The organism is Massilia sp. BAP21 (genome assembly GCF_057801335.1).
The window spans coordinates 860,648-916,044 of the sequence record NZ_CM173596.1; the positions used below are offsets into that span (position 1 = coordinate 860,648).

At 65.0% G+C, this 55,397-nt stretch carries 55 protein-coding genes and 1 other RNA gene (1 of these 56 cut by a window edge); 18 read left to right on the plus strand and 38 right to left on the minus strand.

The annotated features are described in order from the left end of the window. The first annotated feature begins 136 nt into the window (after window positions 1-136). Together ACWYRN_RS03710 and ACWYRN_RS03715 are read left to right on the plus strand one after the other, a co-directional pair. A complete protein-coding gene (locus tag ACWYRN_RS03710; protein ID WP_488691188.1) occupies window positions 137-1,021 on the plus strand; it encodes an RNA polymerase sigma-70 factor in 885 nt (294 codons plus the stop codon). A gap of 82 nt (window positions 1,022-1,103) precedes the next feature. Continuing rightward, window positions 1,104-1,568: a carboxymuconolactone decarboxylase family protein gene (locus ACWYRN_RS03715; protein ID WP_488691189.1), complete on the plus strand. Its 465-nt coding sequence runs from the start codon at window positions 1,104-1,106 to the stop codon at window positions 1,566-1,568. 182 nt (window positions 1,569-1,750) lie between these two features. Here ACWYRN_RS03715 and ftsZ read toward each other — a convergent pair whose 3' ends face one another. The 15 genes from ftsZ to mraZ form a co-directional block, all read right to left on the minus strand. After that, on the minus strand, window positions 1,751-2,959 hold the full coding sequence (ftsZ, locus tag ACWYRN_RS03720; RefSeq protein WP_488691190.1) for a cell division protein FtsZ: 1,209 nt from the start codon (window positions 2,957-2,959) through the stop codon (window positions 1,751-1,753). Between the two features lie 182 nt (window positions 2,960-3,141). Beyond that, window positions 3,142-4,374 carry a cell division protein FtsA gene (gene ftsA / locus ACWYRN_RS03725; RefSeq protein ID WP_229437989.1) on the minus strand — a complete coding sequence of 411 codons (1,233 nt, stop codon included), beginning with the start codon at window positions 4,372-4,374 and terminating at the stop codon, window positions 3,142-3,144. A gap of 12 nt (window positions 4,375-4,386) precedes the next feature. Next, entirely contained in the window at window positions 4,387-5,205 is an 819-nt protein-coding gene (locus ACWYRN_RS03730; protein ID WP_229437990.1) for a cell division protein FtsQ/DivIB, read from the minus strand. A 4-nt stretch (window positions 5,206-5,209) separates the two neighbouring features. Further along, window positions 5,210-6,124 carry a D-alanine--D-alanine ligase gene (locus tag ACWYRN_RS03735; protein WP_488692770.1) on the minus strand — a complete coding sequence of 305 codons (915 nt, stop codon included), beginning with the start codon at window positions 6,122-6,124 and terminating at the stop codon, window positions 5,210-5,212. A gap of 41 nt (window positions 6,125-6,165) precedes the next feature. Next, window positions 6,166-7,563, minus strand: coding sequence for a UDP-N-acetylmuramate--L-alanine ligase (gene murC / locus ACWYRN_RS03740; protein ID WP_488691191.1), 1,398 nt, complete (start codon window positions 7,561-7,563; stop codon window positions 6,166-6,168). A 16-nt stretch (window positions 7,564-7,579) separates the two neighbouring features. After that, window positions 7,580-8,647, minus strand: coding sequence for an undecaprenyldiphospho-muramoylpentapeptide beta-N-acetylglucosaminyltransferase (gene murG, locus ACWYRN_RS03745; protein WP_488692771.1), 1,068 nt, complete (start codon window positions 8,645-8,647; stop codon window positions 7,580-7,582). A 20-nt stretch (window positions 8,648-8,667) separates the two neighbouring features. Beyond that, complete coding sequence (gene ftsW, locus ACWYRN_RS03750; RefSeq protein ID WP_488691192.1) at window positions 8,668-9,885, minus strand: putative lipid II flippase FtsW; 1,218 nt, start codon at window positions 9,883-9,885, stop codon at window positions 8,668-8,670. Next, window positions 9,885-11,381 carry a UDP-N-acetylmuramoyl-L-alanine--D-glutamate ligase gene (gene murD, locus ACWYRN_RS03755; RefSeq protein WP_488691193.1) on the minus strand — a complete coding sequence of 499 codons (1,497 nt, stop codon included), beginning with the start codon at window positions 11,379-11,381 and terminating at the stop codon, window positions 9,885-9,887. The genes ftsW and murD overlap by 1 nt, the downstream gene beginning before the upstream one ends. A 3-nt stretch (window positions 11,382-11,384) precedes the next feature. Then, the gene (mraY, locus tag ACWYRN_RS03760) at window positions 11,385-12,554 is read right to left on the minus strand and encodes a phospho-N-acetylmuramoyl-pentapeptide-transferase (protein ID WP_229437995.1); all 1,170 of its coding nucleotides are present in this window, start codon (window positions 12,552-12,554) and stop codon (window positions 11,385-11,387) included. Between the two features lie 4 nt (window positions 12,555-12,558). Beyond that, the gene (locus ACWYRN_RS03765) at window positions 12,559-13,929 is read right to left on the minus strand and encodes a UDP-N-acetylmuramoyl-tripeptide--D-alanyl-D-alanine ligase (protein WP_488691194.1); all 1,371 of its coding nucleotides are present in this window, start codon (window positions 13,927-13,929) and stop codon (window positions 12,559-12,561) included. A gap of 2 nt (window positions 13,930-13,931) precedes the next feature. Beyond that, window positions 13,932-15,467: a UDP-N-acetylmuramoyl-L-alanyl-D-glutamate--2,6-diaminopimelate ligase gene (locus ACWYRN_RS03770; protein WP_488691195.1), complete on the minus strand. Its 1,536-nt coding sequence runs from the start codon at window positions 15,465-15,467 to the stop codon at window positions 13,932-13,934. Beyond that, entirely contained in the window at window positions 15,467-17,242 is a 1,776-nt protein-coding gene (locus tag ACWYRN_RS03775) for a peptidoglycan D,D-transpeptidase FtsI family protein (RefSeq protein WP_488691196.1), read from the minus strand. The genes ACWYRN_RS03770 and ACWYRN_RS03775 overlap by 1 nt, the downstream gene beginning before the upstream one ends. Then, window positions 17,239-17,511: a cell division protein FtsL gene (ftsL, locus tag ACWYRN_RS03780; protein ID WP_229437999.1), complete on the minus strand. Its 273-nt coding sequence runs from the start codon at window positions 17,509-17,511 to the stop codon at window positions 17,239-17,241. Before ftsL ends, ACWYRN_RS03775 begins: the two co-directional genes overlap by 4 nt. Next, on the minus strand, window positions 17,508-18,494 hold the full coding sequence (gene rsmH / locus ACWYRN_RS03785; protein ID WP_488692772.1) for a 16S rRNA (cytosine(1402)-N(4))-methyltransferase RsmH: 987 nt from the start codon (window positions 18,492-18,494) through the stop codon (window positions 17,508-17,510). The genes ftsL and rsmH overlap by 4 nt, the downstream gene beginning before the upstream one ends. 7 nt (window positions 18,495-18,501) lie before the next feature. Further along, entirely contained in the window at window positions 18,502-18,930 is a 429-nt protein-coding gene (gene mraZ / locus ACWYRN_RS03790) for a division/cell wall cluster transcriptional repressor MraZ (protein ID WP_229438001.1), read from the minus strand. Between the two features lie 412 nt (window positions 18,931-19,342). On the opposite strand from mraZ, the gene ACWYRN_RS03795 reads away from it, so the two are divergent. Next, entirely contained in the window at window positions 19,343-20,293 is a 951-nt protein-coding gene (locus tag ACWYRN_RS03795; protein ID WP_488691197.1) for an AAA family ATPase, read from the plus strand. 79 nt (window positions 20,294-20,372) lie between these two features. Further along, complete coding sequence (locus tag ACWYRN_RS03800; RefSeq protein ID WP_488691198.1) at window positions 20,373-21,071, plus strand: fumarylacetoacetate hydrolase family protein; 699 nt, start codon at window positions 20,373-20,375, stop codon at window positions 21,069-21,071. Between the two features lie 158 nt (window positions 21,072-21,229). On the opposite strand, the gene ACWYRN_RS03805 is transcribed toward ACWYRN_RS03800, so the two are convergent. The 3 genes from ACWYRN_RS03805 to rnpB form a co-directional block, all read right to left on the minus strand. Beyond that, the gene (locus ACWYRN_RS03805; protein ID WP_488691199.1) at window positions 21,230-21,745 is read right to left on the minus strand and encodes a PH domain-containing protein; all 516 of its coding nucleotides are present in this window, start codon (window positions 21,743-21,745) and stop codon (window positions 21,230-21,232) included. A gap of 15 nt (window positions 21,746-21,760) precedes the next feature. After that, on the minus strand, window positions 21,761-23,260 hold the full coding sequence (glpK, locus tag ACWYRN_RS03810) for a glycerol kinase GlpK (RefSeq protein ID WP_488691200.1): 1,500 nt from the start codon (window positions 23,258-23,260) through the stop codon (window positions 21,761-21,763). A 21-nt stretch (window positions 23,261-23,281) separates the two neighbouring features. Next, window positions 23,282-23,621: RNase P RNA component class A (rnpB, locus tag ACWYRN_RS03815), an RNA gene on the minus strand. Between the two features lie 157 nt (window positions 23,622-23,778). Between rnpB and ACWYRN_RS03820 the strand changes: the two genes are divergently transcribed. Next, complete coding sequence (locus ACWYRN_RS03820) at window positions 23,779-24,153, plus strand: hypothetical protein (protein ID WP_488691201.1); 375 nt, start codon at window positions 23,779-23,781, stop codon at window positions 24,151-24,153. Between the two features lie 59 nt (window positions 24,154-24,212). On the opposite strand, the gene ACWYRN_RS03825 is transcribed toward ACWYRN_RS03820, so the two are convergent. Then, window positions 24,213-24,893 carry a hypothetical protein gene (locus ACWYRN_RS03825; RefSeq protein ID WP_488691202.1) on the minus strand — a complete coding sequence of 227 codons (681 nt, stop codon included), beginning with the start codon at window positions 24,891-24,893 and terminating at the stop codon, window positions 24,213-24,215. Between the two features lie 209 nt (window positions 24,894-25,102). Between ACWYRN_RS03825 and ACWYRN_RS03830 the strand changes: the two genes are divergently transcribed. The 7 genes from ACWYRN_RS03830 (at window position 25,103) to rpoH (ending at window position 32,768) form a co-directional block, all read left to right on the plus strand. Continuing rightward, window positions 25,103-26,800: a thiamine pyrophosphate-binding protein gene (locus ACWYRN_RS03830; RefSeq protein WP_488691203.1), complete on the plus strand. Its 1,698-nt coding sequence runs from the start codon at window positions 25,103-25,105 to the stop codon at window positions 26,798-26,800. A gap of 41 nt (window positions 26,801-26,841) precedes the next feature. Next, the gene (locus ACWYRN_RS03835) at window positions 26,842-27,618 is read left to right on the plus strand and encodes a DUF4261 domain-containing protein (protein WP_488691204.1); all 777 of its coding nucleotides are present in this window, start codon (window positions 26,842-26,844) and stop codon (window positions 27,616-27,618) included. An 89-nt stretch (window positions 27,619-27,707) separates the two neighbouring features. Next, on the plus strand, window positions 27,708-28,481 hold the full coding sequence (locus tag ACWYRN_RS03840; protein WP_488691205.1) for an NYN domain-containing protein: 774 nt from the start codon (window positions 27,708-27,710) through the stop codon (window positions 28,479-28,481). 169 nt (window positions 28,482-28,650) lie between these two features. Then, window positions 28,651-29,757, plus strand: coding sequence for a signal recognition particle-docking protein FtsY (ftsY, locus tag ACWYRN_RS03845; RefSeq protein WP_488691206.1), 1,107 nt, complete (start codon window positions 28,651-28,653; stop codon window positions 29,755-29,757). A 9-nt stretch (window positions 29,758-29,766) separates the two neighbouring features. Beyond that, window positions 29,767-30,477 carry a cell division ATP-binding protein FtsE gene (locus ACWYRN_RS03850; protein WP_488691207.1) on the plus strand — a complete coding sequence of 237 codons (711 nt, stop codon included), beginning with the start codon at window positions 29,767-29,769 and terminating at the stop codon, window positions 30,475-30,477. Then, window positions 30,474-31,394, plus strand: coding sequence for a permease-like cell division protein FtsX (gene ftsX / locus ACWYRN_RS03855; protein ID WP_488691208.1), 921 nt, complete (start codon window positions 30,474-30,476; stop codon window positions 31,392-31,394). Before ACWYRN_RS03850 ends, ftsX begins: the two co-directional genes overlap by 4 nt. Window positions 31,395-31,874: 480 nt before the next feature. Beyond that, window positions 31,875-32,768 carry an RNA polymerase sigma factor RpoH gene (rpoH, locus tag ACWYRN_RS03860; RefSeq protein ID WP_488691209.1) on the plus strand — a complete coding sequence of 298 codons (894 nt, stop codon included), beginning with the start codon at window positions 31,875-31,877 and terminating at the stop codon, window positions 32,766-32,768. 256 nt (window positions 32,769-33,024) lie between these two features. Here rpoH and pstS read toward each other — a convergent pair whose 3' ends face one another. After that, window positions 33,025-34,068, minus strand: a complete 1,044-nt coding sequence (gene pstS / locus ACWYRN_RS03865) for a phosphate ABC transporter substrate-binding protein PstS (protein ID WP_488691210.1) — start codon at window positions 34,066-34,068, stop codon at window positions 33,025-33,027. A gap of 149 nt (window positions 34,069-34,217) precedes the next feature. Between pstS and ggt the strand changes: the two genes are divergently transcribed. After that, window positions 34,218-35,969, plus strand: a complete 1,752-nt coding sequence (gene ggt, locus ACWYRN_RS03870) for a gamma-glutamyltransferase (protein ID WP_488691211.1) — start codon at window positions 34,218-34,220, stop codon at window positions 35,967-35,969. 197 nt (window positions 35,970-36,166) lie between these two features. Here the strand turns inward: ggt and ACWYRN_RS03875 are convergent, their stop codons facing one another. The 7 genes from ACWYRN_RS03875 to ACWYRN_RS03905 form a co-directional block, all read right to left on the minus strand. Then, on the minus strand, window positions 36,167-37,591 hold the full coding sequence (locus tag ACWYRN_RS03875; RefSeq protein ID WP_488691212.1) for a hypothetical protein: 1,425 nt from the start codon (window positions 37,589-37,591) through the stop codon (window positions 36,167-36,169). Beyond that, window positions 37,588-38,460 carry an ABC transporter ATP-binding protein gene (locus ACWYRN_RS03880; RefSeq protein WP_488691213.1) on the minus strand — a complete coding sequence of 291 codons (873 nt, stop codon included), beginning with the start codon at window positions 38,458-38,460 and terminating at the stop codon, window positions 37,588-37,590. The genes ACWYRN_RS03875 and ACWYRN_RS03880 overlap by 4 nt, the downstream gene beginning before the upstream one ends. Then, a complete protein-coding gene (locus ACWYRN_RS03885; RefSeq protein ID WP_488691214.1) occupies window positions 38,457-38,855 on the minus strand; it encodes a GntR family transcriptional regulator in 399 nt (132 codons plus the stop codon). The genes ACWYRN_RS03880 and ACWYRN_RS03885 overlap by 4 nt, the downstream gene beginning before the upstream one ends. 371 nt (window positions 38,856-39,226) lie before the next feature. After that, window positions 39,227-39,808: a TerD family protein gene (locus ACWYRN_RS03890; protein WP_488691215.1), complete on the minus strand. Its 582-nt coding sequence runs from the start codon at window positions 39,806-39,808 to the stop codon at window positions 39,227-39,229. Between the two features lie 16 nt (window positions 39,809-39,824). Next, the gene (locus ACWYRN_RS03895) at window positions 39,825-40,520 is read right to left on the minus strand and encodes a TIGR00266 family protein (protein WP_488691216.1); all 696 of its coding nucleotides are present in this window, start codon (window positions 40,518-40,520) and stop codon (window positions 39,825-39,827) included. 55 nt (window positions 40,521-40,575) lie between these two features. After that, window positions 40,576-41,151: a TerD family protein gene (locus ACWYRN_RS03900; RefSeq protein WP_488691217.1), complete on the minus strand. Its 576-nt coding sequence runs from the start codon at window positions 41,149-41,151 to the stop codon at window positions 40,576-40,578. A 268-nt stretch (window positions 41,152-41,419) separates the two neighbouring features. Continuing rightward, window positions 41,420-42,487: a DUF475 domain-containing protein gene (locus tag ACWYRN_RS03905; RefSeq protein ID WP_488691218.1), complete on the minus strand. Its 1,068-nt coding sequence runs from the start codon at window positions 42,485-42,487 to the stop codon at window positions 41,420-41,422. A gap of 106 nt (window positions 42,488-42,593) precedes the next feature. On the opposite strand from ACWYRN_RS03905, the gene nhaR reads away from it, so the two are divergent. The 4 genes from nhaR (at window position 42,594) to ACWYRN_RS03925 (ending at window position 47,340) form a co-directional block, all read left to right on the plus strand. After that, complete coding sequence (nhaR, locus tag ACWYRN_RS03910; protein WP_488691219.1) at window positions 42,594-43,502, plus strand: transcriptional activator NhaR; 909 nt, start codon at window positions 42,594-42,596, stop codon at window positions 43,500-43,502. A 47-nt stretch (window positions 43,503-43,549) separates the two neighbouring features. Beyond that, entirely contained in the window at window positions 43,550-44,896 is a 1,347-nt protein-coding gene (locus tag ACWYRN_RS03915) for a hemolysin family protein (protein WP_488691220.1), read from the plus strand. Window positions 44,897-44,959: 63 nt separating this feature from the next. Further along, window positions 44,960-45,778, plus strand: coding sequence for an alpha/beta fold hydrolase (locus tag ACWYRN_RS03920; protein ID WP_488691221.1), 819 nt, complete (start codon window positions 44,960-44,962; stop codon window positions 45,776-45,778). Further along, entirely contained in the window at window positions 45,775-47,340 is a 1,566-nt protein-coding gene (locus ACWYRN_RS03925; RefSeq protein WP_488691222.1) for a hybrid sensor histidine kinase/response regulator, read from the plus strand. The genes ACWYRN_RS03920 and ACWYRN_RS03925 overlap by 4 nt, the downstream gene beginning before the upstream one ends. Window positions 47,341-47,562: 222 nt before the next feature. Here the strand turns inward: ACWYRN_RS03925 and ACWYRN_RS03930 are convergent, their stop codons facing one another. From ACWYRN_RS03930 to ACWYRN_RS03955, 6 genes are read right to left on the minus strand one after another with little or no spacing between them, the layout of a single operon-like run. Continuing rightward, window positions 47,563-48,639 carry an AI-2E family transporter gene (locus tag ACWYRN_RS03930; RefSeq protein WP_488691223.1) on the minus strand — a complete coding sequence of 359 codons (1,077 nt, stop codon included), beginning with the start codon at window positions 48,637-48,639 and terminating at the stop codon, window positions 47,563-47,565. A 34-nt stretch (window positions 48,640-48,673) separates the two neighbouring features. Further along, window positions 48,674-49,258, minus strand: a complete 585-nt coding sequence (locus ACWYRN_RS03935; RefSeq protein WP_488691224.1) for an SCO family protein — start codon at window positions 49,256-49,258, stop codon at window positions 48,674-48,676. Between the two features lie 2 nt (window positions 49,259-49,260). Beyond that, window positions 49,261-50,151 carry a heme o synthase gene (cyoE, locus tag ACWYRN_RS03940; RefSeq protein ID WP_488691225.1) on the minus strand — a complete coding sequence of 297 codons (891 nt, stop codon included), beginning with the start codon at window positions 50,149-50,151 and terminating at the stop codon, window positions 49,261-49,263. Beyond that, window positions 50,148-51,296 (minus strand): COX15/CtaA family protein, encoded by a 1,149-nt coding sequence (locus ACWYRN_RS03945; protein WP_488691226.1) that lies wholly within the window; start codon window positions 51,294-51,296, stop codon window positions 50,148-50,150. Before ACWYRN_RS03945 ends, cyoE begins: the two co-directional genes overlap by 4 nt. 8 nt (window positions 51,297-51,304) lie before the next feature. Further along, complete coding sequence (locus tag ACWYRN_RS03950) at window positions 51,305-51,916, minus strand: SCO family protein (protein WP_488691227.1); 612 nt, start codon at window positions 51,914-51,916, stop codon at window positions 51,305-51,307. After that, complete coding sequence (locus ACWYRN_RS03955; protein WP_488691228.1) at window positions 51,909-52,661, minus strand: SURF1 family protein; 753 nt, start codon at window positions 52,659-52,661, stop codon at window positions 51,909-51,911. Before ACWYRN_RS03955 ends, ACWYRN_RS03950 begins: the two co-directional genes overlap by 8 nt. Before the next feature lie 35 nt (window positions 52,662-52,696). On the opposite strand from ACWYRN_RS03955, the gene ACWYRN_RS03960 reads away from it, so the two are divergent. After that, window positions 52,697-52,897 carry a twin transmembrane helix small protein gene (locus ACWYRN_RS03960; protein ID WP_229438034.1) on the plus strand — a complete coding sequence of 67 codons (201 nt, stop codon included), beginning with the start codon at window positions 52,697-52,699 and terminating at the stop codon, window positions 52,895-52,897. A gap of 68 nt (window positions 52,898-52,965) precedes the next feature. Here ACWYRN_RS03960 and ACWYRN_RS03965 read toward each other — a convergent pair whose 3' ends face one another. The 5 genes from ACWYRN_RS03965 to ctaD form a co-directional block, all read right to left on the minus strand. Continuing rightward, window positions 52,966-53,823 carry a cytochrome c oxidase subunit 3 gene (locus tag ACWYRN_RS03965; protein WP_488691229.1) on the minus strand — a complete coding sequence of 286 codons (858 nt, stop codon included), beginning with the start codon at window positions 53,821-53,823 and terminating at the stop codon, window positions 52,966-52,968. A gap of 73 nt (window positions 53,824-53,896) precedes the next feature. Then, window positions 53,897-54,106: a DUF2970 domain-containing protein gene (locus ACWYRN_RS03970; protein ID WP_488691230.1), complete on the minus strand. Its 210-nt coding sequence runs from the start codon at window positions 54,104-54,106 to the stop codon at window positions 53,897-53,899. Next, window positions 54,103-54,657, minus strand: coding sequence for a cytochrome c oxidase assembly protein (locus tag ACWYRN_RS03975; RefSeq protein WP_229438037.1), 555 nt, complete (start codon window positions 54,655-54,657; stop codon window positions 54,103-54,105). The genes ACWYRN_RS03970 and ACWYRN_RS03975 overlap by 4 nt, the downstream gene beginning before the upstream one ends. Before the next feature lie 4 nt (window positions 54,658-54,661). After that, a complete protein-coding gene (locus ACWYRN_RS03980) occupies window positions 54,662-54,775 on the minus strand; it encodes a cytochrome oxidase small assembly protein (protein WP_229438038.1) in 114 nt (37 codons plus the stop codon). Beyond that, on the minus strand, window positions 54,775-55,397 hold the final stretch of the coding sequence (ctaD, locus tag ACWYRN_RS03985) for a cytochrome c oxidase subunit I (RefSeq protein ID WP_488691231.1). It continues 979 nt past the right edge of the window; the window shows 623 of its 1,602 coding nt (coding positions 980-1,602); its start codon lies off the right edge, out of view — the gene reads right to left on this strand; the stop codon is at window positions 54,775-54,777. The genes ACWYRN_RS03980 and ctaD overlap by 1 nt, the downstream gene beginning before the upstream one ends.

Genomic DNA, 55,397 nt, shown 5'->3' on the forward strand with positions numbered 1-55,397 from the left:
TCTAGTCTACAACACAGGCGCACCGCCGCTGCAAGACAGGCGACGGATCGACAGCCGGGCCGACAAACGGCAAGCTGTCACAAACGCGCTGCACCGGCCGTCTTGCATGGATCGTCAACCCAATCGAGAATGCAGCATGATCCTCCCCTCTTCTCTTGCGCCGGCCGACAGCTTCGATGCCGTGCGTCCGCGCCTGTTCGCCATCGCCTACCGCATGCTCGGCACGCGCGCCGACGCCGAGGACGTGGTGCAGGATGCCTGGCTGCGCTGGAACGGCGGCGAGCGTGCGAACGTCGCCACACCCGAGGCCTGGCTGGTGACGGTCGCCACGCGCCTGGCCATCGACCGCCTGCGCAGCCGCAAGCTGGAACGCGAAACCTACGTCGGCTGGTGGCTGCCCGAGCCGCTCATCGAGGATGCACACACGCCGGAAGCGGCGGCCGAACTGGCCAGCGATGTGTCGGTGGCCTTCTTGTGGGTGCTGGAACGCCTGGCGCCTGAGGAGCGCGCCGCTTTCCTCCTGCGCCAGGTGTTCGACCAGGATTACCCGGACATCGCCGCCATGCTCGGCAAGTCGGAAGCGGCCTGCCGCCAGCTGGTGCACCGGGCCCAGGCGCGCGTAAAGCAGGAACAGCCGCGCTTCGACGTGCCGCAGGCGGCCCACCGCGCACTGCTGGCGCGCTTCATGCAGGCGGCCGGCGCGGGCGACCGCGCGGCGATGAAGGCGCTGCTGGCCGACGACGTGCAGTTGGTGTCCGATGGCGGCGGCAAGGTCAAGTCCTTCCTGCGCATGCTGGAAGGCGCCGGGCGCGTGGCCGGGGTCTACTGGTCGGTCGAGCATGCCTTCCCGGGACGCGTGGCCTACCGCGAGGCGCTAGTGAATGGCGAGCCGGGGCTGCTGCGCTATGTCGATGGGCGGATCGAATCGGCGCAGTCCTTCATCGTGGACGCCGGGCGCATCGTGGCTGCCTTCGTGATCCGCAATCCGGACAAGCTGGCGGGAGCGCCGCAGACGATTTAGGCTGTCACAAACGGCAGCGCCGGGCCGTCTTGGGGAGAGGAGCGCGCACGGTGCGCCTCCCTTTCCTGAAAGGACCCATGCCATGTCTCACGCTGCACGCATCGATTTCTACAAGCTGGCCCATCCGAACCTGCAGGCGATGATTGCGCTGTCGGCCAGCGTAAAAAAGAGTTCGCTCGGCCCGCGCCTGGTGGAGCTGGTCAACTTGCGGGTTTCGCAGATCAACGGCTGCGGGGTCTGCATCGACATGCACTGGCGCGACCTCGTCAAGCAGGAGGCCGATCCGCGCCACCTGAACGCGATCGCCGGCTGGCGCGAGGCGCCCTTCTTCAGCGCACGCGAACGGGCGGCGCTGCGCTGGGCGGAAGCGGTGAATGCGATTCCGGGGGCGGCACCGACGGACGAGGATTTTGCGGAACTGCGTGCGCAGTTCAGCGATAACGAGATCGCGGAACTGGGCTATGCGATCGCGGTGATCCGGGGTTGGAATATGCTGAATGTCAGTTTGCGCAATCCGATTCCCGAAGTGCCGGCACCGGGGTTTTAAGCGTGTAGGGTGGACGGGTTCCCCGTCCACGCGTTCCACGATCGTTCGGCCACCCATGACGCCGTTGCGATATGCGGACGCTGGTTGAACGCGTGGACGGCAAAGCCGTCCACCCTACAAAAAAACGGGACCGGAGCAAGCCCCGGTCCCGTTTTTGGGTACGACCCCGATCGTTTAGCCGATCAGTCGGCCTGCTTGCGCAGGAAGGCCGGAATGTCGTAGGTCTCGACGCCGTTGCGCTGCATCGCCTGCACCTGTTCCGATGCCTGCTCGCGGCGCCACACGGCCGGCTGCTTCATGCCGTCGTTGCCGCCGAGGTTGCCGGCGTGGCCAGCGTGGCCGGTGTTCAGGCCTGCCGGCAGCGTGCCGGCGCCCATCATCGGGGTGTTGTAGGTGCCGGTGCGCAGGACTTGCTGCGGCTGCTGGACCAGCTGCATCTTCTGCGCCTTGCCCAGGCCGGTCGCGACCACGGTCACGCGGATCTCGTCGCCCATCGCGTCGTCGTAGGCGATGCCTTGCGCGATCGATGCGTCGGGAGCGGCAAAGGCGCGCACGGCGGCCATGACTTCCTTGATCTCCTTGCCTTTCAGGCCACGCGATGCGGTCACGTTCACCAGCACGCCCTTGGCGCCGGACAAATCGATCCCGTCGAGCAGCGGCGAAGCCACGGCCTGTTCGGCGGCGATGCGCGCGCGGTCTACGCCCGAAGCGGTGGCGGTGCCCATCATGGCCTTGCCCTGCTCGCTCATGATGGTCTTCACGTCGTTGAAGTCGACGTTGATGTGGCCCGGCACGTTGATGATCTCGGCGATACCGGCGACGGCGTTGTTCAGCACGTCGTCGGCATGCTTCATCCATTCGAGCATGGATTCATCTTCGTAGATGTCTTCCAGCTTTTCGTTGAGGATGATGATCAGCGAGTCGACGTGCTTCGACAGTTCCTCGAGGCCGGCTTCGGCGACGTCCATGCACTTCTTGCCTTCGTACGAGAACGGCTTGGAGACCACGGCAACGGTCAGGGCGCCCATGGTTTTCGCGACTTCGGCCACGATCGGTGCGGCGCCGGTGCCGGTGCCGCCGCCCATGCCGGCGGCGATGAAGACCATGTGCGCGCCGCGCAGCGAATCCTCGATGCGCGAGCGGGTCTGCTCGGCCAGTTGGCGGCCGATTTCCGGACGCATGCCGGCGCCCAGGCCGGACTCGCCGATCTGGATGATGTTGTTCGCGCTCGATGCCGCAAGTGCCTGGGCATCGGTATTCGCGGCGATGAACTCGACGCCCGAGACGCCTTTGTTGATCATGTGCTGCACCGCGTTGCCGCCTGCACCACCCACGCCGACGACCTTGATCACCGTTCCCAGTGCTGCGTTATCGACCATATCGAACTCCATGATGTGACTCCTCATCTTCAAATTGCAGCACCCAAGCGCCAAACCTCACAAGGTTATCAGGACTGGCCCATGGATACTGCTATGTATTGTAAAAATATGTGTGTTTGTATCGAATCAAAGACGCTTGTTGAGGCCGCCCATTGCTGCTCAGAAATCTACTTTGTAAACCGTTACAACTGCATTCAGAAATTCCCCAGGAACCATTCCTTCATGCGCTGCCAGACCGCCTTCACCGAACCATCCTGGCGCGTCACGATATGGCCTCGCAGGTACTGCTTTTTCGCTTCCAACAGCAAACCTAAAACAGTCGCGTAGCGCGGGCTGCGCACCACGTCGGCCAGCTGGCCGCGGTAGTCCGGCGTGCCGAGACGGGTCGGCTTGAGGAACATGTCCTCGGCCATCTCGATCATCCCCGGCATCATCGCGGTGCCGCCGGTGAGCACGATGCCCGACGAGAGCACGCCCTCGTAGCCGGACTCGCGCACCACCTGGTGCACCATCGCGAACAGTTCTTCCACACGCGGCTCGATCACGGCGGCCAGCGCCTGGCGCGAGAGCGCGCGCGGGCCGCGGTCGCCCAGGCCCGGCACTTCCAGGGTCTCGCCCGGATCGGCCAGCACCTGCTTGGCCACGCCGTAGCGCAGCTTGATTTCCTCGGCCTCGCCGGTCGGCGTGCGCAGCGCCATCGCGATGTCGCTGGTGATCTGGTCGCCGGCGATCGGGATCACGGCGGTGTGGCGGATCGCTCCATCGCTGAAAACCGCGATGTCGGTGGTGCCGCCGCCGATGTCGATCAGGACCACGCCGAGCTCCTTCTCGTCGCCCGTCAGCACGGCGTCGGCCGAGGCCATCGGCTGCAGGATCAGGTCCGACACTTCCAGGCCGCAGCGGCGCACGCACTTGACGATGTTCTGCACCGCGGACACCGCGCCGGTGACGATGTGCACGCGCACTTCCAGGCGGATGCCGCTCATGCCGATCGGCTCGCGCACGTCTTCCTGGTTGTCGACGATGAACTCCTGCGGCACCGTGTGCAGCAGCTGCTGGTCGGTCGGGATGTTCACCGCCTTGGCCGTCTCGATCACGCGCGCGACGTCGGTGGCGGTGACTTCCTTGTCCTTGATCGCGACCATGCCGCTCGAGTTGAACGAGCGGATATGGCTGCCCGCGATGCCGGCGTACACGTTGCGGATCTTGCAGTCGGCCATCAGCTCGGCTTCTTCGAGCGCGCGCTGGATCGATTCGACGGTGGCCTCGATGTTGACCACGACGCCCTTCTTCAATCCCTTCGACTCGTGCTGACCGAGGCCGATGACCTCGTGGCGTCCGTCGGACATCACCTCGGCCACGACGGCCACCACCTTCGAGGTGCCGATGTCGAGGCCGACGATCAGGTTTTTCGCGTCTTTTGTCATTGCTCGCCTGCTTTAGATATGCTTGGTTGTTTTGTTGGTTGTTTTTTTCTTCACCGTCGGCTTCACCGGCTTCGTTGCATCCGCAGGCACGGTAAGTGCCGCCGACGACAAGGCCAGGCCGTTCGGGTAACGCATGTCGATCGTGTCGATCCGGCCTTCCTGCAGCCGGGCGACCAGCTGCGGGTAGACCCCGACCAGGCGCGACACGCGCGCCTTGACGGAATTCTTGTCCTGCTCGCGGCCGAGCTCCACGCTCATGCCGTTGTCCAGCTTCACGGTCCAGGCATAGCGCGAGGACAGCGCCAGTTCCTGCGGCACCAGCTTCACCGGCGCGAACCAGGCGCGCAGTTCGGCAAAGCGCGCCAGCACTTCCTTCTCGCTGCCGGCCGGACCGCTGAACGCCGGCAGCTCGTGGTCGTCGTCGGCCTCGGCCAGGTTGGCGGTGAAGACATCGCCTTTCACCGACAGCAGCCGCCCTTCGCCCCAGGTGCCGAGGGCCTCGTGTTCCTCGACCTCGACGATCAGCTGGTTCGGCCACTCGCGCCGCACGGTGGCGCGCCGCACCCATGGCACTGCCTCGAAGGTCGTGCGCACCTGGTCCAGGTCGGTGGTGAAGAAATTCCCGCGAATCTTGCCCAATACGCTGTTCCGCACCGTGAGCTCGTTCACGTGGCGCAGGCCGATGCCGTACAGGCTCTCGATCTTCACCGCGCGCAGCGTGAACATCGGCCGCTGGCTCAGCCACCACACGCCACTTGCCACACCGGCGAGCAGCGTCGCCGCCAGCAGCGTGCTGGCGGTGGCGTTCAGGGCGCGTACGTCATGCCACATCTTGTTAGCCTTGTGCCTTCACCATCTTGCAGCGCGCCGAACGCAGGATCTCGACGCACAGGTCTTCGTAGTTGATGCCCACCGCACGCGCCGCCATCGGCACCAGCGAGTGCCCGGTCATGCCCGGCGAGGTGTTCACCTCCAGCAGGAACGGACGCATGTCGCTCTCGCGCACCAGCACGTCGACCCGGCCCCAGCCTTCGCAGCCCAGCGCGCGGTAGGCATTCACGGCGTGCTTCTGGATTTCCGCGGTCAGTTCGGCCGGCAAATCCGCCGGGCAGTGGTACTGGGTGTCGTCGGTGAAGTACTTGTTCTGGTAGTCGTAGTTGCCGGCCGGGGCCACGATCTCGACGATCGGCAGCGCGCGCGCATCCTTGCCCGAGCCGAGCACGGCGACCGTGAACTCGCGGCCGGTGACGAATTCCTCGGCCAGGATGACTTCGTCGAAGCCGGCAGCCAGGCTGACTGCGGCTTCGAATTCCTCGGCCTGTTCCACCTTGGTGATGCCGATGGTTGAGCCTTCGAGTGGCGGCTTGACGATCAGCGGCAGGCCGAGTTCGGCCACGACGTCGTCGAGGTCGTCGCCCGGCGTCACGGTGGCGTAGCGCGGCGTCGGGATGCCTTTCGACAGCCAGATGATCTTGGTCGTGATCTTGTCCATGCCGACGCTCGACGCCATGACGCCGCTGCCGGTGTAGGGAATGCCGAGCTGCTCGAGGGCGCCCTGCAGGCTGCCGTCTTCGCCGTAGCGGCCGTGCAGCGCGATGAAGACGCAGTCGAATTTCTCTGCCGCGAGTTCGGCCAGCGAACGCTCGGCCGGGTCGAAGGCGTGGGCGTCGATGCCGCGGCTTTGCAGGGCCTTCAGTACGCCGGTGCCGGACATGATCGATACGTCGCGCTCGGCGGAGCGGCCGCCCATCAGGACGCCGACCTTGCCGAAGTTGGTGAGGATAGGTGCGCTCACGATGCAACCTTTTGGGAAGAAGTTAACAAATGCGGAACACCGCTGATCGAGCCCGCGCCCATGGTCAGCACGACGTCGCCGTCACGCACCGCCTGGCGGATCGCGTCGGGCATCTCGGCGATCGTTTCCACGAAAATCGGTTCGGTCTTGCCGCCGGTACGCAGTGCGCGCGCCAGGGCCCGGCCATCGGCCGCGACGATCGGCGCCTCGCCGGCCGGATAGACTTCGGCCAGCAGCAGCACGTCCGGCGTCGACAGGACCTTCACGAAGTCCTCGAACAAATCGCGTGTGCGGCTGTAGCGGTGCGGCTGGAAGGCCAGCACCAGGCGCCGGCCCGGGTAGGCGGCGCGCGCGGCGGCCAGCGTGACTTCGGTTTCCACCGGGTGGTGGCCGAAGTCGTCGACCAGGGTGAAGCTGCCGCCGCCCTCGATCGCGACTTCACCGTAGCGGGTGAAGCGGCGGCCGACGCCGCGAAATTCCAGCAGGCCCTGGGCAGTGGCAGCATCGTCGATGCCGATCTCGCGCGCAATGGCGATTGCCGAGCAGGCGTTCAGCACGTTGTGCATGCCCGGCTGGTTCAGTACGAACTTGGTGTCCGGGTAGCCTTCCTGGCGCACGGTGAAGTGCATGTGCACGCCGTCGGCATAGGCATCCAGCGCACGCACCTGCGCGTCCTCCGAGAAGCCGTAGGTGGTCACCGGTTTCGTTACCTGCGGCAGGATGGCGCACACGTGGCGGTCGTCGATGCACAGCATCGCACGGCCGTAGAAAGGCAGGCGGTGGGTGAAATTGACGAACGCGCCCTTCAATTTCTCGAAGTCGTGCTCGTAGGTTTCCATGTGGTCGGCGTCGATGTTGGTGATTACCTCGATCATCGGCGACAAATTCAGGAACGAGGCGTCCGACTCGTCGGCTTCGGCCACGATGTAGTCGCCGGTGCCGAGTTTGGCATTCGCGCCGGCGGCGGTCAGGCGCCCGCCAATCACGAACGTCGGGTCCAGGCCGCCCTGGGCCAGCACGGATGCGACCAGGCTGGTGGTGGTGGTCTTGCCGTGGGTGCCGGCAATCGCGATGCCGCGCTTCAGGCGCATCAGTTCGCCCAGCATGATCGCGCGCGGCACCACGGGAATCTGTGCGGCGCGCGCGGCCACCACTTCCGGGTTGGCTTCGTTGACGGCGGTCGAGGTCACGACCGCGTCGGCGCCAGCCATGTTCTCGGCGGCGTGGCCGAGATACACGCGCGCGCCCAGGTCCTTCAGCCGTTGCGCGGCCGGGTTGTTCGACAGGTCCGAACCCGACACCTTGTAGCCGAGGTTGAGCAGCACCTCGGCGATGCCGCTCATGCCGCTGCCGCCGATGCCTACGAAGTGGATGTGCTTGATCTTGTGCTTCATTCTTGTTTCTTGGTTCTTATTTCTTATTGTTGGCGAGTTGTTCGAGTACGTTGGCGATCGCTTCATTCGCGTCGCGCTTGCCCACTTTTTGCGCCGCCTCGGCCATCGCCAGGCATTGCGCACGCGTGGTGTTCATCAGGAGTTGCGCCACGCGCTCGGCGGACAGCTCGCCCTGCGGCAGGTGGATCGCCGCCTGCTGCTGGTCCATCCACACCGCATTGTCGCGCTGGTGGCTGGTGGTCGATGCCACGAAGGGCACCAGCACGCTGGCGACGCCCGCCGCCGTCAGTTCCGACACGGTGATCGCACCGGCGCGGCAGATCACGAGATCGGCTTCGGCATAGGCGGCGGCCATGTCGTCGATGAAGTCGACCACATTGGCCTGCACTTCCGCTGCCGCATAGGCCGCGCGCAGGGCGTCGATGTTCTTCTTGCCCGACTGGTGGGTGACGATCGGGCGCACATTCGCGTCGATGCGCGCCAGCGCGGCCGGCACGCTGTCGTTCAATACTTTCGCGCCCAGGCTGCCGCCGACCACCAGCACGCGCAGCGGGCCGCTGCGCCCTAAAAAGCGCGCGGCGGGTTTTGGCAGATCGAGGATGGCCTGGCGCACCGGGTTGCCGGTGACGACCGCCTTGCCTGCGGCATTGCCGAAGTCGGCCGGGAAGCCGAACAGCACGCGGCTGGCCAGGGGCGCCAGGGTCTTGTTCGACAGCAGCAGCGCGGCGTCGGCATTCACCAGGGCCAGCGGAATGCCGCGCGTGCGCGCCATCATCCCGCCCGGCACGGTCACGTAGCCGCCCATGCCCAGCACCACGTCGGGCTTGCGCTGCCCCAGCACCCGCAGGCAGGTGGCGAAGCTGGCCGCCATCTTGAAGGCGCCCTTTACGGTATGGCCGATGCCCTTGCCGCGCAGGCCGGCGAAGTCGATGCTGTCCATGGCGATGCCCTGCTTCGGCACGAATTCGTTTTCCATGCCGTGGGCGGTGCCGAGCCAGGTGACGCTCCAGCCGCGCGCGCGCATGGTCTGTGCGATTGCCACGCCGGGGAAGATGTGGCCGCCGGTGCCGGCGGCCATGATCATGAGTTTTTTCACGGGCTTGTTCAAATTCGTCCTCCCCGCATCAGGACGCGATTCTCGTAGTCGATGCGCAGCAAAATCGCCAGGCCGACGCAGTTGATCATGATGCCAGTGCCGCCATAGCTCATCAGAGGCAGGGTCAGGCCCTTCGTCGGCAGCAGGCCCAGGTTCACGCCCATGTTAATGAAGGTCTGCACGCCGAGCCAGATGCCGATGCCCTTCGCGGCGAGACCCGCGAAGAACTGGTCGAGCGCAATGGCCTGGCGGCCGATGTCGAAGGCGCGCTTGACCAGGAAGTAGAACAGCGCCAGCACCACCAGCACGCCGGCCAGGCCGAGCTCTTCGCCGATCACCGCCATGATGAAGTCGGTATGCGCTTCCGGCAGGTAGTGCAGCTTCTCGACGCTGTTACCCAGGCCCACGCCGGCCAGCTCGCCGCGGCCGAAAGCGATCAGCGAGTGGGTCAACTGGTAGGCCTTGTCGAGGGCATTGTCTTCCTGCCAGGGGTCGAGGTAGGCGAACATGCGCGCGCGGCGGAACGGCGACAGCGCAATGATCGACGAGAACACCACCACCAGGATGGCACCGATGCCACCGAACCAGACCATGTTGAAGCCGCCCAGGAACAGGATGCCCATGGCGATGCAGACGATGACGCCAAAGGCGCCCAGGTCGGGTTCGAGCAGCAGCAGCATGCCGACCACGCCGACGGCAAAGGCCATCGGCATGAAGCCCTTGGTCAGCTTGTGCATGTACTGCTGCTTGCGCACCGTGAAGTCGGCGGCGTACAGCACCACCACGATCTTCATGATCTCGGACGGCTGCACCTGGAACAGTTTCAAGGACAGCCAGCGCCGTGCACCATTCACGGACACGCCGACGCCCGGCACCAGCACCAGGATCAGCATGAAGAGCGTGACCACGAACATCAGCGGCGCCAGCTTTTGCCAGGCGGCCACCGGAATGCGGAAAGCAAAATACGCGGCCACCACCGACACCGAAATGAAGATGGCCTGGCGCAGCAGGAAGTATTCGTGCTTGCCCTGCAGGTAGGAGAACTTGGGCGAATCCGGCAGCGCGATCGAGGCCGAATACACCATCACCATCCCGAACAGCATCAGGATCAGCACCACCCACACCAGCGGCTGGTCGTAGCTCATCATCTTCGACGGACGTGCGCGTTCGGCAATCGCCGCCTCGCCTTTCGGCGCCGAGAACTTGAACGGGATCTGGAAAGCCATCAGAGCTCCACTCCCCGGTCCAGCGCCACGTCACGCACGGTGTCGACGAACACCTGGGCGCGGTGCGCATAGTTGGTGAACATGTCGAGGCTGGCGCAGGCTGGCGACAGCAGCACGCAGTCGCCCGCGCGCGCCAGGCCGGCAGCGCGGCGCGTGGCCTGCGGCAAATCGTTCATGTCGAAGCACGGCACGCCGGACGGCTCGATGGCGGCCTTGATCGCGGCGGCATCCTTGCCGATCAGGAGCACGGCGCGCACGTAGCGCGACACCGGCTCGGCCAGCGGCGTGAAGTCCTGCCCCTTGCCGTCGCCGCCGGCGATCAAGACGATCTGCTGGTCGGCGCCGGCGAATGCCTTGCCCAGGCCCTGCAGCGCGGCGACGGTGGCGCCGACATTCGTGCCCTTGCTGTCGTCGTAGAAGTCGACGCCGTCGATGTGCGCCACCAGTTCCACGCGGTGCGGCTCGCCCGCGTATTCGCGCAGGCCGTGCAGCAGCGGCGCCAGCGGCAGACCGGCGGCGCGGCACAGGGCCAGCGCGGCCAGGGCGTTCGAGGCGTTGTGCAGGCCGCGGATTTTCAGGGCGTCGGCCGGCATCAGGCGGTTCACCGTGATCTCGACCGGCTCAGGGGTCTCCCCTTTTTTCAGTTTTTTCTCGCTCGGTTCGCCGGCAACGGCGGTGGCCAGCCACAGCACGCCGCGCTCGTTGACCAGGCCCATGGCGTTCGGCGCGTCAGGCTCGCCGGTACCGAAGGTCACGAACGGGGCATCGGGTGCGGTCATGCCCATCACCGTCGCATCGTCGCGGTTCAGCACGCGGATGGTGTCGGCGCCGAAGATGCGCGCCTTGTCAGCCGCATAGGCCGCCATGTCGCCATGCCAGTCCAGGTGGTCCTGGGTGATGTTCAGGACCGTGGCGGCGTCGGCGTTCAAACTGTAGGTGGTGTGCAGCTGGAAGCTGGACAGTTCCAGCACCCAGGCTTGCGGCAGCTTGTTTTCGGCAAGCGCTTCGCGCAGCACGTCCAGCGCCGCCGGGCTGATGTTGCCGGCCACGCGGGTATCGAAGCCGGCGCGGCGGCACAGCAAACCGGTCAGGCTGGTGACGGTGGTCTTGCCGTTGGTGCCGGTGATCGCAATGACCTTCGGGCTGTAGCCCTGGCTTTCCTTCAGCGCAGCGAGGGCCTGGGCGAACAGTTCGATCTCGCCCCACAGCGGAATGTTTTGCTCTGCAGCGGCCGGCGCGATGGCCGCCAGTTCGCGGTTCGGCGCCAGGCCCGGGCTGATGGCGACAAAACCCACGCCGTCCAGCAGCGCGGCATCGAACGCGCCGGCCACGAACTCGGCGCCCGGCACGGCGTCGCGCAATGCGGGCAGGCGTGCCGGCTCGGCGCGCGTGTCGGCCACGCGCACGCGCGCGCCGCAACGGGCCAGCCATTGCGCCATCGCCAGCCCGGATTCGCCGAGCCCGAGCACCAGTGCGAGTTTGCCGTTGTAGTCCATGGATCAGCGCAGTTTCAGGGTGGAGAGACCGACGAGGACCAGGATCATCGTCACGATCCAGAAGCGGACCACGACCTTGGTCTCCTTCCAGCCTTTTTGTTCGAAATGGTGGTGCAGCGGCGCCATCAGGAACACGCGGCGGCCGACGCCATAACGCTTCTTGGTGAACTTGAACCAGCTTACCTGGATGATCACCGACAGGGTCTCGGCCACGAACACGCCGCCCATGATGAACAGCACGATCTCCTGGCGCACGATGACGGCGATGGTGCCGAGCGCGCCGCCCAGGGCCAGCGCGCCGACGTCGCCCATGAACATCTGGGCCGGGTGCGCGTTAAACCACAGGAAGGCCAGGCCCGCGCCGGCCATGGCGCCGCAGAAGATCAGCAGTTCGCCGGCGCCGGCGATGTGCGGGATGAACAGGTACTTCGAATAAGTGACGTTGCCGGTCAGGTAGGCGATCAGGCCAAGCGCGCCGCCGACCATCACGGTCGGCATGATGGCCAGGCCATCGAGGCCGTCGGTGAAATTCACCGCGTTCGAGGTGCCGACGATCACGCAATAGGTGAGCGCGATGAAGCCCCACACGCCCAGCGGATAGCTGATGGTCTTGAAGAAGGGGACGATCAGGTCGGCCTTCGGCGGCAGGTCCATCGAGAAGCCCGACTGCACCCAGGCCCAGAACAGCTGGCCGACTTCCCACGGCGTCGGGGCCGAGACCGAGAACGCCAGATACAGCGAGGCGGCGATACCGATCAGCGACATCCAGAAGTATTTTTCGCCCGAGCGCATGCCTTCCGGGTCCTGGTAGACCACCTTGCGGTAGTCGTCGACCCAGCCGATGGCGCCGAAGCCGAGGGTCACCACCAGCACCGGCCAGATCAGGCGGTTCGACAGGTCGCACCACAGCAGCGTGGAAATCGCGATGGAAATCAGGATCAGCACGCCGCCCATGGTCGGGGTGCCGTGCTTTTTCAGGTGGGTCTGCGGACCCTGGGTGCGCACCGCCTGGCCGACCTTCAGTTCGGTGAGTTTGCGGATCACGGCCGGCCCCGTGAACAGGCCGAGCGCGATCGCGGTGATCGCCGCCGACACCGCGCGGAAGGTGATGAAATTAAAGATGCGCATCGGACCGATATAGTCCTGCAGGTATTGTGCAAGCCAGAGAAGCATGGTGTTAGTGGGCGTCCTTGCCAGTGTTTGTTGAACCAATCAGGTGATTGACCACGCGTTCCATCTTCATGAAGCGCGAGCCCTTCACCAACACAGTTGCATCAGAATTGCCGCCCAGTTGCTTGTCCAGTGCTGCCAATAATGCGTCAAACTGCTCGAAATACTCGGCGCCCGCCGCTGCCAGGTGGCGCGACAGGTCGCCCGTTGCCAGCACGTGCTCGATGCCGCGTGCCTGCGCATATGCGCCGATCTCTTCGGTGAATTCCTTGCCCTGGGCGCCGACTTCGCCCATGTCGCCGATCACCAGGAAGCGCGGCGCCGGATAGCTTGCCAGCACGTCGATCGCGGCGCGCATCGAATCCGGGTTCGCGTTGTAGGTGTCGTCGATGACCAGCGTGCCGTTGGCGGCCTGCTTGCGCTGCAGGCGCCCGCCCACCGGCGCGAAGCTTTCCAGGCCGCGCACGATGGCGCTCGGTTCGATGCCGGCGGCCAGCGCGCAGGCGAATGCGGCGAGCGCATTGCGCACATTGTGTTCGCCCGCGGCCGCCAGTGTCACGGCGAACGGGCCGGCCGGGGTGATGATTTGCAAATTGTTACCGAAGCCGCTGGCGACGTAGGTGGCACGCACGTCGCAGGCGTCGTTCAATCCGAACGTCAGGCTGCGGCAATGCGCAGCCAGCCCCTGCCAGACCGGCGTATAGGTGTCGTCGCCCGGATACACGGCCACGCCGTCGCCTGGGAGCGCGGTGAACACCGAGCCGTTTTCCAGCGCCACCGCTTCCACGGTGTGCATGAATTCCTGGTGCTCGCGCTGGGCGTTGTTCACCAGCGCCACGGTCGGCTGGGCGATCGCCGCCAGGCGGCCAATCTCGCCCGGGTGGTTCATGCCGAGTTCGACCACGGCCGCGCGGTGCGCCGGCTGCAGGCGCATCAGCGTCAGCGGCACGCCGATCTCGTTGTTCAGGTTGCCCTGCGTGGCCAGGCGCTCGTTCGCGCCAAAGGCGGCGGCCAGGATGGACGCGATCATTTCCTTGACCGTGGTCTTGCCGTTGCTGCCAGTGACGCCGATCAGCGGGATCGCGTACTGCTTGCGCCAGCTGTTGGCGATCCGGCCCAGGGCCGTAAGCGTATCCGGCACCACGATGGCCGGCAGGGTCCAGCCTTCCGGCAGGCGCTCGACGACCACGCCGGCCACGCCGCGCGCGGCAACCTGTTCCAGGAAATCGTGGGCATCGAAAGTCTCGCCGCGCAATGCGACGAACAGCGCGCCGGCGGGAGCCGTACGGCTGTCGGTCGAGACGCCGTTGAAGCTGGTGTCAGCGGAGAGCTGCGAGCCAGGCATCGAAGCGATCAGTTGTGCGAGCGAACCGCGCATGCTTAGTGTGTCCTCATCATGGTGAGCCGCGCCGTCAGGGCCAGCGCGGCGTGGTCTGCATCGGAGAACGGCAGCTTCTTGCCCTTGATCTCCTGGTAGGGCTCGTGGCCCTTCCCGGCCAGCAGGATCACGTCGTGCTTGCCTGCGTGCTTGACGGCCGACAGGATGGCCGCCGCCCGGTCTTCAATGGCCTGGTGGCGCGCATCCGGATTCATGCCGGCCACGACCTGGGCGATGATGGCGCCCGGTTCTTCGCTGCGTGGGTTGTCGCTGGTGACGATGACCTGGTCGGCCGCCTGGGCAATGGCGCCCATCTGCGGGCGCTTGCCCGGGTCGCGGTCGCCGCCGCAGCCGAACACGCACCACAGGGCGCCGCCGCGTTCCGTCGCCACCTGGCGCAGCGCGGCCAGGGTTTTTTCCAGCGCATCCGGCGTGTGCGCGTAGTCGATCACGACCAGCGGCGCATCCTGGCCGCCGACCTGCTGCATGCGGCCCGGGGCCGGCGTCAGGGCCTCGACCGCCTCGGCCGCGCGTTTCAGGTCCACGCCCTTGGCCAGCAGCGTGCCCAGCACGGCCAGCGCATTGCTGATATTGAAGTGGCCGACCAGGCGGGTCTTCACGAGCAGGCTGGCGCCGTCCGCTTCCAGGGTGAATTCGGTGCCGGCCGGGCGTGCGCGCTTGTGCGCGGCGCGCAGGATGGCCATGCCTTCGATGGCAGGCTGTTCGGCCTCGTTCTGCAGGGTGTAGCCGGTGACCGCCACCTGCGGCAGCTGCGTGCGCAGGTAATCGACCAGGCGCGCGCCGGCCGGATCGTCGAGGTTGACGACGGCGCTCTTCAAGCCCGGCCATGCGAACAGCTTGCGCTTGGCCGCTTCGTAATTCTCCATGTCGCCATGGAAGTCGAGGTGGTCGCGCGTGAGATTCGTGAAGACGGCGACGTCGAAATGCATGCCGTTCGTGCGGCCCTGCTCCAGGCCGATGGACGAGACCTCGATGGCCAGCGCACGCGCGCCGGCCTCGCGCACGGCGGCCAGGTTGGCGGCCAGCAGCACGGCGTCGGGCGTGGTGTAGCCGGTCTCGATGAATTCCGGTTCGGCGCGGCCGCTGAACAGGCCCACGCCGAGCGTGCCGATGACGGCGGCGGTGTCGCCGAGTTTCGCCAGCGCCTGGCCCAGCCAGACCGCGATCGAGGTCTTGCCGTTGGTGCCGGTAACGCCGACGGTGAACATGCCGGCATCGGGCTGGCCGAGGCAGGCATGGGCGATGGCGCCGGCCTGCGCTTTTAATCCAGGCACGGCCAGGTGCGGCACATCCAGGCTGTCATCCCAGGCGAAACCGCTGTCGTCATAGACCACGGCGGCGGCGCCGGCAGCGACGGCGGCGGCGATGTAGCGGCGGCCGTCCTGGGCATCGCCCGGATAGGCAAAGAAGACGTCGCCGGCCTGCACGCGGCGCGAATCGGAAACGAGTTTGCCGCCCGGTGCTGCGGCGGCAATCCAGCGGCAGATGTCTTCGAGCGGATGGATAGTCGGCGCCATCACAAGCTTTCCTCCAGGGGCTCATCGGGAATGATGATGTCGGTGACCGAGGAGTCGGGCGGCACGTTGGCCGCGCGCAGCGCGTTCGCCGCCAGGTCGGCCGCGGTTGGCGCGGCGACGCTGCCGCCGGTGCGCAGCGCGCCCCGCGGGTTGTCGACCATGACCGCGATGATGAAGCGCGGCTTCGACATCGGCGCGATGCCGACGAAATAACCGATGTTGTCGGTGCGCGAGTAGCGGCCGTTGACGATCTTCTCGGCGGTGCCGGTCTTGCCGCCCACGCGGTAGCCCGGCACCTGGGCCTTGGAGGCGGTGCCTTCCGGGCCGACCACGGATTCGAGCATGGTGCGCACTTCGGCAGCGGTCTTCGGCGAAATGACCTGCTGGCCGACCGGCTTCTCGTTCACCTTCACGAACGACAGCGGGATGATGTCGCCGTTGCGGGCGAAGATCATGTACGAGCGCGCCATCTGCAGCAGCGACACCGACAGGCCGTGGCCGAAGGCCATGTTCGCGTACTCGATCGGGCGCCACGATTTCCAGGGGCGCACGCGGCCGGCGGTCGGGCCGGGGAAGCCGAAGCGCGGCGCCTGGCCGTAGCCGAGCTTGGTGTACATCTCCCACATTTCCTGTGGCGGGATCAGCTGCGAGATCTTGACGACGCCGATGTTCGAGGACTTCTGGATGATGCCGCCCACGGTGCGCACGCCGTAGTTGTGGGTGTCGCGAATGGTCTTGCCCGTGACGACCATGCGCCCCGGCGAGGTGTCGAACACCGTGTTCGGGGTGATGCGCTTGGTTTCCAGGCCGAGCGCCACGGTCACCGGCTTGATCGTCGAGCCGGGCTCGAAGGTGTCGGTGATGACGCGGTTGCGCAGCTGGGCGCCGGTCAGGTGGCGGCGGTCGTTCGGGTTGTAGCTTGGGTAGTTGGCCATGGCCAGCACTTCGCCGGTCTGCACATCGAGCACCACGGCGCCACCGGCCTGGGCGTTGAACTTCTCGACGGCGTTCTTGACGCTGTTGTAGGCGATGTACTGGAGTTTGCTGTCGACCGACAGCACCAGGTCCTTGCCGTCGTGCGGCTCGCGCGACAGGCCCAGGTCTTCGACGATGCGGCCCAGGCGGTCCTTGATCACGCGGCGGCTGCCGGTGGTGCCGACCAGCGACTTCTGCTGCGCCAGCTCCATGCCTTCCTGGCCCACGTCTTCGACGTTGGTGAAGCCGACCACGTGGGTCATGACTTCGCCCTGCGGGTAGTAGCGCTTGTATTCCTTGCGGGTGTCGATGCCGCCGATCTTCAGCTTCTCGATCTGGGCGACGACGTCCATCTCGACCTGGCGCTTGAGGTACACGAAGGTGCGGTCGGAGTCGAGCTTCTTGCGCAGTTCGGATTCCGGCATCTCGAGCAGGCGCGCCAGTTCCGTGATTTTTTCCGGCGGCGACTGCAGCACGTCTTCGGGGATCGCCCACACGGCGCGTACCGGCAGCGAGGAGGCCAGCACCTCGCCGTTGCGGTCCATGATCTTGCCGCGCGTGGCCGGCAGCTCCAGCGTGCGCTCGTAGCGGCTCTTGCCTTGCTTCTGCAGGAATTGGGTCGACATGCCCTGCAGCCAGAGCGCGCGGATGCCCAGCGCGGCAAAGGCGGCGAACAGCACGAACAGCATCACGCGCGAGCGCCAGTCGGGCAGGCGCACGGCCAGCACCGGGCTCTTCGAAAAAGCCATGCCTTTCGAGGCGGCCACGCGGCCGGTGGTGAAGGGCTTGTCGCGCTTCATCGTGCACCCTCCGTCAGGTACTGGGTGCGGGCCGGGGTCAGCGGGGTCATGTTCAGTTGCGTGCGCGCGATCTGTTCGATGCGCTCGTTCTTGCCGAGGGTGGACTGGTCGAGCTGGAGCTGCGACCAGTCGATGTCGAGCTGGCGCGACTGCTGCTGCAGGCGTTCGAGCTCGATGAACAAATGGCGCGACTGGTAGCGCGCGTTAACGAGCGTCAGGCCGCAGGCGATCAGGCCGACAGCCAGCACGGCGTTGAGCTTGTTGCTCATCGAGCGCTACCCTTTGCTACATCGGCCACATCGGCCAGGCGCTCGGCCACGCGCAGCACCGCCGAGCGGGCGCGCGGGTTCGCGTCGACCTCCGCATCGCTCGGCTTGATCTTGGCGATCAGCTTCATCAGCGGCTGCGGCAGATCGACGGCGCGGATCGGCAGGCGGCGGTCGGGCTGGGCGACCTTGGCTTTGCTGGCCAGGAACTGCTTGACGATGCGGTCTTCCAGCGAGTGGAAGCTGATCACCGACATGCGCGCGCCCGGCGCCAGCAGGTCGTAGGCCGCACTCAGTCCGGCTTCGAGGTCCTCAAGCTCTTTATTGATGAAAATCCGGATAGCCTGAAAGCTGCGGGTTGCCGGGTCCTTGCCTTTTTCCCGAGTCTTGACCGCGTCTGCCACGATTGCGGCAAGCTGGCGTGTGGTTGAAATTGGCTCGACTGCCCGGCGAGCAACAATCGCCTTTGCAATCTGAAAAGCAAACCGTTCTTCCCCATAATCGCGTATGACCTTTTCCAAATGTTGTTCGGTGGCGCTGGCGATCCATTCGGCGGCGGAAATGCCGCGCGTGGTGTCCATGCGCATGTCGAGCGGGCCGTCGTTGCGGAAGCTGAAGCCGCGGCCGGCGTCGTCGACCTGGGGCGACGAGATGCCGAGGTCGAGCAGGATGCCGTCGACCTTGTTGATGCCGCGTGCGCGCAGGGCCTCGCCCATGGTGGCGAAACTGTCGTGGACAATGCTGAAACGCGGGTCCGTGATCTGTTCGGCGGTGGCGATCGCCATCGGGTCCTTGTCGAAGGCGATCAGGCGGCCGTTCGCGCCCAGGCGCGACAGCAGCAGGCGGCTGTGGCCGCCGCGCCCAAAAGTGCCGTCTATATAGATGCCGTCTGCGCGCTTGCCCTCGTCGAGGTTCAGCGCATCGATTGCTTCATCAAGCAGTACGGTGCGATGCTGCAGTGCTGGCACCGTATCGGGTGTAATCATCGGTGCCTCAGAAAGAGAAATTGGAAAGGACATCCGGCATGCCGCCGGCAACCGCCTCGGCCTCGTCCGCGGCCAGCTTGGCGGCGTCCCAGATTTCGAAGTGGGTGCCCATGCCGAGCATCATCACTTCCTTTTCCAGCCCGACCGCGCCGCGCAGTTCGGGGGAAATCAGGATGCGGCCGGCGCTGTCGACCTCGACATCGCAGGCGTTACCGAGGAAAATGCGCTGCCACGCGCGTGCCGACATCGGCCAGGCGGCGATCTGGTCGCGGTGGGTTTCCCAGACGGGACGGGGGAACAGCAGCAGGCAGCCGTGCGGGTGGCGGGTGAGGGTCAGGCGGCCTTCGCACTGAAGTGCAAGGGCGTCACGGTGCTTTGCCGGTATTGACATCCGGCCTTTCGCATCGAGATTGATCGCTGACGCGCCTTGAAACACGTAGGTACCTAGTTTTGGAGAGTTATCAGTCTAGTTGTTTTGCGCGCCGGGAGAACTGAATTTCTCCCACAAAACTGCACTTTTTCACACCGTTTCCCACTTTAGAGGAAGCGTTGTTGCTGGTCAAGCGAATTCCGTCCGGAAACTTTCCGATTTTGCCAATGAAACCAATGACTTAGCGCGCTTCCCTGAAGTGAGTTCCAGCCAAAATATCCCGATAAATGAAGCACTTAGCTAAAACACTGAATGTGCTACCTCATCTAGACAAGCTGTCTTTACGTTTGAGCTAGCTCAATAATTGGGCAGCATCCAGGCCATCCAGCTGGGATGCTGAGGGGCGCACGCGACAGTGCCGACAAAATTGCGCAAGCGGCGTGCACTGGGTTAGGATTTGTGCATAAAAGGAGCCGCCGTGAGCATCGCCCTTGCCCGTACCCGCCCCGTGTATGACCTGATCGACGTCCAGGATGCGCTCGAGCGCAGCCGCGGGCGCTCGCCGGAACTCGACGCGTTCTACGAACGCATGCTCGAAACCGGCCCCGAGCGCTTCGTCACCACACCCTCCTCGCTTGACGCCCTCGACCCGCTGCGCGACGAATGCCCGAATTTCGACGCGGTGCTGGACGACCTGGCGCGCTACCTGCGCCTGGCCCACGCCGGCAACCGCGGCTTCAATTTGATGCCGATCCTGCTGCTGGGCGGGCCGGGCGTGGGCAAGACCCATTTCGCAAGGCGCCTGGCGCGGGCCATGGGCACCGAGTTCGAGCTGATCGGCATGAATGCGCTGTCGGCCGGCTTCGTCATCACCGGCAGCTCGGCCAGCTGGCGCGGCGCCAAATGCGGCAAGGTCGCCGAGCGCCTGGTGCGCGGGCAGTTCGCGAATCCGGTGGTGGTGCTGGACGAAGTGGAAAAGGCCAGCGGCTCTTCGCAGTCCGATCCGCTGGCGGCGCTCTACCAATTGCTGGAACCGGAAACGGCGCAAGCCTTCCGCGACGAATACATCGACGTCGAGATCGACGCCAGCCAGATCTGCTGGGTGCTGACGGCCAATTCCACCGAGGGGATACCGGCGCCGCTCCTGAACCGGATGGCGGTGTACGAGGTGCCGGCGCCGACGCGCGAACAGGCGGCCGGCATTGCGCGGCGCATGCTGGCGGCGCTGGTGGTGGAACTGAACCTGGCGGACTTCGACGAGGGACTAGGCGACGCGGTGCTCGATAAACTGGCGCCGGTGGCGCCGCGCGAACTGCGCAAGACCCTGCTCGACTGCTTGGGCTATGCGGTAGCCGACGGGCGCCGTCACCTGACGGCCGCGGACGTGCGCCTGCGGCCGGGGCCGGGCAAGGGGCGGATCGGGTTTTGATCTTTGATGCGAGCGACAGGCGCCTTGTTTCGCGCCCCAGCATTAGAATGGCAGCAACCGTGCCAACCAGAGAGCTTTCATGACCGACTACGCCTTCACGCCGCCCGCCCTTCCCTCGCTCGCCATCTTCGGCAGCAGCGAACGCTTCCCGATTCGCCGCGTGTTCTGCGTCGGCCGCAACTACGCCGCGCATGCACGCGAGATGGGCAGCAATCCGGACCGCGAGCCGCCCTTCTTCTTCACCAAGCCGGCCGACGCGGTGGTGCCGGCCGAGGGCGCGCTGCCCTACCCGCCGGCCACGCAGGACCTGCACCACGAGATCGAGCTGGTGGTGGCCCTGCGCAGCGGCGGCGCCGACATTCCGGCCGACGAGGCGCTGGCGAAAGTCTGGGGCTATGGCGTGGGCCTGGACCTGACCCGGCGCGACCTGCAGTCCGTGGCCAAGGAAAACGGCCGCCCCTGGGACATGGCGAAAGGCTTCGACGCCTCCGCCCCCTGCTCGCCGCTGCGCCCGGTGAGCAGCTTCGGCCATCCGTCGGAAGACGCCTGCATCCGCATTTCGGTGAACGGCACGGTGCGCCAGGAAGGCACGCTCGACGAGATGATCTGGCCGATCCCGGACATCATCGCCCACCTGTCGCGCCTGGTGACGCTGGCGCCGGGGGACCTGATCTTCACGGGCACGCCATCGGGCGTTGGCGCGCTGGTGCCGGGTGACCGCGTGCACGGCGAGATCGCCGGCGTGGATGAATTCGACCTGGAAGTCGTCGAAAGGTAGGGTGGTCGGCTCCACCCTGCACGACGCGGTGACGCAACGTGTGCGCCGCCCACGCGTTCAACGCACGTTGGCACGGGCGCGGAGTTTCAAGCTCTGGCTGAACGCGTGGACGGCGCTACAGCCACGGGCTGGCGGGCGCCCGGGAATAGCCGTCCACCCTACTTGCCGCGCAGCGCCGCCAAAAACGCTTCCGGCTGCTCCACGCTCACCAGCAGCGACGGCCCAACCCGGGCCGGCAGATACACCACCTGGCTGCGATCGGTCATCACCGCGAACACCACGCCATCGCCGGCACCCTTGAAGCGGCCGGCCGTATAACCCGGCATGTGGATGCCGTTGCGGCGTGCGCCGAGACGCGCTTCCTCGATGGCGCCATAGCTGCCGACCTTTGCCGCATCGAGCCTGAAATCCGACAGCGGCCGGTCGTGCTCATAGAAATGGGCGGCGCGCAGCAGGATCTTGCCGCCCTCGACGCGCAGCGCATTGTCGTGCACCGAATACGCCAGGGTCACCGTGAACGGCAGGATCAGCAGCGCCGACAGCGCCACGTTCCTCATGCTGACGGCCAGGCCGTCGCGGCGGATCACCAGCAGCGGCGCGGCGCAGGCCAGCAGGGTGATGGCCGCCATGGTCCAGAACACACCGTTGCCCACCGGGGCGATTGCAAACTGCATCCTCTCTCCATCCAGTCAATGTTCAGCCCAGGCCTTGGCATGCGCCACCGCCCTGGCCCAGCGCGCCATCAGTTCGGCGCGGCGCTCGGCAGGCATGCCCGGCTCGAAGCGGCGCTCGGCGCGCCACAGCGCGGCAATCTCCTCGCGCGAACTCCAGAAGCCCTGCGCCAGCCCGGCCAGGTAGGCCGCGCCGAGCGCTGTCGTTTCCGTGACCGCCGGGCGCACCACCGGCACGCCGAGCAGGTCGGCCTGGAACTGCATCAGCAAGTCGTTGCGGGCGGCGCCGCCGTCGGCACGCACCTCGGTCACCGGGCAGGCGGCATCCTTCTGCATGGCGTCGAGCAGCTCCGCGCTCTGGTAGGCGATCGCCTCCACCGCGGCGCGCGCGATATGGGCGGCCGTGGTCCCGCGCGTCATGCCGACAATCGTCCCGCGCGCATACGGGTCCCAGTGCGGCGCACCGAGGCCAACGAAGGCCGGCACCAGCATCACGCCGCCGCTGTCGGTGACCGACATCGCCAGCGGCTCGACGTCCTTCGACTCCTTAATGATGCCGAGGCCGTCGCGCAGCCACTGCACGGTGGCGCCGCCCATGAATACGCTGCCTTCGAGCAGGTAGTCGGTGCGGCCGTCGACCTTCCAGCCAATGGTGGCCAACAAGCGATTCCGCGACACGGGCGCCATGTAACCGGCGTGCATCAGCATGAAGCAGCCGGTGCCGTAGGTATTCTTGACCATGCCCTTGTCGTAGCAGGCCTGGCCGAAGGTGGCGGCCTGCTGGTCGCCGGCGATGCCGCTGACCGGGATCGCGCGCCCGAACCATTCTTCCTTTGCCCGCCCCACTTCGCCGGCGCTGCGCACGACTTCCGGCAGCATCGCTTCCGGGATGTTGAACAGCGCCAGCAGGGCCGGGTCCCAGCGCATCGTGTGGATGTTGTAGAGCATGGTGCGCGAAGCGTTGCTCACATCGGTGACGTGGCGCCCGCAGAGCTGGAAGGCGAGCCAGCTGTCGACCGTGCCGAAGCACAGTTCGCCGCGTTCGGCCCGTTCGCGCGCGCCGGGGACGTTGTCCAGCAGCCAGGCCAGCTTGGTCGCGGAAAAATAGGCGTCGAGTTCAAGGCCGGTGCTGCGCTGTATCAGGCGGGCATGGCCTTCGGCGCGCAGGCGGTCGCAGGCGCCGGCGGTGCGGCGGTCTTGCCAGACGATGGCGCGGGCGATCGGTTCGCCCGTGGCGCGGTCCCAGACCACCGTGCTTTCGCGCTGGTTGGCGATGCCGATGGCGGCGATCTGCGTAGCGTCGACGCCGCCGTCGCGCAAGACCTTGCGCGCGCAGGCGAGCTGGCTGGTCCAGATGTCGAGCGCGTCGTGCTCGACCCATCCGGGCTGGGGGAAATGCTGGGGAAATTCCTGCTGGGCGCAGGCGAAGACCTGGCCCTGGCGGTCGAACAGGATGGCGCGGGAACTGGTGGTTCCCTGGTCGAGCGCCAGGATAAATTGCGACTGCGACTGCGGCATCGCTCCTCCGCGCAAAATTCAGTGTAAAGCAGGCCGATAGGCCGGATTCTGTTGGCTGGTCTCCCCGAAGGGACTCCCGCCACGACAATCATTCCTCTAGGCGCCGAATTACTCCGGCGCTCAAGCTTCCTACCCGCACGCTCCGCGAGCAACATCAACGCGTGCCTATTTGGAATTGCTCCGAGTGGAGGTTACCGCGTTTCACCGTAACTAAATACGCTCGTCTCTGTGGCCCTATTCCTCGCCTTATACCTTGCGGCTTTCGGCGGACGGCCGTTAACCGTCACCCTGCTCTGTGGAGTCCGGACCTTCCTCCCGCCAGCGCCTTGCAGCGCCAGCCAGCGACTGTCTGGCCTGCTTCACGGGCATCATTGTAACCGATGGGGGGCGCTGCTCCTAGCGTGTGCATTCCGGGCCACAGCTTCATGTCCGAGGCAAGACCTTGTTCCTGGATAATCCAGGCGACACCCGGACCAGCATGATGACCATTTCCACATCGGCCTAAAGCTGGGGGCACAATGAAATACCTTGCCGTAGTCATTGCCACGCTCTTAATGACGCATTCGCATGCCGAAGACAAGGGCACATGGACAGGAAAGAACAAACCGTTGGCGGGTGCCACCTATCTTGTCTACTCGGGCGAACCCGGTGATCGTGGGCCACCAACAAATACAGACAGGAAGCTGGCGATTGCCGTCAGGGGGCAAGCTGCCAAGGAGATTTTTGACGCGATCGGTCCGGATGCCAAAGGGGTCAGTTGTGGTCTTGAGGACGGTGAACGAATGAGGAGCAAGGGCGAGGTCTGGTGCTCTTATATGCCGAGTGATGGATACATGTGCTTTTTGGGATTCAACCTTCGCACAGGGAAGCCGCATTCAGGTGGAACTTGCTGATGCCGGTAGAACCCAAAAGCCCCCCCGCTGGGCGTTTGCCAGTCCAATCTAGCTAGAAATCAGGTCGCAATCAGCGTCCCGCCCTTGCGCGGCGGGCTGGACGGCGCAGCAGGCGGCGGTGCCTCCGGCGCCTCCTCCCGATGCTCGTTCCCGATCCGATCCAGATCCTCCAGCCCCATCAGCGGCGCATACATCAAGTCCTGCGGATCGGTCGAGCGCTTCCAGCCCAGGTGCAGTTCGCCCACCGCGCGCTTGGCCAGCTTGACCGTGCGTTCGCCGGTGCGGTCGGTCAGGCGCGGTTCGCCGTTTTCGTATTCGAACAGGCGCGCCATCGACACCACCGAGCAGTGCAGGTTCGGACTGTGCATCGAGAACTGGTAGCGGAAACCGCCAGACTGGGCATTGATGTCGCGCGCGGTAATGAACAGGCGGTAGGTTTTTGGTCCCAGCCCCGGCAAGCGGGCGCTGGCGCGCACGGCCTGTTCGAGCAGCGCTTCGGCGGCATATTGCTCCGTGCCCGGCAGCCTGGGCAGGCGCAGTGGCGGCAGCCGCATCGCGGCCCGTACCCGGATGCCGAGCTGCCGCGCCAGCGCACGGGCGACGGTCGCCGACAAGGCTTCCGGCACGTCGTCGAGCGGCACCACATACACGGCGACGGACTCGTCGCCCGACTTGAGCGCAAGCGCGGCCCCGCTGCCCAGCAGCGCAACCGCCGACAACAGCACATGACGTCTCTGCATGGACTTCCCCGGTAGGATCGATATTTAATTTTTGGCAAGTTTATCCCGAGCAAATCCCATCGTCCATGCTGATTGCATACGAGGCAAGATTGTTCGCCCAGCATTTCTGAAAATCGGTGTCGCCATTTGAAAAGCCCGGCCCCAGCCGCTGGCATAGAATATTTCGATACCCGGCCACGCTGGGCGAAACCAACAAGGACCACAGAGACATGACGCACCCTTCCCGCACCGGCGGCCAGATCCTGGTCGACGCGCTCCACGTCCACGGCGTCGAGATCGCCTTTGGCGTTCCCGGCGAAAGCTACCTCGACGTGCTCGACGCGCTGCACGATTCCAGCATCCGCTTCGTCATCAACCGCCAGGAAGGGGGCGCCGCGTTCATGGCCGAGGCCTACGGCAAGCTGACCGGCAAACCCGGCATCTGTTTTGTCACGCGCGGCCCGGGCGCCACGAATGCTTCGATCGGCGTGCACACCGCCTACCAGGATTCCACACCCATGATCCTGTTCATCGGCCAGGTCGGCAACGACTTCGTCGACCGCGAAGCCTTCCAGGAAATCGACTACCGCCGCATGTACGGCGAAATGGCGAAGTGGGTGGCCCAGATCGACCGCGCCGACCGCATCCCCGAATACATCGCGCGCGCCTTCCAGATTGCCACCAGCGGCCGTCCGGGTCCGGTGGTCCTGGCCCTGCCGGAAGACATGCTGGTGTCGCTGGCCGAGGTGGCCGACACGCGCCGCTACCAGCCGGTGCAAGCCGCTCCTTCCTCCAGCCAGATCGGCACCCTGCGCAGCATGCTGGGCGAGGCGAAGAAGCCGGTCGTCCTGCTCGGCGGCGGCAGCTGGAACGCGCAGGCCTGCGCCGACCTAGCGACCTTCGCGGAAGCGAACGCGCTGCCGGTCGGCTGCACCTTCCGCTTCCAGGACCTGCTGGACAACGCGCACCCGAACTACGCGGGTGACGTCGGCATCGGCATCAACCCGAAGCTGGCCGCGCGCGTGAAAGACGCCGACCTGGTCATCGCCATCGGCCCGCGCCTGGGCGAGATGACCACCGGCGGCTACACCCTGCTCGATTCCCCTGTGCCGAAACAGAGACTGGTCCACATCCATAACGATCCCGAGGAACTGGGCAGCGTCTACCAGGCCGAACTGATGATCGCCAGCGGCGCCCCGCAAGCCTGCGCCATGCTGGCCGCGATGGAACCGGTCGACAGCAGCGCCTGGCGCCATACCGTGGAGGAAGCGAAAGCCGATCTCGCCGCCTGGCAGGCGCAGCCGCCGATTTTCAAGGATGGCCAGGCGCCGCTCGATTTGTGGCAGGTGGTGCAGGACCTGCAGGCCGCCCTGCCGGCGGACACCATCGTCACCAACGGCGCCGGCAACTACGCGAGCTGGGCGCACCGCTTCTGGCGCTACGGCGGCATGCGCACCCAGCTGGCGCCGACGAATGGCGCGATGGGCTATGCTGTGCCCTCGGGCGTGGCGGCGAAGATCGTCGATCCGCAGCGCACCGTGGTGACCTTTGCCGGCGACGGCGAGTTCATGATGACGGGCCAGGAGCTGGCCACCGCCGTGCAGTACGGCGCCGGCGTCGTGATCCTGGTCTTCAACAACAGCATGTTCGGCACCATCCGCATGCACCAGGAAAAGACCTATCCGGGCCGCGTGTCCGGCACCACGCTGCACAACCCCGACTTTGCGGCGCTGGCGCGCGCCTATGGCGGGCACGGCGAAGTCGTCGAACGCACCGCCGACTTCGCACCGGCGCTGGCGCGCGCGCTCGAACACGCGAACGGCAAGCACTTGCCGGCGCTGATCGAACTGCGCTACGACGGCAACCTGATTACGCCGAATGCCACGCTGGAGAGCATGCGCAAGGCAGCCGAGGCGGCGAAACGCTGACCATGGCGGCCCAGGCACGAGAGGATTTTGAGAGGAGAACGATGAGCGACACGCCCGAACTTGTCCTGTGCATCCCGGGCCCCTGGAAACACCGCGACGAACTGATACAGGCCATCTCGGAATGCGACGCGGGTTATGTGTATGCAGGCCACCTGCTGCTGGAAATCGAAACCGGTTTCACCTGCGAAGTGATGTTCGAAGGCGCTGACCCGGCGCTGCCGGCGGCGTTTGCCGCGGTGGGCCCGCACTGGGCGCAATCCGAGGCGATGATGGACGTGGCGCGCCACGCCTCGGTGGTCTACCTGTCCGGCAAAGGCGGCTCGCGCGACGCCGCCGAAGCCATGATGCGGGCAGCGGCCGCGCTGATCGATGCGGGCGGCCTGGGCGTGAAGGTGGAAAGCACCGGCATCGCCCACGGCCCGGCCTACTGGACCGAGCTGTGCGAACAGCTGCACCTGCAGACCGCGCACCGGGCGCTGGTGGTCTACGTGACCGGGCGCGACGTCTACTCCTGCGGCATGCATAACTTCGGCCTGCCGGAAGCGATCGTCACGCCGCTCGATGGCGACTTGCAGGAAGCGGCCGATTTGCTGCGCACCTTTACCCATTACCTGTTCGCGCAGGGGCCGGTGCTGGAAGATGGGCACACTTTTTCGGTGAGCGAAGGCGCGCCGGTGTACCGGGTGCGCACCTCGCCGGCCATGGATTACGGGGCGGAGTCGCTGTTCAACAATCCGTATGGGGCGTGGCGGCTGGAGCCGGAAGTGCTGCAGAAGGCGGAGAAAAAGGCGGGGTGGTGGAGCAGGTTGCGGCATTGAGGCTGGCGTTTCAAGCAGTCGAAATATTCCCTCAGGGTAACAAAATTATCCTATCATCTGTCGCTATCGAAGCCTGAACGGAGCGCCAGATGAACCAGCCTGTAGCAGCAGCGCCGCGCATCGCGGTGCTGGTCGATTGCGATAACACGTCACCCGAGGCGCTGGATTATGCCTTGGGTTTGATTCCCCCGTCTGCCCGCGTCGTGGCGCGCCAAGGCTATGGCAACGGAGGCACCCTTGCCAAGCAACGCTGGCGTGAGGCCCTCAACCGCCATGCGTTTACACCCTGCCTGCAGTACCAATTCGCTCCGGGCAAAAACTCAGCCGACATAGCGCTTGCACTCGATGCGTTTGAGATGATGTTGGAAGACCGGGCTGATACCTTTTATCTTGTGACCAGCGATTCCGATTTCGCCGGCCTGTGCCGTAAACTGCGTATCCGTGGCGCTGCCGTCTCCATTATCGGGGAGGAGAAAACGCCCCCGATGCTGCAGGAGGCCTGCACCCGGTTCTACACATTCACGCCAGCGCAGGACACCGAGCGTTCCGCACCGCCAGCACCTGTACAAGCGGAGGCAATATCACAACCAGCGTTGCAGATCGAGCTCAAACCCGAACATGAACACATTCTAATCCAGGCAGTGGACGCCCTTGCCAAGGGCCGGGCTGATAGCACCGTGGGTTTGACCGAATTGGGTCAGTATTTACGCACGCACCATTCTTTTGCAGCTAAAGAAAATGGATATGGCACGCTGGTGAGAATGATCGGCAACTGCTCCTCCTTGCGAGCGACCACCAAGAACGACAAGGCCGCAGTCGTCAGGTCGGCCAGCGTGACCGCAATCCGGCGTCCTGCCAAATAGCGTCGTCTTTCGTTATCAGGCCGGGAAGTACCTCGCTTGAGCGTTCCCTCGCGCACAGCCAGGACTTGCGTATTCGTCATTACTGTGCTCTGGTAAAATACTGCGATCCTTTTCGTCGTGCCGGCACTGAATGCCGGCATGTGCATGCAGTCGCTCCCACCACATACCCATGTTTAGTTTCTTCAAGAGAAAAAAAGCCGAAGCAGAAACCCCGGCGCCGGTTGAGCCTGTCGAAAGTGCGCCTGCACCAGCGCCAGCCCCTGCCCCGACGCCGCTCGCCACGCCTGAACCAACGCCGGTCCCCTCGCCTGCGCTGAGCGCCGAACCCGCCCTCATCATCGAGGAAACCGCCGAACGCCCGACCTCCCCGGCCGAGCAAAAGAAATCCTGGATGGCGCGCCTGAAGGCCGGCCTGTCCAAGACCTCCAGCAATCTGTCGCTGCTGTTCGTCGGCGCCCGCATCGATGAAGACTTGTACGAGGAGCTCGAATCCGCCCTGCTGATGTCCGACGCCGGCATGGACGCCACCGAGCACCTCCTGAACAACCTGCGCCGCAAGGTCAAGGAAGAGAAATTGCTCGACGCTGCCGCCGTGAAGGCCGCGCTGAAGGAATTGATGGTCGAGATGCTGCAGCCGCTGCAAAAGCCGCTGGAACTCGGCCGCCACGCGCCGCTGGTGATGATGATCGCGGGCGTGAACGGCGCCGGCAAGACCACTACCATCGGCAAGCTGGCCAAGCACATGCAGCGCTTCGACCAGTCGGTGCTGCTGGCCGCGGGCGATACCTTCCGCGCCGCCGCGCGCGAACAACTCATGGTCTGGGGCCAGCGCAACAACGTCACCGTGATCTCGCAGCAGTCGGGCGACCCGGCCGCCATCGCTTTCGATGCGGTGCAGTCGGGCAAGGCGCGCAGCGTGGACGTGGTGATGGTCGATACCGCCGGCCGCCTGCCGACCCAGCTGCACCTGATGGAAGAACTGAAGAAGATCAAGCGCGTGATCGGCAAGGGCGCGGATGGCGCGCCGCACGAGACCCTGCTGGTCATCGACGGCAACACCGGCCAGAACGCCCTCGCGCAAGTAAAAGCCTTCGACGACGCCCTGCAACTGTCCGGCCTGGTGATCACCAAGCTCGACGGTACTGCCAAGGGCGGCGTGCTGGCGGCGATTGCGCGTACGCGTCCGGTGCCGGTCTACTTCATCGGCGTGGGCGAAAAGCTGGACGACCTGCAGCCTTTCAATGCAGAAGAGTTCGTTGAAGCGCTGCTGGGATAAATAGAGCCGATGATCGAATTCCACTCCGTATCCAAGAAGTATTCCGCCGATGCGACCGCCCTGCGCGACGTGTCGCTGAACATCGGCAAGGGCGAGCTGGTGTACCTGGCCGGCCCGTCCGGCGCCGGCAAGTCGACCCTGATGAAGATGGTGGCTGCCATCGAGCGGCCCAGCAGCGGACGCGTGATCGTGTTCGGGCAAGACATCGGCAAGATCAGGAAGCCCGGCATCCCTTTTCTCCGCCGTAACCTGGGACTGATCTTCCAGCACCAGCGTTTGCTGAACGACCGGAATATCCTGGCCAACACCATGCTGCCGCTGCTGGTGACCGGCGCGCCGAAAGCGCAAGCCGAGCAGCGTGCCCGCGCCGCCCTCGACAAGGTGGGCTTGCTGGAACGCGCCAAGGCACATCCGCTGGAATTGTCCGGCGGCGAGCAGCAGCGCGTGGCGATCGCGCGTGCCATCGTGAACCGTCCGCAGATCATCCTGGCCGATGAGCCTACCGCCAACCTCGACCGCGTGGCCGCCGACAAGGTGCTCGACGCCCTGCGTGCGTTTAACTCGGTCGGCGTCACCTGCCTGATCTCGACCCACGACGAGCAGGTGCTCGACGGTGCGGCGCGCGTGATCCGCCTGGAGCATGGCCAGCTGGTGTCGAGTGGTGAGCCGACCAGCCCCGCCACTGGCGAATTCGACGTCGATGCGGGAGGTGCGGCATGAGCCCGTGGTTCCGCCAACACCGCTTCGCGCTCGGCGCGGCGCTGTCCACCGTGCGCAAGGCGCCGGGTAGTTTCCTGTTCAACGTACTGGTAGTCGCGGTGGCATTGGCGCTGCCGTTTGCCGGCATCACCCTGCTCGACAACGTGCGGCCAATGTCCGAGCAATTGTCGGTCGATCCCGAGGTCAGCCTCTTCGTGAAGACCGAGGCCACGCGCGAGGAAGCCGAGGCACTCGGTCCGCAGTTGCGCCAGATCATCGACGACAGCAAGGCGAGCATCACCTTCATTCCGCGCGAACAGGCCCTCGACGACCTGAAGGCGCGCAGCGGCCTGTCCGCCGCGCTCGACACGCTGGGCGACAATCCCCTGCCCGACAGTTATGTGATGAAGCTGGCCGGCTCGGCCAGCGCGGCGGATGCCTCGCGCATCGATGCCGTGGTCGAGCAATTGCACCAGTTGCCGCATGTGGACACCGTGCAGGTGGACTCGGCCTGGGTCAAGCGCCTGGCCGCCCTGCTGGGCGTGCTGCGCCTGGTGCTGCTGTTGCTGGCGGTAACGCTGGGTGTGGTGGTGATTGCGGTGGTGTTCAATACCATCCGCCTGCAAGTGCTGACGCAGCGCGAGGAAATTGCCGTGTCCAAATTGCTGGGCGCGACAGACAACTTTATCCACCGGCCGTTTTACTATACCGGCGCCCTGCTTGGCCTGTGCGCCGGCGCGGTGGCCCTGGGCGGCGTGGCGCTGGCCCTGCAACCTCTGAACGCGGCCATTGCCGAATTTGCCCGCCTGTATGCGTCGGAATTCCAGCTAGTGCCGCTGAGTGCGCCGGAAGTCGCTGGCTTGCTGGCCATCAGCGCCGGCCTGGGCCTGATCGGCGCCATGCTGTCGGTGCAGCGTCACCTGGCGCGCCTGCACTGACGCCCTCTTCCACCGGACAGGCTACTGTTGTGGTCTGTCCGGGCGGAATCACCTTCTTCTTTTTCAAGTCCCCGGCTTGTGCGTCTACTTCCATCCGCGAAGTAGGACTTTGCCTCGCCCGATTCCGAACGCGCCCCTTTGTGAGGCAACTAACAGAAACAGGCTTCCGCGCGCCCTTACGCTGTGCCTCAAGGTCACACGCAACAGCCACACGTTTGAGATAACTCAATAGCAAAGCAACGATTCGCTCTACAGTAGACCGGGCGCAAATTGATGCTTAATTGCAATACTTTAGCCAGACTTAAACACCCCTGCCATTCCGAGGGGGTCGCTAGCACTCCCCACCGGAGAGTGCTAAACTGTAGCTCAAGTGAATGGTAAATGGGTTCGCTTGCATCCGGATTCAAGGCCGAAAAAATCATGGGGTGGGGTTGTCCCGCCGCTGAGATGCAGCAGAAATAACTCTACGAGGAAAAGATAATGTCCGCACAATCCGCATTGGTTCCGACCACCAGCAGCCGTGCCCTGGGACTTGGCTTCACCGGCAATCTCGGTAACATCGACGCGTATATTTCCGCGGTGAACCGTCTGCCGATGCTGACCCACGACGAAGAGGTGTCGCTGGCGAAGCGGCTGCGCGAGGCAAACGATCTCGACGCCGCACAAAAACTGGTCTTGTCCCACCTGCGCCTGGTGGTGTCGATCGCGCGCGGCTACCTCGGCTATGGCCTGCCGCACGCCGACCTGATCCAGGAAGGCAACATCGGCCTGATGAAGGCCGTGAAGCGCTTCGACCCGAACCAGGGCGTACGCCTGGTGTCGTACGCGATGCACTGGATCAAGGCCGAGATGCACGAATACATCCTGAAGAACTGGCGCCTGGTGAAGGTCGCCACGACCAAGGCCCAGCGCAAATTGTTCTTCAACCTGCGCAGCAACAAGGTGGGCCTGGACGCGATGACGCCGACCCAGGTCGACGAGCTGGCCAAGATGCTGGACGTCAAGCGCGAGGAAGTCATCGAGATGGAAACCCGCCTCTCGGGCCGCGACATCGCCCTGGAAGCGCCGACCGACGACGAAGACGACAAGTTCTCGCCGATCGCCTACCTGTCGTCGGACCAGCAGGAACCGACCAAGGTGCTGGAAGCCGAGCAGGTCACCCGCCTGCAGTCCGAAGGCCTGGAAACGGCGCTCGGCAAGCTCGACCCGCGTTCGCGCCGCATCGTGGAAGCGCGCTGGCTGGCGAACGACGACGGTTCGGGCGCGACGCTGCACACGCTGGCCGAAGAGTTCGGCGTGTCGGCGGAGCGGATTCGCCAGATCGAATCGGCGGCGTTGAAGAAAATGAAGGGTGCGCTGGCGGCGTACGTGTAAGCCAGAAGCAGCATCGTTGTAAAAACGGCGGTTCCTTCGGGGCCGCCGTTTTTTATTGGCGTTGCATTCATCGATAACGATGACATTGGCGCCGATTTCGTAGGGTGGACACAGGTGTCCACCCTACAACCCCTCACCGTACGCAAAAAAAGCGGCGGCCCCATTCCTGGAACCGCCGCTAAAACCTGGCCGCAAAGTCACCCACGGCCAGCCCGACACGGGGCTCTCGCCCCGTCCTGTGATCGATCAGTTCGGATCAGTAGATCGCCTTGCCCGATGCATCCTTCAGGTTGGCCTTCCACGCATCCTGCACCAGCTTGACGACCGATGCCGGCATCGGCACGTAGTCCAGCTCGGCGGCAGCGGCGGCGCCGTTCTTGTAGGCGTAGTCGAAGAACTTCACGACCTCTTTACCCTTGGTGGCGTCGGCCTGGGCCTTGTGCATCAGGATGTACGACACGCCGGTGATCGGCCAGCTGTTCTTGCCGGCGGCATCGGTCAGGATGACGGCGAAGCCCGGGGTCTTGGTCCATTCGGCGCTCGATGCGGCGGCCTTGAAGTTCTCGTCGTCCGGCTGCAGGAACTGGCCGTCCTTGTTCTTCAGCTGGGTGTGCGACAGCTTGTTTTTCTTGGCGTAAGCCCACTCGACGTAGCCGATCGAACCCTTGATACGCTGCACGTTGGCGGCCACGCCTTCGTTGCCCTTGCCGCCCACGCCCACAGCCCATTTCACGGCGGTGTTGGCGCCGATCTTCTGCTGGAATTCCGGGCTGGTCTTCGACAGGAAGTCGGTGAACAGGAAGGAGGTGCCCGAGCTGTCGGCGCGGTGGACGACGGTGATGTCGGTGTCCGGCAGCTTCACGCCCGGGTTCAGGGCGGTGATTTCCGGCGCGTTCCACTTGGTGATCTTGCCCAGGTAGATGTCGGCCACGACCGGGCCGGCCAGCTTCAGCTGGCCTGGGGCCACGCCGTCGACGTTGACCACGGTGACCACGCCGCCCATGATGGCCGGGAACTGCATCAGGCCTTCGGCGTCGAGTTCGGCCGCTTTCAGGGGCATGTCCGAGGCGCCGAAGTCGACGGTCTTGGCCTTGATCTGCTTGATGCCAGCGCCCGAGCCGACCGACTGGTAGTTCAGGCCGGTGCCGGTGGCTGCCTTGTACGACTCGGCCCACTTGGCGTAGATCGGGTACGGGAAGGTTGCGCCCGCGCCGGTCACGTCGGCAGCGAAAGCCGAAGACATCACCATTGCTGCAGCGGCGCCAGCGATCATCGTTTTGAACATGTGCTTGATTTTCATATTGTCGTAACTCGGGGTTGGTTAAGTGACGAGCGGAAGTCTAGCCAGCGAATATGACGGCTGTATGACGCGGCTGAGCCAGATCAAACAACGGCGGTTTTGCTTTCTTGCTATGCTGACCCGACCTCTTCACCTCGCCGCCTTCGCCCATGAACAAGACCCTGCTCGTTTCCACCCTCGTCTTCTCCATCGTCCTGCACGCGCCGCTCGCCACCGCAAAAACTCCGGTCGCCACCGACAGCGGCGGCGCCGTTGCCACCATCAGCGAACAGGCCTCGGAATCGGCCCTCGCCATCCTGAACAAGGGCGGGAATGCGGTCGATGCCGCCGTGGCCGCCGCGGCCACGCTCGGCGTGACCGACCCGTTCAGCTGCGGCATCGGCGGCGGCGGCTTCATGGTGATCTACCTGGCCAAGGACAAGCGCGTGATCACGGTCGACCACCGCGAGACGGCCCCAAGCGCCTTTACCCCAGCCGTGTTCCTGGAAAACGGGGAGGAAATCGATTTCGAGACGGCAGTGGCGAGCGGCGCCGCGGTGGGCGTACCGGGCACAGTGCGCGGCTGGCACGAGGCGCTGGAGCGCTACGGCACGATGGGTTTCAAACAGGTGCTGGCGCCGGCCATCGCCGTGGCCGACAAGGGCTTCACGGTCAATGAAACTTTCTCTCATTTAACGCGCGAAAATGAAAGAAAATTTCAGCAGTTTTCGACCACCAGCGCACTGTATTTGCGCAACGGGAAAGCCGTGACGCCCGGCACCCGCTTGCGCAACCCGGACATGGCCAAGGCTTACCGCGAGATTGCCGCGCGCGGCTACCAGGCCTTCTATGCAGGGCCGATGGCGCGCGCCATCATCGAGGCGGTGAACCGGCCGCCGCTAACCCAGGGCGCGAATGTCCGCGCCGGCAAGATGACGCTGGCCGACCTGGCCAACTACGAAGCACGCATCCGCCAGCCGGTGGTCAGCAGCTACCGCGGCTACCAGGTGTACGGGATGCCGCTGCCGAGCAGCGGCGGCGTGGCGGTGGCCGAGGCGCTGAACATCCTCGAAGGCTACGACCTGAAGGCCCTGCCGCGCGCGCAGGCCGAGCACCTGTACCTGGAAGCGAGCCGCCTTGCCTTTGCCGACCGCAACGCTTATCTCGCCGATCCGGAATACGTCGACGCGCCGGTGGCCGGGCTGCTGTCGAAGGAATTCGCGGCCCGGCGGCGCGCGCTGATCGACATGAAGCGTGCGGCGCCGGAGGTGGCGGCGGGCGACCCGTACGCCTTCCAAAATGATCCGAGCATTCCACTGCGCCCCAAGCAGCCACGCCCGCTGCAGAAGGAAAGCCCGCACACTACCCACCTGACGGTGTCGGACAAGGAGGGCAATGTCGTTTCCTACACCTTCACCATCGAATCCTGGGGCGGCAGCGGCATCGTGGTGCCGGGTTATGGCTTCTTGCTGAACAACGAGATGACCGACTTCGATTTTTCCGGCCCGCGCCCGAACGTGCCCGAAGCGGGAAAACGCCCGCGCAGCAGCATGGCGCCGACCATCGTACTCAAGGACAGCAAGCCGGCCTTCAGCATCGGCAGCCCGGGCGGCGCCACCATCATTACCACGGTGCTGCAGACCATCGTCAATCATGTGGACTTCGGTATGCCGATGAATGAGGCGATCGATGCGCCGCGGCTGTCCGAGCGGAACGGGGCGTCGACCTCGGTGGAGCCGGGCTTTGTCGGCAGCGACCAGGCCAGGGCATTGGAAGCTTTTGGGCACAAGTGGGAAGCGCCGGCCGAGGAGATCGGCGCGGCGAATGCCATCGTGTTCAATCCGGATGGGACGGTGACGGCGGTCAGCGAGGGCAAGCGGCATGGCGTCGGCACTGCACTGGTCCAGCGCCGCGCGCATTGAATCGGCTTACGCGGCTCTGGCGGTTCGTGTTTGGCCGTTGTAGGGTGGGCACCTGTGCCCACGCGGTACGGCGCCTACTCGTCGAAAATTTACCGACAGACCACGGAAGGCGATTGGCTCGATCGCTCCGCGGCACCATTTCGACCGATCACATGCCGTACCGCGTGGGCACAGGTGCCCACCCTACGAAAAACCGCTTACGCCAGGCGCCCCGCCGGGAAGGCATACGGCGCCGCCTCTGCACGCCGGAACGCGCGCGCGACCAGGGCTGCGGCAATCGCCATGCTGGCCAGCGCCGCACCCGCCGCGTACGGCAAGCCGCTCGCCCGCTCCAGCGCCACGCCCACCGCCAGGCTGGCGCCGAACGACAGCGCACAGCCCAGCAGCAGCCGCCAGCCCAGCAGCCCGCTGCGGTGCGCGTGGTCGCGCAGGGTGGCGGCTACCAGCGGCAGGGTCAGGCAGCACAGGCAGGCCTGCTTGAACAGGTTGGCCGCCGAGGCGCCGGTCATCATGCCCAGGCACAGCACGGCGCCTGCCAGCATCGCCCACTCGAGCAGCGCAGTGCGCAGCAGCGTGACCGCGACCTTGCGGTTGAAGGCGGAGGCGCCAGCCGGCAGCGGCGGCACCAGGCGCAGCAGGGCCTGTTCGCCCGCCGTGTCCTTCAGGCGCACATTGCGCTTCTCGGTGTCGAACACGGCGCCCAGCAGCAGCGGCAGGGCGAACAGCCAGCCGAGGTCCGCGATCAGCTGCTGCGTGTCGGGGCGGGCATTGGCACGCATGATGGACAGCGCCACGCCGGCCAGGGCCAGGATCGACACCAGCACCACGGCCCGGTTGGCCCAGTGGTTGCGCGCACCCAGCAGGTGCACCAGCAGGCGGGCACTATTGCGCGCCGCCGTGTCGCGCGCCAGGACCCAGCGGTAGAGCGAGGCATTGAACCGGTTCTGCTTGCGTTCCTTGAACTGGCCCGCGGCCGTCGTGCGTTCCAGCTGCAAGGCCTGGGCTTCGCGCGCCACGTAGTGCCGGTCGCCCCCGGCCATGAACATGTGCTGCAGCGCGTAGGCGCCGAAGGCCAGCATCAGCAGGCATGCAATCGCGAAGCCGATGCCATGCTGGATGCCCTCGACCAGTGCCGGCGGCAGGCTGCGGCTGAAGAAGAACACGCCGGCAAAGGCGACCTGCATCCAGCTGCCCCCGCGGTGCCCGCTCTGCCCCAGGCCATACGCGGCAAGCCAGGTGCCGGTGGCCAGCAGGACCAGCGCCGGCGACAGCTTGGTGCCAAGCGACACCAGCGTGGCAAACGCGATCATGCATGTCCAGGCCAGCACCGTCGATTCGATCAGGCGGCGGCGCAGGCGCGGCACCAGGCAGGCGACGGACGGCGTGTTCAGCTTGACGGCGCCGGGGACGAAGTACAGCAGCCAGCCCATCATCGCGCCGCCTACCGCCACCCGCAGCGCCGTACTGGCGGCCAGCAGCGCATCGTCCTTCGTCACCATGACCAGGAAGGCCACGAGCAGCGTCAGGAAAGCCGTGAACCCGAGGATCAGCACATCGGCGCGGGAACGGGCGCTGAGGGCCATGCGCCAGACCAGCCAGTAGTCCTTCAGCAGGGCCTTCATTGCGTCACCTCAATGAACAGGTCTTCCAGGCTGAGCGCCTCCACGCGCACGCCGCTCTCCTTGCCCAGCTGGGCCAGGCCGGCGCCGCCATGGGTGATGACGCTGACGCTGCCGTCCGCCGTGCGCTGGCGCCGCAGTTCGCCGGCCAGTTGCCTGCCGTCGAGCAGCGACGCCGGCCCCACCACGCGGCGCGCGCCTTCGAGCAGCTCGTCGAGGCGGCCCTGCAGGGCGATCCTGCCGTCCTTCAGGAAGGCGAGGTCCAGCGCCACCCGCTCCAGGTCGGACAGGATGTGGGTCGAGAACACCACCGTGGTGCCGCGCTCGATCACGCCGTCGATCAGCTCGCGCAGGAATTCGCGGCGGCCGACCGGGTCCAGCGCCGACACCGGCTCGTCCAGCACCAGCAGTTCCGGGTCGTGCGCCAGCGCGCGGATGATCGACAAACGCTGCTGCTCGCCGCCCGAGAGCTTGCTGATCGGTTTATTTTGCATGAGCTGATCGAAGCCCCAGCGCGCCAGCAGGCCGTCGACCTTGGCGCCGTTCCAGCGCGGGTACAGGGCCTTGAAATAGGCCAGCATCTGGCGCGGCGTCATCCACTCGAACAGGTCGGACTTCTGCGGCACGTAGCCGATGCGGGCGCGGGTGGCATCGCTCAGGTGGGCCACGTCTTCGCCATAGACGTGCACCGTGCCCGCATCCGCTTCGCGCAGGCCGAGCAGGCATTCGAGCAGGGTCGACTTGCCGGCGCCGTTACGGCCCAGCAGGCCGATCACCTGCCCCGGCATGACCTGCCAGTCGAGCTTGTTGAGGATGGGGACGCTGCCGAACTGCTTGCTGATCGCGGCGCTCTGGATGATGGCTGTGCTCATGCTTGTTCCTTCAGGATCTGGGTGAAGAGGGAAAGGACGGTGTCGGAATCGAGTTCGAGCTGGCGCGCTTCCATGGCGGCGCGCTCCAGGGTGGGACGTAGCAGTTCGGCGCGTTCGTGCGCGCCGGGGGCGGTGCCGGCGCGGGCAGCCACTTCCATGCCCAGGCCGCGGCGGCGGGTGAGTACGCCCTCCATCTCGAGCAGGCTGTAGGCCTTCGAGACGGTCATCGGGTTCAGGGCCAGGGCCTGGGCGACCTCGCGCACCGAGGGCATGCCGTCGCCCGGGGCCATCTGGCCGGCGGCGACCAGGCGTTTGACCTGGTCGACCAGTTGGCGGTAGATGGGCTCGGCGGAGCCGGTGGCGATGGAAAACAGGTGGGCGGCGTGGGTGGTCATGGTGTATAGCTGTATTAGTTACTTAATACAGTAGACGTTAACCAAAAGCATGTCAAGCCGATTTCGTAAGGTGGGCACTCCGTGCCCACGCGGTTACGTGCGTGGCTGGGGACACGTGCGGGGAGGTGTCGCTCGCAGTGCATGCGACGGCCAATAAAGCATCTGGCCTGGCTTGAGGTTTGGGGGCGAGAGGGCACGGCAAACGCAAAAAGGAGGCGCACGTAACCGCGTGGGCACTTTGTGTTTGAGGCCCCCAGCCTCAAACACCCCACCGTACGGGATACGCAGCAACCATTGCATATGCCAACATGGCGCGGGCATAAAAAAACCGGGGCCTCAGCCCCGGTTCTTGGCACGACACGATCCGCAGATTACAGATGCGGCGTAATCGACGGCATCAGGTCGTCAAACGTCCGCCCGCTGGCGTTCTCGCCGATCGCGTGCATCTTCCATTCGCCGTTGTGACGGTACAGCTTGGCCATCACCTGCGCGGTGTGCGCGCCCTGCACCGACAGGTCATAACGCGCGACTTCCTTGTTGCCCGACGCGTCGACCAGGCGGCAGTAGGCGTTCTGCACCTGCGAGAAGTTCTGGCCGGTGAAGCTGTTCACCGTGAACACCAGCGACTTCACGCTTGGCGGCACAGCGGACAAATCGACGTTGATCTGCTCGTCGTCGCCATCGCCGGCGCCGGTTCGATTGTCGCCGGTGTGGACGATGCTGCCGTCCTTACTCTTCAACTGACGGAACCAGACCACGTCGACCGGGCGGTTCGATTCGTCGAACATCACCACCGAGGCGTCGAGGTCGACGCTTTCGGTCTTGCTGCCGAAGCCGAGGAAGCCCTTGGTCTTGATGGCGTCCCAGCCCAGGCCCATGGTGACACGGGTGAGTGCACCGCCGCCCTCTTTCGAGAGCGAGATTTTCTGGCCTTTTTGCAGACTGACTGACATTGTGTTGCTCCTTTAATTATTTACCGGGGGTTTGCATCCAGGCCTTGAAGGCGGTGCGGTTACGCGAACACACGTAGACCTTGCCCTTGCCCGAAAAGCGCAGGACCATCCCCTCGCCACTGGTTTGGCTGTTGATCAGGTTACCCAGGAAGCCGCCGCTGGTGCCGGTCGTGATCGAGATCTCGTAGCGCAGCGTGCTGTCCCAGCACACCACGTGTGAGTTGTCGATGATCGCATCCTTGCCCGGTTCCACTTCCAGCATCGACATCGACCCGAAGCCCGACACCACCACCTGGCCCTGCCCCGTCGTCTCGGTGACGAAGAAGCCGCCGCTGTTGGCGAACAGCGCGTTGCCGAGGTTCTGGGTACGGACCTTCAGGTCCACGCCCGAGCTGGCCGCGACAAAGGCGCCGTCGCTGATGATGTACTGGTTCGGACCGCAGTCGACGATCTGCATCGCGCCCGGCAGGGTTGGCGACAGCAGGCAGTCGCCGTCGCCGCGCGCGGCTTCGATGTGCTGCTGGAAGAAGGATTCGCCGTTGGCGAAGGTGCGCATCAGTGCGCTGCCGAGCCCGCCCTTCATCTTGCCTTTCAGGTCGAGCGTCGATTCCATCATCACCATCGCGTCGGATTCGCAATAGATGGTCTCGCCCTTCCTCATCGACACGTGCAGGAAGGGATCGACGTCCCCGGTCACGGTAAAAGTTGGCATTGCTAAGCTTCCTTTCTTGGTGCGGCCCCGGTCGTGGGACCGCGAACCTTTTTAATTAAACATTCACGCCGTAGTTCTTGGCGAGTGGCCCCAGGCCGCCCTGGAAGCCCTGGCCAATGGCGCGGAATTTCCAGTCGGCGCCGTTACGATACACCTCGCCGAAGATCATTGCCGCTTCGGTCGAGCCGTCTTCCGACAAATCGTAGCGGGCGATTTCCGCGTCGCCGTTGGCGTTGATGCAGCGGATGAAGGCCTTGCCGACCATGCCGAAGTTCTGGCGGCGCGCTTCGGCGTCGTGGATGGTAACGGCCAGCACGATCTTGTCGACGTCGGCCGGCACCTTGGTCAGGTCGACCGAGACGGTTTCGTCGTCGCCTTCGCCGGCGCCGGTGGTGTTGTCGCCCGAGTGGACGACCGAGCCGTCGGCCGACTTCAGGTTGTTGTAGAAGATGAAGTCGGCGTCGGAACGCACCTTGCCGGACGAGTTCAGCAGGAAGACGGCGCCGTCGAGGTCGAAGCCGGCGCCATCGGTGGCGCGGGTATCCCAGCCGAGGCCGACCTTCAGGTTGGTCAGGCCAGGTGCTTCTTTCGACAGGTTGACGTTGCCGCCTTTTTGCAGACTGATTGCCATGATGTGTTTCTCCTAAAGTTGAGGACTACTTTTTTGAACACCGGGTTATACGCGCAGCGAGCTGGTGTTCTGCCGCTCGCCGGGCGGTTCTGTGCGGCGTGGCCGCGTTAATCTGTAACGCTGTGCTGCTTGCAATATGGTGGGTTCGAGAACCCACCCTACGTAGGGTGGACGGGTTCCCCGTCCACGCGTCCAAACAACGGACGCCCGTTCGCGATATATCAACCGTGCGTCGAACGCGTGGACGGCAGAGCCGTCCACCCTACGATCAAGCCAACTGCTTCGCTTCCGCCGCTTCCAGCGCGGCATGCTTCTTCTTGTACCGGATCGACGACCACAGCGAAGCCACAATGAAGGCCACACCCGTCAGGCCGGTGATCAGCTCAGGCACATGGACATGCATACTCACCAGCATGATCACGGCCAGGATACCGATCGCATAGTGCGCGCCGTGCTCCAGGTAGACGAACTCGTCCAGCGTGCCCTTGCGGACCAGGTACACCGTCATCGAACGCACGAACATCGCACCGATCGCCAGGCCCAGCATGATGATCACGACATCCGAGGTGATCGCAAACGCGCCGATCACGCCGTCGAAGGAGAACGATGCGTCCAGCACTTCGAGGTACAGGAAGCCGCCGATACCGCCGCGCTTGACCATGTCGCCCACGTTGCTGCTCTCATCGGACTCGCTCTTTTCCAGCAGGCTGCTGATCATGTCCACGCCGACGTAGACCAGGATGCCCCAGATACCTGCGACCAGGACAATCATCCTTTGGCCGGCATCAACGAAGGTCGATGCGAACAGCAGCGAAGCCAGGGCCACCATCACCGAGATCGACGAGACCTTGCCCAGTGCGCCGAGCTTCTTCTCGAAGTTGCCCAGCCAGTGGGTTTCCTTTTCATCGTCCAGCAGGAAGTTCAGGAAGACCAGCAGCAGGAACATGCCGCCAAAGGCCGCCACTTCCGCATGGTGCGCCGTCAGGTGGCCGGAGAAGGCCTTCGGATCGGTCAGCGCCAGGTTCCAGACTTCGGTGGCACCCAGGTCGGCCGCCACGGCCACGATCACCAGCGGGAACACCAGGCGCATGCCGAACACGGCAATGATCATGCCCAGGCCCAGGAACAGCTTCAGCCAGAATTCATCCCAGCCCTTCAGCACGGACGCATTCACGACCGCATTGTCGAACGACAGCGAGACCTCCATGATCGACAGGATGGCGGCCACGCCCACCGCGGTCAGCATGCCGGACGTGCCGCCATGGTCGTAGCCCCACCAGGCCGCGAGACCCAAGCAGATAAATGTCACGAGGAAAGATCCCCGGAAATGCTTCATGTTGTTATCCCTTCTATGTGAAAGTTGATACAGCGCAGTGTAGAGCTGGACGTCTCATGGAAAAAGCGAAGATAATCGAAGTATTACTTCGGAAAAACGGAAGAATATGAAAAACACCATCACCAATTTCCGTCACCTGCACTATTTCTGGGTGGTGGCCAAGGAAGGCAGCATCACGCGCGCCGCCGAGCGCCTGGGCCTGGCGGTGCAGACCGTCAGCAGCCAGATTACCTTGCTCGAGCAGGCCGTGGGAAAATCATTGTTCACGCAGCAGGGCCGACGCCTGACCCTGACCGAAGCCGGCCGCCTGGCCCTGGGCTACGCCGACCAGATCTTCCTGCTCGGCGAGCAGATGCAGGAAGCGCTGGACGGCGCCGGCAACCTGCGCACGCGCCTGACGGTGGGCATCGCCGACTCGCTGCCGAAGCTGACGGCGTTCCGCCTGCTGGAAGTGACCACCAAGCTGAGCACGCCGGTGCGCCTGGTCTGCTACGAAGACCAGCACGACGCCCTGCTGGCCGACCTGGCCCTGCACAAGCTCGACGTGGTGCTGACCGACCATCCATTGGCCACCGGCAGCACCCTGCGCGTGTTTTCCCACCTGCTGTTCGAAAGCGAGATGCTGGTGGTCGGCACCAAGGGGCTGGCCGCGCAATGGAGCGCGGATTTCCCGCATGGCTTGAAAGGCGCGCCGTTCCTGCTGCCTACGCGCAATAATGCCTTGCGTGGCCGGATCGACGCCTGGCTCGACGTGCACGGCGTGCAGCCCGACGTGGTCGGCGAGTTCGAGGACAACGCCCTGCTGAATACCTTTGGCCGGCGCGGGCTGGGCCTGTTCTTCGCCCCGGCGGCGCTGGCCGCCGACCTGGCCGAGCAGCTCGAAGCCGTGGTCGTGGGCCGCGTGCCGGGCGTGCGCGAGCAGTTCTATGCGATCTCGAACGAGCGCAAGATCCAGCACCCGGCCGTCGAAGCCATCCTTGCCGCCGTGCATGAAGGAATGCTCGGCGCCGCTTGAGTTGTACAATGCACATCGGCTACGCCTTTTATTCACTCACCTTTTATATGGAAAATATTTTATTTGTCGTTCTGGCGCTGTTTCTCGTTGCACTGAACGGCTTCTTCGTGGCGGCGGAATTCGGCATCGTCACCCTGCGCAAGACGCGCGTACGGGCAATTGCAAAAACCACCGGCCTGCGCGGCAGCATCCTCTCGAAAGTCCACGGCCAGCTCGACGCCTACCTGTCGGCCTGCCAGCTGGGCATCACCCTCGCTTCCCTCGGCCTGGGCTGGGTCGGCGAACCGGCCTTTGCCAGCCTGCTCGAACCGCTGTTCGCGCTGGCCGGCGTTACCTCCGAGAAAATCATCCATGGCGTCTCCTTCGTGGTCGCCTTCAGCGTCATCTCCTTCCTGCACATCGTGGTCGGCGAACTGGCGCCGAAATCGCTGGCGATCCGCATTCCCGAGTCGGTCGCGCTATGGTGCGCCCTGCCGCTCTACGGTTTCTACTGGGCCATGTACCCCTTCATCTTCGTGCTCAACGCCAGCGCCAACATGGTACTGCGCCTGGCCGGCCTGTCCGGCGCCGGCAGCCACGACACGCATTACTCGACCGAGGAACTGAAGCTGATCCTGCGCACGAATACCAGCACCGGCAAGGAAAAGTTCACCCACGACGAGCGCCACATCCTGGCGCAATCGCTGGAATTCTCGGAAATGGCCGTGTCCGACCTGATGCGCCCGATTAACGAAGTCATCGCCCTGCACGAAGATTTGACGATCGAGGAAAACCTCGACACCGTGCGCCGCAACCGCTTCTCGCGCTATCCCTACTTCGACGAGGAAGGCGAGGAAGTGCTGGGCGTGATCCACCTGAAGGATCTGTTCTTCGCCCAGCAGTCGGGCAAGGACATCACCGACCTCTCGCAATACCTGCGTCCGGTCGAGACGATTTCGGCGCGCACGCCGGCCCAGGACATCTTCCGCCGCTTCCGCACCGGCGCGCCACACTTCGCCCTGATCGGCGAAAAAGGCAAGCGCCCGGTCGGCTTCATCACGCTCGACAACCTGCTCGGCGCCATGGTCGGCGAGATCCGTGACGAATTCCGCCTCAACGAAAACGACTGGCTGCCCCAGGCCGACGGCACCTACATCGGCAAGGCCAGCCTGCCGATCTATTCGCTCGAGCGCCTGCTCGGCATCGACATCGACAACGAAGAGATGGGCCTGGACGACGTCGAATCGGTCGGCGGCCTGTTGATGGCGAAGCTGGGCGACATTCCGAAGCAGGGCCAGCGCATCGAATTCCCGAAATTCGACGTGGTGGTGAAGAAGACGAACGGCCCGCGCATCCTGCTGGTGAAGGTGATTCCGCGCCTGGATCGCGGCGGGGACGAGGATGAACACAGTTAAGCGGACCGGCCGGGCACCGGTATAATCGATCGCATCTGCCCGCTTCCGCTTCCCAGCCATCGCATGAGTGTCCGCCAGCGCAACAACGTCACGATTTCCGGCCACGGCACCCGCACCGTGGTCTTCCTGCACGGTTTCGGCTGCGACCAAACGGTCTGGCGCTTCCTGGCGCCCGCCTTCGAGAAGCGCTACCGCATCGTCGCCTTCGACCTGGTCGGCAGCGGCAACAGCGACCTCTCGGCCTACGACCGCACGAAGTACAACACCCTGCAAGGCCATGTCGACGACCTGCTCGAAGTCATCGATGCATTCGCCGACGGCCCGGTGATCTTCATCGGCCACTCGGTCAGCACCATGATCGGCATGCTGGCCGGCATCCAGGCGCCGGAGCGCTTCCTGGCGCAGGTCATGCTCTCGCCCTCGCCCTGCTATATCAACAATACCGATTACCGCGGCGGCTTCACCCGCGAGGATATCGACGAACTGCTCGACACCATGGATGCCAACTACCTCGGCTGGTCGAGCGGCGTGGCGCCGATCATCATGGGCGCGCCGGACCAGCCGCAGCTCACCGCCGAGCTGACCAGCAAGTTCTGCCGCAACGACCCGGAGATCGCGCGCCATTTCGCCCGCGTCGGCTTCACCATCGACCAGCGCGGCGACCTGCCGCGCGTGCGCGTGCCGACCCTGATCGTCCAGGCCAGCGACGACGCCCTGGCCCCGCTCGACGTCGGCGAGTACATGCACCGCAACATGCCAGGCAGCAGCCTGCAGGTCGTGCGCAACATCGGCCACTGCCCGCACATGAGCGCGCCTGAAGCGAGCGCGCGTGTTTCACTCGACTTCCTCGATGCGCTCGGCGTTGTGGGGAACTCCGCTTGAGCGGCCTGCCCGACGACGCCACCCTTTACCAGCAGGCGCCCTGCGGCCTGCTCGTCACCGACGCCGCCGGCGTCATCCTGCGCGTGAATGCCACCCTGTGCCGTTGGCTGGGCTATTCGCGGGCGGCGCTGGTAAACAAAGTAAAAATCCAGGACCGGCTGCCGGTCGGCGCCCGCATCTTCCACCAGACCCATTGCCTGCCGATCCTGCAGGTGCAGGGCTCGGTCGGCCAGCTGCAGATGGACATACGCGACGCCGGCGGCCAGCGCATGCCGGTGCTGGTGAATATCGTGCGCCGCACCGTGGATGGCCAGATCCTCGATGAATGGTCGCTGCAGGCCATGAACGAGCGCCGCTCCTACGAGCGCGAACTGCTGGCTGCGCGCAAGACCGCCGAGCAGGCCCTCGACGCGCGCCTGGAAGCCGAAGCCCAGCTGCGCAGCCTGAACGAAGAACTGTCGGACGCCGACCGCCGCAAGGACGAGTTCCTGGCCACGCTCTCGCACGAACTGCGCAACCCGCTGGCGCCGATGCGCAGCGCGCTCGAAGTGCTGAAGCTCGACGCCACGCGCCCGCCGCGCGAGAAGGGGCTGCTGGACGTGTTCGACCGCCAGCTGCGCCACATGGCGCACCTGGTCGACGACCTGATGGAAGTGTCGCGCATCACCCAGAACCGCATGGAACTGCGGCGCGAACCGGTGCCGCTGGCCGACGTCGTGCAGGCGGCGGTGGACGACGTCGGCAACATGATGCGCGCCGCCGCGCATACCCTCGACGTGCACCTCGAGGCCCCGGGCGTGGTGGTCGATGCCGACCCCACCCGCCTGGGCCAGGTGCTGGTGAACCTGCTGACGAATGCCTGCAAGTACACGCCGAACGGCGGCCTCGTGTCGCTGACCCTGCGCGTGGAAAACGAGCAGGCCGTGATCGCCGTGCGCGACAACGGCATCGGTATTCCCGAGCACGCGCTGGGCACGATCTTCGGCATGTTCTCGCAGCTGGAGCCGGCGCTGCAGCGGGCCAGGGGTGGCCTCGGCATCGGCCTGGCCCTGGTGCGCGGCATCGTCGCCCTGCACGGCGGCACCGTGGAAGCCTGGAGCGCCGGCGAAGGCTTGGGCAGCACCTTCACGGTACGCCTGCCGCTGGCGCCGGTCCAGGGCATACCGGACGGCGCCGGCAGTCTGGACACGGTGGCGCCCACCAGCGTGCTGGTAGTCGACGACAACGTCGACGCCGCCGAGATGCTGGCCATGTTCCTGTCGATGAGCGGCTGCACGCCGCAGACGGTGCACACGGCAACTGCCGCCCTGAATTTGCTGGAGACCTTCCGCCCGCAGGTGGCCCTGCTCGACATCGGCTTGCCGGATTTGACCGGGTATGAGCTGGCGCGCCGCATCCGCCTGCTGCCGGGCGGCAAAGACATGCTGCTGATCGCCGCCACCGGCTGGGGCCAGGCCAGCGACCGCCAACTGGCCTTCGAGGCCGGCTTCGACCACCACCTGACCAAGCCGATCGACTTCGACCGCCTGCGCGCGCTGCTGGCCGAACCGAAGCGGCCCTGATCCAACATGGAGGCGTAGGGTGGTCGGCTACACCGGGGTCGTTGCACTGACGTGGCGTTTGCGCCGCCCACGCGTTCAACGCAGGTTCGCATCAACCACGGGCGTTGGATAAGGTATCCGGCGGCAACGCCCAATATCGATGCACGGGGTGTCAACGTTTGTTGAACGCGTGGACGGCGCAATCGACATCGATGACCTCGTACCGCGGTAGAGCCGTCCACCCTACCGATCCGTCACCTCGTTATTCGCGCGCACGATGGGATCGCGGGTGCCGGTCCATTCGCTCATCAGCGAGTAGCCCACCGCCAGCAGCACCGGCCCGATGAACATGCCGACGAAGCCGAAGGCGATCACGCCGCCCAGCACGCCGAGCAAGGTCAGCAGGAAAGGCAGGCTGGTCCCGCGGCTGATTAGCATCGGCCGCACCACGTTGTCGACGCCGCTGATCAGGACCGTGCCCCAGATCACCATGAACACGCCCCAGCCGGTCTCGCCTTGCGAGAACAGCCAGACCGCCGCACTTCCCCACACCAGCGGCGGCCCCACCGGCACCAGCGACAGCACGAACACCAGCACCGACAGCAGCGGCACCGCCGGCACCCCGGCCATGGCGAAACCCACCGCCGCCACCAGGCCCTGGGCCAGCGCCGTGCCCAGCAGGCCGTACATCACGCCGCGCGTGGTCTGGCTGATGGTGTCCGACACCGACTCGGCGCCCTCGCCCATCACCTTGGCCATCATCACCGCCAGCACATTGATCAATGCCTTGCCGTCGCGGTACAGGAAAAAGCTGACGAAAGCGGCCAGGCTCATCTGCACGACGCCGGTGCCGAGCATCAGGCCACCGGCCAGCAGCCAGTGGCGCGCCGGCTCGATCATGCGCTGGGCCAGGGCCAGCATCTGCTCGCGGCTGGCCACGAGTTCGCGCAGGTAGGCGTCGATCGTGTCGCCGAGGAAGGGGATGTCCTTGATCCACTCGGGCGGCAGCAATTCGCCGTGCTCGAGCGCGTTGCGCATCTGGCCGAAGGTGGTGGCGACGTCGTCGGCCAGGTTGTAGGCGACGATCGCCAGCGGGATGATGACCAGCAGGGTGAGCGAGAGCGTCATGGTCAGCGCCGCCGGCGTGCGCCGCCCGTGCATGGCCGTGAGCAGGCGCAGGTACAGGGGCCAGGAAGAGATGACGACGGCGGCCGCGAACAGGATCGCCGGCAGGAAGGGCTTGAGAACGAACAGGCAGCCCAGCGACAGCAGGACGACGGTGGCGATGCGGGTGTAATTTCTTCCGATACGTTGTTCCATGCGCCCCTGCAATGATGGTGTTTACACCATCACATCATAGCAGTTGGCGCAGGTCGTGAACGATCGGCGCCGGGCCGCCGCCGTGGCGCACGAACAGGCGGATGCGGCCTTCCTTGTCGAACACGTAGCTGCCGGCCGTGTGGTCGACCGTGTAGTTGTCCGCCGTGCTACCGGGCACCTTGGACACGAAGACCTTGAATTCCTTGGCCGTCGCCGCCGTCTGCTCCGGCGTGCCGCGCAAGCCGATGAAGCGCTTGTCAAAGGCGGGCACGTAATGGGCCAGCACTTCCTGGGTATCGCGCTCCGGGTCGAGCGTGACGAACAAGACCTGCACGTCCTTGCTCGACGGGCCGAGCTCCTTCATCACGGCGGCCATCTCGGCCATCGTGGTCGGGCAGACGTCCGGGCATTGCGTATAGCCGAAGAACAGCACCACCAGCTTGCCGCGGAAGTCGGCCAGGGTGCGCGGCTTGCCGGTGTGGTCGGTGAGGCTGAATCCCTTGGCGTAGTCGAGACCCGTGAGGTCGGTGTTCTGGAAGGCCGGCGGCGAGGACAATTTGTCGCAGCCGGCAACCAGCAGCGCCGTGGCGATCATCGCCACGCTCAAGAATTTTTTCATCGTCAGAACCTGAAGTAATGGTCGACCAGCAGCGCCGCGAACAGCAGCGAGAGGTAGAGGACCGAATAAGCAAAGGCCTTGCGCGCCACCTGGTCGGTGTAGTGCTTGTGCACGCGCCAGGCATGGCGCAGGAATTCGGCATTCAGGATGACGGCGGCCACCAGGTAGATCAGGCCGCTCATGCGCACCGCGTACGGCAGCAGGGTCGTGGCGGCCAGCGCCAGCGAATACAGCCACACCTGCTGGCCGGTGTAGGCCATGCCGTGGGTGATCGGCAGCATCGGCAGGCCCGAGCGCGCGTAATCCTCGCGCCGGTACATGGCCAGCGCCCAGAAGTGCGGCGGCGTCCACACGAAGATGATCAATACCAGCAGCCAGGCCTGCATCGGCACTTCGTTGGCGACCGCCGCCCAGCCCAGGGCCGGCGGCATCGCGCCCGACAGGCCGCCGATGACGATGTTCTGCGGCGTGGCCGGCTTCAGGTAGATGGTGTAGATGACGGCGTAGCCGACGAAGGTGACGAAGGTCAGCCACATCGTCAGCGCATTCACGAAGGCGTACAGCACCCACATGCCAAGGCCGCCGATGATGGCGGAAAACACCAGGGTCTGGTTGCGCGTGAGTTCGCCGCGCGCCGTAGCGCGCCGTGCGGTGCGGGCCATGCGGGCGTCGATCTCGGCCTCGATCAGGCAGTTCACGGCAAAGGCGGCGCCGGCCAGCAGCCAGATGCCGACTGTGCCGGCGATCAGGATGCGCCAGCCGGGGAAGCCGTCGGTGGCGAGGAACATGCCGATCACGGCGCAGAAAACGGCGAGCTGGGTAACCCGGGGCTTGGTGAGCGTCCAGTACTGGGCGATGCGGCTGGTCGGTTGGAGAGCGGTAGAGGTGGTCATCGATACGAGTTCGCAGGGACGTCCGCATTCGCGGGGCTGCGCTGCGACACTTCGAGAAGGTACTTGACCTTGTAGTTTAACATGGTCACCGTCAGTACGAGGAGAGCCGCCCCTGCGTTATGCAACACGGCAATGGCAAGAGGGAAATCAAAGAACACTGTTGCCACACCCGTGAACAATTGTGCAAGCAGGATGGCGGCGATCAGTTTGCCGGTCTTGCGCAGCTGCGGCTGGCGCATCGCGCGCCAGGCGGCCAGGCCGAGCACGAGGGTGACGATCACCGCGAAGTTCCGGTGCACCCAGTGGATCGCCACCAGGGCCGAGAACTGCAGGTAGTGGCCGGCGGCGGTCTTGCCGAGTTCGCGCCACAGCGTGAAGCCGTGCTCGAAGTCCATCTCGGGGACGAACTTGCCGTCGCACAGGGGGAATTCGTCGCAGGCCAGGGTGGCGTAGTTAGTGCTTACCCACCCGCCAAGCGCGATCTGCACGACCAGCACGGCGGTGGCCACCAGCGCCAGCGTGCGCAGGCCTTTCAGGCTGGCGATGTCGCGGCTCGGGGCCGGCGGCTTCATCAGGTAATCCTCGCGCCCGCCCAGCCAGACCAGCATGGCCAATAGCGCCATGCCCAGCAGCAGGTGGATGGTGACGATCACCGGCTGCAATTTGAGGGTCACGGTCCAGGCGCCAAACGCACCCTGCACGCAGACGAACAGGAACAGCGCCACCGGCATGGCCGGCTTGAACGCGTCCTGCTTCGTCTTGCGCCACTGGCGGATGGCCTGGAACATCAGCGCCATGATCAACACGCCGATGCCCATCGCCAGGTAGCGGTGGATCATCTCGATCCAGGCTTTCACTTTCGTGACCGGGCCGGTCGGCATCAGTGCCTCGGCGGCGGCGATCTGTTCGTGGGCGATGAAGGGATTCGCGGCGCCATAGCAGCCCGGCCAGTCCGGGCAGCCCAGGCCGGAATCGGTCAGGCGGGTAAAGCCGCCGAACACGATCAGGTCGAAGGTGAGGAAGGCCATCACCCACACGAGCTTGCGGTATTTGTTGGCGTCGGACGACAGCCAGACCATGGTGAGCGGAATACTGGCAACGAACAGGCCCATCAGGGCCAACTGGAACAGGGTAGACGGGTGCATACTTCTTTCTAGCCGATGGCCGAGGCGCGTAGCAGCTTGGCGATGTCCTTGTGGACGCGCGCCGGCTCGGGGTTCTTCGGGAAACGCATCATGAGGTTGCTGCGCGGGTCGACCAGGAAGATGTGGTCCTCGACTTTGCCGCCCTGCTCCAGCGGCAGCCACTTGGTCAATTCTTCCGGTTTCACGCGCAGGATGTGCATGTCGTCGTACATGCGGATCAGCATGGTGTCGATGGGTTGCTGGTCGGTGACTAGCCAGACGCGCTCGACGCGGTCCATGTTCTTGCCCTGCATGGTGCGCAGCTGGCGCATTGCATAGATCTGGTCCTGGCAAGCCTTGTCGCAGGCGCCGCCGCCGACCTTCACCATGATCCACTTGCCGGCGTAGTTTTCCAGCGTTTCCGGACGGCCGTCGAGCGTGGTGCTGCTCAGCTTTGGCATCGGGTGGGTGCGCTGGTCGATCAGGGTGCCGTAGTTGGTGCGCCCTTCCGGCTTGATCACGTAATAGCTCAGGTAAGAAGCCATCAGCGGTGCGGCGCAGACCAGCAGCACGGCAAACAATTTCCAACGGCCGCTGCGGCGCTGGCGCACGGCGGCGTCTTCGCGCACTGGCTCACTCAACTTGTTTTCTTCCACTGCGAAATCCTGTGATCACAAAAAATAAGGCCGCCATTGCCGCCAGCGCATACCACTGGACGGCATAGCCGCGGTGCTTGGCTATGCCGGTATCGGGCGCCGGCCAGTCGCGCACGATGGGGTCGCCCGCCACCTGCGGCCCGGTCTGCTGGACAAGGAAGGGCTCCAGGCGCAGCCCGCTGGCGCGCGCCACATCCGTCACTTCCAGGTTCTGGACGATCGCGCCCGGTTTTACGGGCGCCGCCGTCCCCAGCTGCATCACGTGCCCCGCCCCGGCAACCACGATGCCTTCCACGGTGGTCGTCCCGGCCGGCGTGGCATAGTCGGGCACGCGCCCATACTCGCGCGGATCGCGCGGCAACCACCCGCGCAGCACCAGCACGTGGCGGTCCGAACCCGCTATTCTAAACGGCATCGCCAGATAAAACCCGGCCCTGCCCGCATACGGCCGGTTATCGAGGAAAACCGGCCATGTTGGTACGAACTCGCCGGCAACCCTGATGCGGCGATAGGTAGGGTGGGCACTCGTGCCCACGCGGTCGTACCCCTGCACACCACCACGATCTCCGATGACCAACGGCGGCAACTTACCCTGTTCAACGATTGCTGCCGCCACCGCAATCTTCTCTTCCGCCCGCCTCACCTGCCAATTCCCCAACGCGATCCCGATGGCCACGACAACCACGGTCGCCAACAACGGAATCCATCCAAACCTGAACCTTAAACGCATTACAATGAATTCCTTCCCGATCCTGCGTGCCGACCATGAAAATCTTCGTTGCCATCGCCTTCATCCTGATCATCGCCAGCCTCGGCTCGGCGCTGTTCTTCCTCATGAAGGACAAGGGCCGCAGCAACCGCACGGTGCAGGCGCTGGCGATGCGGGTCGGCCTGTCGATCACCCTCTTCCTGATCCTGCTCGGCTCCTACAAGATGGGCTGGATCGCCCCGACCGGCATCCGCTGATCCACAAACAAAACGGGGACAGCCGCGCCAAGGCGACTGTCCCCGATATCAGCTTGAACTAGCCAGCCTTACAGCCAATACACGACAACGTACAGTCCCAGCCACACCACGTCGACGAAGTGCCAGTACCAGGCCGCGCCTTCGAACCCGAAGTGATTATCGGCAGTAAAGTGCCCGCGCAGCACGCGGTACAGCACCACCGACAGCATGATCGCGCCCATGGTCACGTGGAAGCCGTGGAAACCGGTGAGCATGAAGAAGGTCGAACCGTAGATGCCCGAGGTCAGCTTGAGATTCAGTTCCTGGTAGGCGTGGATGTATTCGTAGGCCTGGAAGCCCATGAAGATCGCACCCAGCAGGATGGTGGCGAACAGGAACACGGCCGTATTGCGGCGGTGGCCGGCGCGCAGCGCGTGGTGCGAAATCGTCAGCGTCACGCCCGACAGCAGCAGCAGCGCGGTGTTGATCGTCGGGATAGGGAAAGGCCCCATGGTGTTGAAGGTATCCACCGTGCCGGCCGGGCCGATGTTGCCCCATTGGGCGGCGAAATCGGGCCACAGGATCTTGTGGTCGAGGTCGGCCAGCCAAGGCATGGAGATCACACGGGCATAGAACAGCGCGCCGAAGAAGGCGGCAAAGAACATGACCTCGGAGAAGATGAACCAGCTCATCGACCAGCGGTAGGACGAGTCGATGCGCTTGCTGTACTGGCCTGCTTCCGATTCGCCGATGGCGTCGCCGAACCAGAAATACAGCACCACCAGCATGGCCACGATGCCCGCCAGGCAGACCGCCGGCCCCCAGCTGGCGCTGTTGACCCAGCCCGAGGCGCCGGCCATGGTCACCAGCATCGAGATGCCGCCGGCCATCGGCCACATCGAAGGGCCGGGCACGAAATAGTGCGGCGCGGTTTTTGACACACTCATCTTCATCTCCTAAATCATTCTTCTAATACGTTGAATTGCGAAGCTTGAAAAACGTTGTACCTGTTATTGCCGTTTACTGCGATACCGCGAACCGTACCACCATGACCAGCACCCCGATGAAGATCGCCACCCCGATCAACGCCGCCAGAATCACGTGGAAGGGATTCAGGTTGGCCGCGTCGTGCTCGTAGTCGCGGCGCTTGCGCACCCCGAAGAAGGACCAGAACACCGCCTTCATCGAGGCCCCGAAGGACGACTTGCGCGATGGCGGCGGCTGCGTCATTTGGCCGCCACCGCCCCGGCGATCTCAAAGAAGGTGTACGACAGCGTGATGTTCTTTACTTCCTTCGGCAGCGCCGGGTCGATGAAGAATACCACCGGCATCTGGCGCGCCTCGTTTGGCTGCATCATCTGCTCGCGGAAGCAGAAGCACTCGACTTTCTTGAAATGCGGCGTGGCCGATTGCGGCGCGTAGCTCGGAATCGCCTGCGCCTTGACCGCCCTGCCCTGCGTGTTCACCACCTCGTAGGTGACGGTGGCCAGCTCGCCCGGATGGACCTGGATGCTGCGCTGGGTCGGGCGGAAACGCCACGGCCCCTGGGCATTGCCGTCGAGCTCGATGGTGACCGTGCGCGTCAGGTCCACCTGCGTGTTCGCCGGGCGCTCGACCGTGCCGTCCTTTTGCGTCAGCACGTTCACGCCCAGCACCTCGCAGATCTGGCGGTACACCGGAATCAAGGCATAGCCAAAGCCGAACATCACCACCGCCACCACCACCAGTTTCTTGAAGGTGGAGCGGTTCAGGCGCAGGCGCGTGCTTTCGTCGTAGGCCATCGGTTTACAGCCAGAGCCGCTTGAGGATCACCGAGGCGAAGAAGAACAAGGCGATCGCTCCCAGGATCAGGGCGATGCGAAGATTCCCCTTCTGCGGCGGCTTGCGTTGGGCATTCATCATTTCACCAGCGGCGGGTTTTCGAAGGTGTGGAACGGCGCCGGGCTCGGCACGGTCCACTCCAGGCCCTCGGCGCCTTCCCATGGCTTGGCTTCCGCTTTCGCGCCGCCACGGATGGTCGGCAGCACGACGGCGAACAGGAAGTAGACCTGCGACAGGCCGAAGCCGAAGGCGCCGATCGACACCAGCATGTTCCAGTCGGTGAACACGCCGTTGTAGTCGGCGTAGCGGCGCGGCATGCCGGCCAGGCCCAGGAAGTGCATCGGGAAGAAGGTGATGTTGAAGGTGACCAGCGACAGCCAGAAGTGCATCTTGCCGCGGCCTTCCGGATACATGTGGCCGGTCCACTTCGGCGCCCAGTAATAGAAGCCGGCGAACAGCGCGAACAGCGAACCCGCCACCAGCACGTAGTGGAAGTGGGCCACCACGTAATAGGTGTCGTGCACCTGGATGTCGATCGGGGTCACGGCCAGGATCAGGCCGGTGAAGCCGCCCATGGTGAAGACAAAAATGAAGCCGACCGCGAACAGCATCGGGGTCTCGAAGGTCATCGAGCCGCGCCACATGGTGGCCACCCAGTTGAACACCTTCACGCCGGTTGGCACTGCGATCAGCATGGTGG

Excerpts from the sequence above, each read along its gene's own strand:
- ACWYRN_RS03945 (WP_488691226.1), bottom strand. The coding sequence starts at position 51,296 with ATGCACCCGTCTACCCTGTTCCAGTTGGCCCTGATGGGCCTGTTCGTT.
- rpoH (WP_488691209.1), top strand. The coding sequence starts at position 31,875 with ATGTCCGCACAATCCGCATTGGTTCCGACCACCAGCAGCCGTGCCCTG.
- ACWYRN_RS03935 (WP_488691224.1), bottom strand. The coding sequence starts at position 49,258 with ATGAAAAAATTCTTGAGCGTGGCGATGATCGCCACGGCGCTGCTGGTT.
- ACWYRN_RS03965 (WP_488691229.1), bottom strand. The coding sequence starts at position 53,823 with ATGAGTGTGTCAAAAACCGCGCCGCACTATTTCGTGCCCGGCCCTTCG.
- ACWYRN_RS03915 (WP_488691220.1), top strand. The coding sequence starts at position 43,550 with ATGGAAAATATTTTATTTGTCGTTCTGGCGCTGTTTCTCGTTGCACTG.
- murC (WP_488691191.1), bottom strand. The coding sequence starts at position 7,563 with ATGAAGCACAAGATCAAGCACATCCACTTCGTAGGCATCGGCGGCAGC.
- rsmH (WP_488692772.1), bottom strand. The coding sequence starts at position 18,494 with ATGATTACACCCGATACGGTGCCAGCACTGCAGCATCGCACCGTACTG.
- ACWYRN_RS03975 (WP_229438037.1), bottom strand. The coding sequence starts at position 54,657 with ATGGCCTACGACGAAAGCACGCGCCTGCGCCTGAACCGCTCCACCTTC.
- ftsA (WP_229437989.1), bottom strand. The coding sequence starts at position 4,374 with ATGACAAAAGACGCGAAAAACCTGATCGTCGGCCTCGACATCGGCACC.
- ACWYRN_RS03970 (WP_488691230.1), bottom strand. The coding sequence starts at position 54,106 with ATGACGCAGCCGCCGCCATCGCGCAAGTCGTCCTTCGGGGCCTCGATG.
- cyoE (WP_488691225.1), bottom strand. The coding sequence starts at position 50,151 with ATGACCACCTCTACCGCTCTCCAACCGACCAGCCGCATCGCCCAGTAC.
- ACWYRN_RS03835 (WP_488691204.1), top strand. The coding sequence starts at position 26,842 with ATGAGCGACACGCCCGAACTTGTCCTGTGCATCCCGGGCCCCTGGAAA.
- ACWYRN_RS03710 (WP_488691188.1), top strand. The coding sequence starts at position 137 with ATGATCCTCCCCTCTTCTCTTGCGCCGGCCGACAGCTTCGATGCCGTG.
- ftsW (WP_488691192.1), bottom strand. The coding sequence starts at position 9,885 with ATGGCTTTCCAGATCCCGTTCAAGTTCTCGGCGCCGAAAGGCGAGGCG.
- ftsL (WP_229437999.1), bottom strand. The coding sequence starts at position 17,511 with ATGAGCAACAAGCTCAACGCCGTGCTGGCTGTCGGCCTGATCGCCTGC.
- ggt (WP_488691211.1), top strand. The coding sequence starts at position 34,218 with ATGAACAAGACCCTGCTCGTTTCCACCCTCGTCTTCTCCATCGTCCTG.
- ACWYRN_RS03920 (WP_488691221.1), top strand. The coding sequence starts at position 44,960 with ATGAGTGTCCGCCAGCGCAACAACGTCACGATTTCCGGCCACGGCACC.
- ACWYRN_RS03830 (WP_488691203.1), top strand. The coding sequence starts at position 25,103 with ATGACGCACCCTTCCCGCACCGGCGGCCAGATCCTGGTCGACGCGCTC.
- ACWYRN_RS03960 (WP_229438034.1), top strand. The coding sequence starts at position 52,697 with ATGAAAATCTTCGTTGCCATCGCCTTCATCCTGATCATCGCCAGCCTC.
- pstS (WP_488691210.1), bottom strand. The coding sequence starts at position 34,068 with ATGAAAATCAAGCACATGTTCAAAACGATGATCGCTGGCGCCGCTGCA.
- ACWYRN_RS03885 (WP_488691214.1), bottom strand. The coding sequence starts at position 38,855 with ATGACCACCCACGCCGCCCACCTGTTTTCCATCGCCACCGGCTCCGCC.
- ACWYRN_RS03850 (WP_488691207.1), top strand. The coding sequence starts at position 29,767 with ATGATCGAATTCCACTCCGTATCCAAGAAGTATTCCGCCGATGCGACC.
- ACWYRN_RS03880 (WP_488691213.1), bottom strand. The coding sequence starts at position 38,460 with ATGAGCACAGCCATCATCCAGAGCGCCGCGATCAGCAAGCAGTTCGGC.
- ftsZ (WP_488691190.1), bottom strand. The coding sequence starts at position 2,959 with ATGGAGTTCGATATGGTCGATAACGCAGCACTGGGAACGGTGATCAAG.
- ACWYRN_RS03955 (WP_488691228.1), bottom strand. The coding sequence starts at position 52,661 with ATGCGTTTAAGGTTCAGGTTTGGATGGATTCCGTTGTTGGCGACCGTG.
- ACWYRN_RS03765 (WP_488691194.1), bottom strand. The coding sequence starts at position 13,929 with ATGCGCGGTTCGCTCGCACAACTGATCGCTTCGATGCCTGGCTCGCAG.
- ACWYRN_RS03735 (WP_488692770.1), bottom strand. The coding sequence starts at position 6,124 with ATGGGCGGCCGCTCCGCCGAGCGCGACGTATCGATCATGTCCGGCACC.
- ACWYRN_RS03930 (WP_488691223.1), bottom strand. The coding sequence starts at position 48,639 with ATGGAACAACGTATCGGAAGAAATTACACCCGCATCGCCACCGTCGTC.
- ACWYRN_RS03825 (WP_488691202.1), bottom strand. The coding sequence starts at position 24,893 with ATGCAGAGACGTCATGTGCTGTTGTCGGCGGTTGCGCTGCTGGGCAGC.
- ACWYRN_RS03715 (WP_488691189.1), top strand. The coding sequence starts at position 1,104 with ATGTCTCACGCTGCACGCATCGATTTCTACAAGCTGGCCCATCCGAAC.
- glpK (WP_488691200.1), bottom strand. The coding sequence starts at position 23,260 with ATGCCGCAGTCGCAGTCGCAATTTATCCTGGCGCTCGACCAGGGAACC.
- ACWYRN_RS03800 (WP_488691198.1), top strand. The coding sequence starts at position 20,373 with ATGACCGACTACGCCTTCACGCCGCCCGCCCTTCCCTCGCTCGCCATC.
- ACWYRN_RS03820 (WP_488691201.1), top strand. The coding sequence starts at position 23,779 with ATGAAATACCTTGCCGTAGTCATTGCCACGCTCTTAATGACGCATTCG.
- ACWYRN_RS03730 (WP_229437990.1), bottom strand. The coding sequence starts at position 5,205 with ATGTGGCATGACGTACGCGCCCTGAACGCCACCGCCAGCACGCTGCTG.
- ACWYRN_RS03875 (WP_488691212.1), bottom strand. The coding sequence starts at position 37,591 with ATGAAGGCCCTGCTGAAGGACTACTGGCTGGTCTGGCGCATGGCCCTC.
- ACWYRN_RS03890 (WP_488691215.1), bottom strand. The coding sequence starts at position 39,808 with ATGTCAGTCAGTCTGCAAAAAGGCCAGAAAATCTCGCTCTCGAAAGAG.
- ftsX (WP_488691208.1), top strand. The coding sequence starts at position 30,474 with ATGAGCCCGTGGTTCCGCCAACACCGCTTCGCGCTCGGCGCGGCGCTG.
- ACWYRN_RS03840 (WP_488691205.1), top strand. The coding sequence starts at position 27,708 with ATGAACCAGCCTGTAGCAGCAGCGCCGCGCATCGCGGTGCTGGTCGAT.
- ACWYRN_RS03770 (WP_488691195.1), bottom strand. The coding sequence starts at position 15,467 with ATGGCGCCGACTATCCATCCGCTCGAAGACATCTGCCGCTGGATTGCC.
- ACWYRN_RS03895 (WP_488691216.1), bottom strand. The coding sequence starts at position 40,520 with ATGCCAACTTTTACCGTGACCGGGGACGTCGATCCCTTCCTGCACGTG.
- nhaR (WP_488691219.1), top strand. The coding sequence starts at position 42,594 with ATGAAAAACACCATCACCAATTTCCGTCACCTGCACTATTTCTGGGTG.
- mraY (WP_229437995.1), bottom strand. The coding sequence starts at position 12,554 with ATGCTTCTCTGGCTTGCACAATACCTGCAGGACTATATCGGTCCGATG.
- murG (WP_488692771.1), bottom strand. The coding sequence starts at position 8,647 with ATGATCATGGCCGCCGGCACCGGCGGCCACATCTTCCCCGGCGTGGCA.
- ACWYRN_RS03900 (WP_488691217.1), bottom strand. The coding sequence starts at position 41,151 with ATGGCAATCAGTCTGCAAAAAGGCGGCAACGTCAACCTGTCGAAAGAA.
- ACWYRN_RS03905 (WP_488691218.1), bottom strand. The coding sequence starts at position 42,487 with ATGAAGCATTTCCGGGGATCTTTCCTCGTGACATTTATCTGCTTGGGT.
- murD (WP_488691193.1), bottom strand. The coding sequence starts at position 11,381 with ATGGACTACAACGGCAAACTCGCACTGGTGCTCGGGCTCGGCGAATCC.
- ACWYRN_RS03775 (WP_488691196.1), bottom strand. The coding sequence starts at position 17,242 with ATGAAGCGCGACAAGCCCTTCACCACCGGCCGCGTGGCCGCCTCGAAA.
- ACWYRN_RS03980 (WP_229438038.1), bottom strand. The coding sequence starts at position 54,775 with ATGAATGCCCAACGCAAGCCGCCGCAGAAGGGGAATCTTCGCATCGCC.
- ftsY (WP_488691206.1), top strand. The coding sequence starts at position 28,651 with ATGTTTAGTTTCTTCAAGAGAAAAAAAGCCGAAGCAGAAACCCCGGCG.
- ACWYRN_RS03805 (WP_488691199.1), bottom strand. The coding sequence starts at position 21,745 with ATGCAGTTTGCAATCGCCCCGGTGGGCAACGGTGTGTTCTGGACCATG.